This is a genomic window from Bradyrhizobium sp. 137, from assembly GCF_023074095.1.
GTDB lineage: Bacteria > Pseudomonadota > Alphaproteobacteria > Rhizobiales > Xanthobacteraceae > Bradyrhizobium.
Window position 1 is genome coordinate 1 of record NZ_JADPKU010000011.1, and the last position, 55936, is coordinate 55936.

The 55936-nt window shown below is 63.4% G+C and carries 52 protein-coding genes, 1 tRNA gene and 1 pseudogene (1 of these 54 cut by a window edge); 23 read left to right on the plus strand and 31 right to left on the minus strand.

Translation table 11 applies throughout. The annotated features are described in order from the left end of the window. Positions 1–571: 571 nt before the first annotated feature. On the plus strand, positions 572–1135 hold the full coding sequence (locus IVA78_RS01950; protein ID WP_247419414.1) for an SRPBCC family protein: 564 nt from the start codon (positions 572–574) through the stop codon (positions 1133–1135). Positions 1136–1137: 2 nt separating this feature from the next. Further along, positions 1138–2091, plus strand: coding sequence for a cytochrome D1 domain-containing protein (locus tag IVA78_RS01955; protein ID WP_247419698.1), 954 nt, complete (start codon positions 1138–1140; stop codon positions 2089–2091). A gap of 112 nt (positions 2092–2203) precedes the next feature. Here the strand turns inward: IVA78_RS01955 and IVA78_RS01960 are convergent, their stop codons facing one another. From IVA78_RS01960 to IVA78_RS01980, 5 genes are all read right to left on the minus strand, one after another. Then, entirely contained in the window at positions 2204–2863 is a 660-nt protein-coding gene (locus IVA78_RS01960; protein WP_247419700.1) for an HAD family hydrolase, read from the minus strand. 145 nt (positions 2864–3008) lie between these two features. Further along, the gene (locus tag IVA78_RS01965; protein ID WP_247279903.1) at positions 3009–3614 is read right to left on the minus strand and encodes a hypothetical protein; all 606 of its coding nucleotides are present in this window, start codon (positions 3612–3614) and stop codon (positions 3009–3011) included. Between the two features lie 158 nt (positions 3615–3772). Further along, complete coding sequence (gene uvrA, locus IVA78_RS01970) at positions 3773–6748, minus strand: excinuclease ABC subunit UvrA (protein WP_247279902.1); 2976 nt, start codon at positions 6746–6748, stop codon at positions 3773–3775. A 285-nt stretch (positions 6749–7033) separates the two neighbouring features. Continuing rightward, on the minus strand, positions 7034–7702 hold the full coding sequence (locus tag IVA78_RS01975; RefSeq protein ID WP_247419416.1) for an outer membrane protein: 669 nt from the start codon (positions 7700–7702) through the stop codon (positions 7034–7036). Positions 7703–7934: 232 nt separating this feature from the next. Next, positions 7935–8717 (minus strand): outer membrane beta-barrel protein, encoded by a 783-nt coding sequence (locus IVA78_RS01980; RefSeq protein WP_247419418.1) that lies wholly within the window; start codon positions 8715–8717, stop codon positions 7935–7937. Positions 8718–9150: 433 nt separating this feature from the next. On the opposite strand from IVA78_RS01980, the gene IVA78_RS01985 reads away from it, so the two are divergent. The 3 genes from IVA78_RS01985 (at position 9151) to gyrA (ending at position 12725) form a co-directional block, all read left to right on the plus strand. After that, the gene (locus IVA78_RS01985) at positions 9151–9639 is read left to right on the plus strand and encodes a single-stranded DNA-binding protein (RefSeq protein ID WP_247419420.1); all 489 of its coding nucleotides are present in this window, start codon (positions 9151–9153) and stop codon (positions 9637–9639) included. Between the two features lie 139 nt (positions 9640–9778). Then, the gene (locus IVA78_RS34345; protein ID WP_256464602.1) at positions 9779–9901 is read left to right on the plus strand and encodes a hypothetical protein; all 123 of its coding nucleotides are present in this window, start codon (positions 9779–9781) and stop codon (positions 9899–9901) included. Positions 9902–9995: 94 nt separating this feature from the next. Beyond that, positions 9996–12725 carry a DNA gyrase subunit A gene (gene gyrA / locus IVA78_RS01990; protein WP_247279898.1) on the plus strand — a complete coding sequence of 910 codons (2730 nt, stop codon included), beginning with the start codon at positions 9996–9998 and terminating at the stop codon, positions 12723–12725. A 129-nt stretch (positions 12726–12854) separates the two neighbouring features. On the opposite strand, the gene IVA78_RS01995 is transcribed toward gyrA, so the two are convergent. The 3 genes from IVA78_RS01995 to IVA78_RS02005 form a co-directional block, all read right to left on the minus strand. Further along, positions 12855–14708 carry a KUP/HAK/KT family potassium transporter gene (locus IVA78_RS01995; RefSeq protein ID WP_247419702.1) on the minus strand — a complete coding sequence of 618 codons (1854 nt, stop codon included), beginning with the start codon at positions 14706–14708 and terminating at the stop codon, positions 12855–12857. A 306-nt stretch (positions 14709–15014) separates the two neighbouring features. Then, entirely contained in the window at positions 15015–15272 is a 258-nt protein-coding gene (locus IVA78_RS02000) for a hypothetical protein (RefSeq protein WP_247354356.1), read from the minus strand. Positions 15273–15317: 45 nt separating this feature from the next. Further along, positions 15318–15521 (minus strand): hypothetical protein, encoded by a 204-nt coding sequence (locus IVA78_RS02005; protein WP_247419423.1) that lies wholly within the window; start codon positions 15519–15521, stop codon positions 15318–15320. Between IVA78_RS02005 and coaD the strand changes: the two genes are divergently transcribed. From coaD to queA, 5 genes are all read left to right on the plus strand, one after another. Next, on the plus strand, positions 15520–16014 hold the full coding sequence (coaD, locus tag IVA78_RS02010) for a pantetheine-phosphate adenylyltransferase (protein ID WP_247279895.1): 495 nt from the start codon (positions 15520–15522) through the stop codon (positions 16012–16014). The genes IVA78_RS02005 and coaD overlap by 2 nt on opposite strands. A gap of 38 nt (positions 16015–16052) precedes the next feature. Continuing rightward, a complete protein-coding gene (locus IVA78_RS02015; RefSeq protein ID WP_247295203.1) occupies positions 16053–16616 on the plus strand; it encodes a peptidylprolyl isomerase in 564 nt (187 codons plus the stop codon). 9 nt (positions 16617–16625) lie between these two features. Further along, positions 16626–17036, plus strand: coding sequence for a hypothetical protein (locus IVA78_RS02020; protein WP_247279893.1), 411 nt, complete (start codon positions 16626–16628; stop codon positions 17034–17036). Continuing rightward, on the plus strand, positions 17033–17497 hold the full coding sequence (locus tag IVA78_RS02025; RefSeq protein WP_008563933.1) for a peptidylprolyl isomerase: 465 nt from the start codon (positions 17033–17035) through the stop codon (positions 17495–17497). Before IVA78_RS02020 ends, IVA78_RS02025 begins: the two co-directional genes overlap by 4 nt. A 141-nt stretch (positions 17498–17638) precedes the next feature. Further along, complete coding sequence (gene queA, locus IVA78_RS02030; protein WP_247279892.1) at positions 17639–18712, plus strand: tRNA preQ1(34) S-adenosylmethionine ribosyltransferase-isomerase QueA; 1074 nt, start codon at positions 17639–17641, stop codon at positions 18710–18712. Between the two features lie 182 nt (positions 18713–18894). Here queA and IVA78_RS02035 read toward each other — a convergent pair whose 3' ends face one another. The 4 genes and pseudogenes from IVA78_RS02035 to IVA78_RS02050 all read right to left on the minus strand — a co-directional run bounded on the left by IVA78_RS02035 (position 18895) and on the right by IVA78_RS02050 (position 23053). After that, positions 18895–19932: an aspartate-semialdehyde dehydrogenase gene (locus IVA78_RS02035; RefSeq protein WP_247419425.1), complete on the minus strand. Its 1038-nt coding sequence runs from the start codon at positions 19930–19932 to the stop codon at positions 18895–18897. A 232-nt stretch (positions 19933–20164) separates the two neighbouring features. After that, entirely contained in the window at positions 20165–20767 is a 603-nt protein-coding gene (locus IVA78_RS02040) for a PepSY domain-containing protein (protein ID WP_247450247.1), read from the minus strand. 248 nt (positions 20768–21015) lie between these two features. Continuing rightward, a complete protein-coding gene (locus IVA78_RS02045) occupies positions 21016–21759 on the minus strand; it encodes a TetR/AcrR family transcriptional regulator (protein ID WP_247419704.1) in 744 nt (247 codons plus the stop codon). Between the two features lie 135 nt (positions 21760–21894). Continuing rightward, positions 21895–23053: pseudogene (locus IVA78_RS02050) on the minus strand (patatin-like phospholipase family protein). A gap of 240 nt (positions 23054–23293) precedes the next feature. On the opposite strand from IVA78_RS02050, the gene tgt reads away from it, so the two are divergent. Beyond that, complete coding sequence (gene tgt / locus IVA78_RS02055) at positions 23294–24439, plus strand: tRNA guanosine(34) transglycosylase Tgt (protein ID WP_247464042.1); 1146 nt, start codon at positions 23294–23296, stop codon at positions 24437–24439. 13 nt (positions 24440–24452) lie between these two features. Here tgt and IVA78_RS02060 read toward each other — a convergent pair whose 3' ends face one another. After that, on the minus strand, positions 24453–24671 hold the full coding sequence (locus tag IVA78_RS02060; protein WP_247279888.1) for a hypothetical protein: 219 nt from the start codon (positions 24669–24671) through the stop codon (positions 24453–24455). A 224-nt stretch (positions 24672–24895) separates the two neighbouring features. On the opposite strand from IVA78_RS02060, the gene cysK reads away from it, so the two are divergent. Next, the gene (gene cysK, locus IVA78_RS02065) at positions 24896–25873 is read left to right on the plus strand and encodes a cysteine synthase A (RefSeq protein WP_247279887.1); all 978 of its coding nucleotides are present in this window, start codon (positions 24896–24898) and stop codon (positions 25871–25873) included. Between the two features lie 3 nt (positions 25874–25876). After that, positions 25877–26116: a BrnA antitoxin family protein gene (locus tag IVA78_RS02070; protein WP_247279886.1), complete on the plus strand. Its 240-nt coding sequence runs from the start codon at positions 25877–25879 to the stop codon at positions 26114–26116. Between the two features lie 183 nt (positions 26117–26299). Here IVA78_RS02070 and IVA78_RS02075 read toward each other — a convergent pair whose 3' ends face one another. After that, positions 26300–27730, minus strand: a complete 1431-nt coding sequence (locus IVA78_RS02075) for a caspase family protein (protein ID WP_247279885.1) — start codon at positions 27728–27730, stop codon at positions 26300–26302. 204 nt (positions 27731–27934) lie between these two features. After that, positions 27935–28810, minus strand: a complete 876-nt coding sequence (locus IVA78_RS02080; RefSeq protein WP_247279884.1) for a DMT family transporter — start codon at positions 28808–28810, stop codon at positions 27935–27937. Positions 28811–28962: 152 nt separating this feature from the next. Between IVA78_RS02080 and IVA78_RS02085 the strand changes: the two genes are divergently transcribed. After that, positions 28963–29361, plus strand: a complete 399-nt coding sequence (locus IVA78_RS02085) for a RidA family protein (RefSeq protein WP_247279883.1) — start codon at positions 28963–28965, stop codon at positions 29359–29361. Positions 29362–29410: 49 nt separating this feature from the next. Here the strand turns inward: IVA78_RS02085 and IVA78_RS02090 are convergent, their stop codons facing one another. The 4 genes from IVA78_RS02090 to IVA78_RS02105 all read right to left on the minus strand — a co-directional run bounded on the left by IVA78_RS02090 (position 29411) and on the right by IVA78_RS02105 (position 31490). Beyond that, on the minus strand, positions 29411–29956 hold the full coding sequence (locus tag IVA78_RS02090) for a hypothetical protein (protein ID WP_247279882.1): 546 nt from the start codon (positions 29954–29956) through the stop codon (positions 29411–29413). After that, positions 29901–30251, minus strand: coding sequence for a hypothetical protein (locus tag IVA78_RS02095; RefSeq protein WP_247279881.1), 351 nt, complete (start codon positions 30249–30251; stop codon positions 29901–29903). The genes IVA78_RS02090 and IVA78_RS02095 overlap by 56 nt, the downstream gene beginning before the upstream one ends. 173 nt (positions 30252–30424) lie before the next feature. Beyond that, a complete protein-coding gene (locus IVA78_RS02100; RefSeq protein ID WP_247279880.1) occupies positions 30425–31012 on the minus strand; it encodes a formyltransferase family protein in 588 nt (195 codons plus the stop codon). A gap of 280 nt (positions 31013–31292) precedes the next feature. Then, the gene (locus IVA78_RS02105; protein ID WP_247419438.1) at positions 31293–31490 is read right to left on the minus strand and encodes a hypothetical protein; all 198 of its coding nucleotides are present in this window, start codon (positions 31488–31490) and stop codon (positions 31293–31295) included. Between IVA78_RS02105 and IVA78_RS02110 the strand changes: the two genes are divergently transcribed. After that, a complete protein-coding gene (locus tag IVA78_RS02110) occupies positions 31489–31725 on the plus strand; it encodes a hypothetical protein (RefSeq protein WP_247279879.1) in 237 nt (78 codons plus the stop codon). The two genes, IVA78_RS02105 and IVA78_RS02110, sit on opposite strands and share 2 nt — an antisense overlap. Before the next feature lie 5 nt (positions 31726–31730). On the opposite strand, the gene IVA78_RS02115 is transcribed toward IVA78_RS02110, so the two are convergent. The 3 genes from IVA78_RS02115 to IVA78_RS02125 form a co-directional block, all read right to left on the minus strand. Further along, positions 31731–32033 (minus strand): hypothetical protein, encoded by a 303-nt coding sequence (locus IVA78_RS02115; RefSeq protein WP_247279878.1) that lies wholly within the window; start codon positions 32031–32033, stop codon positions 31731–31733. Positions 32034–32196: 163 nt separating this feature from the next. Further along, entirely contained in the window at positions 32197–32421 is a 225-nt protein-coding gene (locus IVA78_RS02120) for a hypothetical protein (RefSeq protein WP_247279877.1), read from the minus strand. 81 nt (positions 32422–32502) lie between these two features. Beyond that, positions 32503–32727 carry a hypothetical protein gene (locus IVA78_RS02125; RefSeq protein WP_247279876.1) on the minus strand — a complete coding sequence of 75 codons (225 nt, stop codon included), beginning with the start codon at positions 32725–32727 and terminating at the stop codon, positions 32503–32505. Between the two features lie 150 nt (positions 32728–32877). On the opposite strand from IVA78_RS02125, the gene IVA78_RS02130 reads away from it, so the two are divergent. Together IVA78_RS02130 and IVA78_RS02135 are read left to right on the plus strand one after the other, a co-directional pair. Further along, positions 32878–33957 carry an AI-2E family transporter gene (locus IVA78_RS02130; RefSeq protein ID WP_247279875.1) on the plus strand — a complete coding sequence of 360 codons (1080 nt, stop codon included), beginning with the start codon at positions 32878–32880 and terminating at the stop codon, positions 33955–33957. A gap of 145 nt (positions 33958–34102) precedes the next feature. Next, positions 34103–34492 carry an NUDIX hydrolase gene (locus IVA78_RS02135; RefSeq protein WP_247279874.1) on the plus strand — a complete coding sequence of 130 codons (390 nt, stop codon included), beginning with the start codon at positions 34103–34105 and terminating at the stop codon, positions 34490–34492. Positions 34493–34969: 477 nt separating this feature from the next. Here the strand turns inward: IVA78_RS02135 and IVA78_RS02145 are convergent, their stop codons facing one another. Next, positions 34970–35212: a hypothetical protein gene (locus IVA78_RS02145; RefSeq protein WP_247279872.1), complete on the minus strand. Its 243-nt coding sequence runs from the start codon at positions 35210–35212 to the stop codon at positions 34970–34972. A 755-nt stretch (positions 35213–35967) separates the two neighbouring features. Here IVA78_RS02145 and IVA78_RS02150 point away from each other — a divergent pair. Beyond that, the gene (locus tag IVA78_RS02150; RefSeq protein WP_247279871.1) at positions 35968–39075 is read left to right on the plus strand and encodes a DEAD/DEAH box helicase; all 3108 of its coding nucleotides are present in this window, start codon (positions 35968–35970) and stop codon (positions 39073–39075) included. A 464-nt stretch (positions 39076–39539) separates the two neighbouring features. Further along, positions 39540–40196 carry a hypothetical protein gene (locus tag IVA78_RS02155; protein ID WP_247279870.1) on the plus strand — a complete coding sequence of 219 codons (657 nt, stop codon included), beginning with the start codon at positions 39540–39542 and terminating at the stop codon, positions 40194–40196. Positions 40197–41655: 1459 nt separating this feature from the next. On the opposite strand, the gene IVA78_RS02160 is transcribed toward IVA78_RS02155, so the two are convergent. The 4 genes from IVA78_RS02160 to IVA78_RS02180 form a co-directional block, all read right to left on the minus strand. Further along, a complete protein-coding gene (locus tag IVA78_RS02160) occupies positions 41656–42012 on the minus strand; it encodes a hypothetical protein (RefSeq protein ID WP_247279869.1) in 357 nt (118 codons plus the stop codon). Positions 42013–44021: 2009 nt separating this feature from the next. Beyond that, positions 44022–44097 (minus strand) — tRNA-Lys (locus IVA78_RS02170). 290 nt (positions 44098–44387) lie between these two features. Further along, positions 44388–47051 carry a glycosyltransferase gene (locus IVA78_RS02175; protein WP_247275672.1) on the minus strand — a complete coding sequence of 888 codons (2664 nt, stop codon included), beginning with the start codon at positions 47049–47051 and terminating at the stop codon, positions 44388–44390. A gap of 216 nt (positions 47052–47267) precedes the next feature. Continuing rightward, a complete protein-coding gene (locus tag IVA78_RS02180) occupies positions 47268–47858 on the minus strand; it encodes a beta-1-3, beta-1-6-glucan biosynthesis protein (RefSeq protein WP_247275671.1) in 591 nt (196 codons plus the stop codon). Positions 47859–48185: 327 nt separating this feature from the next. Here IVA78_RS02180 and IVA78_RS02185 point away from each other — a divergent pair, with 327 nt between their 5' ends. After that, positions 48186–49745, plus strand: a complete 1560-nt coding sequence (locus IVA78_RS02185; protein WP_247275670.1) for a beta-(1-6) glucans synthase — start codon at positions 48186–48188, stop codon at positions 49743–49745. Here the strand turns inward: IVA78_RS02185 and IVA78_RS02190 are convergent. Next, on the minus strand, positions 49705–50085 hold the full coding sequence (locus IVA78_RS02190; protein WP_247275669.1) for a hypothetical protein: 381 nt from the start codon (positions 50083–50085) through the stop codon (positions 49705–49707). The genes IVA78_RS02185 and IVA78_RS02190 overlap by 41 nt on opposite strands. Positions 50086–50225: 140 nt before the next feature. Between IVA78_RS02190 and IVA78_RS02195 the strand changes: the two genes are divergently transcribed. Beyond that, positions 50226–50372 (plus strand): hypothetical protein, encoded by a 147-nt coding sequence (locus IVA78_RS02195; RefSeq protein WP_247275668.1) that lies wholly within the window; start codon positions 50226–50228, stop codon positions 50370–50372. 28 nt (positions 50373–50400) lie between these two features. Here IVA78_RS02195 and IVA78_RS02200 read toward each other — a convergent pair whose 3' ends face one another. Both IVA78_RS02200 and IVA78_RS02205 read right to left on the minus strand, forming a co-directional pair. Further along, positions 50401–50712, minus strand: coding sequence for an MgtC/SapB family protein (locus tag IVA78_RS02200; RefSeq protein WP_247419443.1), 312 nt, complete (start codon positions 50710–50712; stop codon positions 50401–50403). Between the two features lie 75 nt (positions 50713–50787). Continuing rightward, positions 50788–52182: a hypothetical protein gene (locus tag IVA78_RS02205; RefSeq protein ID WP_247419446.1), complete on the minus strand. Its 1395-nt coding sequence runs from the start codon at positions 52180–52182 to the stop codon at positions 50788–50790. A 171-nt stretch (positions 52183–52353) separates the two neighbouring features. Here IVA78_RS02205 and glmU point away from each other — a divergent pair, with 171 nt between their 5' ends. Next, positions 52354–53721, plus strand: a complete 1368-nt coding sequence (glmU, locus tag IVA78_RS02210; RefSeq protein ID WP_247419449.1) for a bifunctional UDP-N-acetylglucosamine diphosphorylase/glucosamine-1-phosphate N-acetyltransferase GlmU — start codon at positions 52354–52356, stop codon at positions 53719–53721. 6 nt (positions 53722–53727) lie between these two features. Here the strand turns inward: glmU and IVA78_RS02215 are convergent, their stop codons facing one another. Next, positions 53728–53946: a hypothetical protein gene (locus tag IVA78_RS02215; RefSeq protein WP_247419452.1), complete on the minus strand. Its 219-nt coding sequence runs from the start codon at positions 53944–53946 to the stop codon at positions 53728–53730. Between the two features lie 217 nt (positions 53947–54163). Between IVA78_RS02215 and glmS the strand changes: the two genes are divergently transcribed. Next, positions 54164–55936 carry the 5' portion of a glutamine--fructose-6-phosphate transaminase (isomerizing) gene (gene glmS / locus IVA78_RS02220; RefSeq protein ID WP_247419454.1) on the plus strand. The gene runs 54 nt beyond the window's last position, so 1773 of the gene's 1827 nt are visible here — the first part of the coding sequence; the start codon lies at positions 54164–54166; its stop codon lies beyond the right edge, outside the window.

Sequence of the window (55936 nt, forward strand, 5' to 3'; positions counted from 1 at the left end):
GGGGGCGCGCAGCGCCAGCCTTGAGCCCGCTCGATCACCGGTCTACTTCAACACAGTTGCTCCCCGGGGAGCGATGCACTATTGCCCCCGTCGCCTTGCGGATGGCTGATGCCGCGGACCCGGTCGGGCCGCTCACATCACCGCAAGACTTGGCGCACAGACCCCGGGCGCCAGGACCACACGAGTTTGCCGTACGCAGGCTGCACCCGTCGTAGGCGCGCGGCGTTCGCTCACGGAGTGACCCACCCTGCAAACCATCGCGCGCGCGCTGCCCGCGTCCACCACGTCCCATCCCGCGTTCGTGACGATCGCGATCCGCCCCTCGGCCCGGGTTGGGGTGGCCGAAACACATGCGATAATTCCGAATTCTAGTAAAGCGAAATTATTTTGAATGAACGCATTGACCTTGGCCTCGTGTGTTTGCCCGTCAGGCAACGCAAGGGATGGTGTGGATATTCGACACCACGCCCGCCACAACCGCGCCACGAACACGTCTCCCCGCGGTCTAAAAATGCGCTACGATGACCTCAGCGCGCTCCAAGTCGCGCAGATTGATGAATGAGGAAACGACATGAGGATGACGATGGGAACGGCGATCGCCGGGGTGGCGGCGCTGGTGGTGGCGGGGATGGCTCTGACGGTGGCTCTTGAGCCGGTCTGGGCCCATGGGCCGACACGGCAGAAGGTGCGGGAATCCATCGAGATCAGCGCGCCGCCGGCCAAGGTCTGGGCGGCGATCGGCAATTTTCAGGACATGAGCTGGCTCCCGCCCGTCACCAAGACTGAGGGCCAGAAGGGCAACGAGATCGGCGCGACCCGGACGCTGACCCTAACCGGCGGCCCGACGGTCGAGGAGGAGCTCTACAAATACGAGCCCGACATGCTGAGCTATTCGTACCGGATCACCAAGGTCGACGTGAAGGTGCTGCCGGTGACCAATTATTCCTCGACCTTGACGGTGTCGCCTGCGCCGGATGGCAAGGCGAAGCTGGAATGGGCCGGCGCATTCTACCGTGGCTATCCCAACAACGATCCGCCACCGGAGCTGAGCGACGAAGCCGCGGTGAAGGCGGTGAGCGGGCTGTACAGGGCCGGGCTCGAGTCGCTCAAGAAGAAGATCGAGAGCGGTAGCTGATGGTGCGAGCGCTGGTCCTGGCGGCCTTGGCCGCCAGCCTTTGCGGTGCCGGTCTCCCGCGTGCGTCCGCCGACGAGGCGTTCGTCACCAACCAGCTCAGCGACGATCTGATGGTCGTGGACCTCGCCACTGCGCGCAGCGTTGCAACCATTCCGATCGGCGGCAAGCCGGCGGGCGTCGCCGTCAGCGCGGACGGACGCTTTGCCTATGTGACGAGCCCCGACGCCAAGGCGGTGACGGTGGTGGACGCCGCCGCACGGCAGGTTGCGGGTCGGATCGAGGTCGGCGGCGGGCCGCTCGGCATTGCCGTCGCGCCCGATGGCAAGACCGTCTATGTCGCCGACTGGTTTGCCGCCGCGGTGCGGGTGATCGATACGGCCTCGCGCAGCGTCATGGCCAGCATCGCGGTCGGCGCCTCACCATCGGGCCTTGCGGTAACGCCGGACGGCAAGCTGCTGCTCTCGGCAGACCGCGACGACGACAGCGTCTCTGTGGTGGATACGACGACGCGGCAGCGCAAAGCAATGATCAAGGTCGGCACGCGTCCGTTCGGCGTCACCATCGACGCCGCGGGCAAGCGCGCCTACACCGCCAATGTCGGATCCGACGACGTCTCCGTGATCGACATCACCGAAGGCCGCGAGATCGGCCGCGTGCCGGTCGGGATGCGGCCCTACGCGGTGGCGCTGACGCAAGGGCGCGGCTTCGTCACCGACCAGTATGGCGGCACCGTCAGCGTGTTCGATCTGGCGGCTCTGAAGCCAATGAAGCGCATCAATGTCGGCGATTATCCCGAAGGCATTGCCGCGACCGCCGACGGCAAGCGCATCATCGTCGCCTGCTGGGAGAGCAACTCGCTCAACATCATCGATGCCACTGATCTGAAGGTGATCGGCGAGATCAAGACCGGCGACGGCCCGCGCGCGTTCGGGGCGTTTTTGCGCAGGACGGAGTAGGGGATTGCGTAGGGTAGGTTACCCGGACCACGCGCGGGATGTCTCAACGAGTCATAGTGGAAGGCGTAACCAAGCCGCGAGCAACGGAGGATCGGAAGACCACAGCAGTGGGTTACGCTTCGCTAACCACCCTACGAGTCCCGCGGGTCCCGCACAACACACCCACAATCTCGTCCATCTGCTCAAACACGTGGTCCGGCTCCAGGGCCCGCAGCGCCGCCGGGGCCGCATAGCCCCAGCACACCGCACCGCAGGCAATGCCGACGTTGCGTGCCGCCTCGATGTCGCGGACCTCATCGCCGATTGAAATGACCTTACTAGGCTCGACACTCGCGCGCCGGATCACCCGGCGGAATTTTGCAGCCTTGCCGAACAGTGATGCAGAGCAATCGAAATGCGCGAACAGCGCCGCGGCCTCGCCGAGCTTCTCGCGCGCACTGGCTTCGCTGTCAGAGGTCACCAGCGCGAGTTGCACGCCGCTTCCGGCAAGCGCCTGCAGCATCGCCTCGACACCCGCAAACAGCGAAATCTCGCTAGCTGCCTCCGCCTTCAGCCGCCGCGCATGCCGCGCGATCGCCGGCAGCTTCCACAAGGGTACCTCGAGGTGGCTGAGGATCTCGCGGCTCGACGCATGCCGCAGCTCCTCGATGTCCTCATCCTTCACGCGGCGAAAGCCGAAGCGATCGGCGACGTCGTTGATGGTGCGCAGGAACCAGGGAAAGCTGTCGGCGAGCGTGCCGTCGAGATCGAAGATGACGAGGGAGTAGGGCATTGATCTCGCTGAGGTGCTTTGGTTCGCAGAGCCCTTTAGTCTGAACATAACCCTGCGGAAGAGATTTACGTTCATTTCACACAGCGCGCCCGTCACAAAGCGAGGGCCTTGGATCTTTGGATTGGCAAGGTCTCGCTGTAGGACGCTAGCTTCGGGCGGGTGTTGGGAACAATTTGGTGGGCTTGGTGGCGTCCGCCGCAATGGCAGGGCGGCGCAAGCGCTCCCCGGCCCATTCTACGAAGACCGCGCGCGCGGAGGAGTCACCAATGACTCGTGCCGGGATGAAAAACCCCTGTCTCGCATGGTACCAGAATGCGACCATGACTGGGCTGTCTTGAATCGTCGCAATCTCATCCCAAGACATCCGGCTCTCGGTGTTCGGACCTCTGGCGACGATCGAGAAGTCGTCAAAAATAACGTGCCATGTCTTCTGACTGAGACGATCCAACTCAAAGAGTTTCTCGAATATTTGGCGAGAAATCCAGCTCGAGACAAAATACATGTAGAGCTGTCCCACTACTAAGCACAGTATCGCGGCAAACACGGCGGGCGGCGTCAGCCATTCCTGACGTAAGGCGATATAGCTTGCCACGATCATGAAGGCATAAATGGTCAACGCCAAGGTCATTTGGCTACGCCAATCGATGAGGGCCTTCAGGTTGGCTTTCGCAAGTCTTCTGAAGAATCTATCTTCTTCTCTAGAAATTATGAATTCAAAGCTAAAGCTGGATGAGGCGGTTGCGTCGCTCAATCTAACCTCCTGCAGGCGAAGTCAGAAAAATATAGCATCAACCTTCAACTGAACCACAGATTGTTGCCCGAGGCGCCACTTGAGATGCGTCCTAACGAACGCGCGTCCGACTGGTCCGAGTCATTTCCGGGAAATTTGATCACGGCTGCGAGGCGGCGTCACTCCGCCGCCTCGCTCGTCCTCCCGCGCTTCGGCTTGCTTGCCTTCTTCAGCACCGGCTCCAGGAACTTGCCGGTATAGCTCCGCGGTGCCTTGGCGATGTCTTCCGGCGGGCCCCAGGCCACGATCTCGCCGCCGCCGTCCCCGCCTTCGGGGCCGAGATCGATGACCCAGTCGGCGGTCTTGATGACCTCGAGATTGTGCTCGATGACGACGACGGTGTTACCCTGTGCGACCAGCTCGTGCAGCACCTCCAGCAGCTTCTTGACGTCGTGGAAGTGCAGGCCGGTGGTGGGCTCGTCCAGGATGTACAGCGTGCGCCCGGTGGCGCGCTTCGACAGCTCTTTTGCCAGCTTGACGCGCTGGGCTTCGCCGCCGGACAGCGTGGTGGCCTGCTGGCCGACGTGGATGTAGTCGAGTCCGACGCGGTGCAGCGTGTTGAAGGTCTCGCGTACGCGCGGCACCGCCTTGAAGAACTCGGCGGCCTCCTCCACGGTCATGTCGAGCACGTCGGCGATGCTCTTGCCCTTGAACAGCACCTCCAGCGTCTCGCGATTGTAACGCTTGCCCTTGCAGACGTCGCAGGTGACGTAGACGTCGGGCAAAAAGTGCATCTCGATCTTGATGACGCCGTCGCCCTGGCAGGCCTCGCAGCGGCCGCCCTTGACGTTGAAGGAGAAGCGGCCGGGCTCGTAGCCGCGCGCTTTGGCCTCGGGCAGGCCGGCGAACCATTCGCGGATCGGCGTGAAGGCGCCGGTATAGGTCGCGGGATTCGAACGCGGGGTGCGGCCGATCGGCGACTGGTCGATGTCGATGATCTTATCGATGTGCTCGAGGCCCTCGATGCGGTCGTGCGGCGCTGCGCCTTCGCTGGCATTGTTCAGCTTGCGGGCGATGGCACGATAGAGCGTGTCGATCAGCAGCGTCGACTTGCCGCCGCCGGAGACGCCGGTCACGCACGTGAACAGGCCGAGCGGAATCTCGGCAGTGACGTTCTTGAGGTTATTGCCGCGCGCATTGACCACCTTGATGGTGCGGCGATGGTTCGGTGGGCGCCGCTCCGGCACCTCGACTTCGAGCTCGCCGGTCAGGTACTTGCCAGTCAGCGATTTCGGATTGCGCATGATCTCCGCGGGCGTGCCCTCGGCGACGATGTGGCCGCCGTGCATGCCGGCGCCGGGGCCGATGTCGAGCACGTAATCGGCCAGCCGGATCGCGTCCTCGTCATGCTCGACCACGACCACGGTGTTGCCGAGGTCGCGCAGGCGCTTGAGCGTATCGAGCAGACGGGCGTTGTCGCGCTGGTGCAGCCCGATCGAGGGCTCGTCGAGCACGTAGAGCACGCCGGTCAGGCCCGAGCCGATCTGCGAAGCCAGGCGGATGCGCTGGCTCTCGCCGCCGGACAGCGTGCCGGAGGAGCGGGACAAAGTGAGATAGTTGAGGCCGACGTCGAGCAGGAAGGTGAGGCGCTCGCGAATTTCCTTCAGGATGCGCCCGGCGATCTCGTTCTGCTGCGCGTTGAGCGCATCAGGCACGGTCTCGAACCATTCGCCGGCCTTCCTGACCGACAGCTCCGAGATCTCGCCGATATGCTTGCCGCCGATCTTGACGCAGAGCGCCTCGGGCTTGAGCCGAAACCCGTGGCACGCCTCGCAGGGGACGTCATGGAAATATTTCGCCAGCTCCTCGCGCGCCCACTCGCTCTCGGTCTCGCGATAGCGGCGGTTGATGTTGGTGATGACGCCCTCGAACGGTTTTTTGGTGTCGTAGGAGCGCACGCCGTCTTCATAGGAGAACTTGATCTCATCCTCGCCGGAGCCGTAGAGAAGCGCGTTTTGCGTCTTCTTGGGCAGGTCCTTCCACTTGGTGTCGAGCGTGAACTTGTAGTGCTTGCCGAGCGCGTTCAGCGTCTGCACGTAATAGGGCGATGATGACTTGGCCCAGGGCGCGATCGCACCCTTGCGCAGCGTCAGATCCTTCTCGGGGATGACGAGATCCTCGTCGACATGCTGCTCGACGCCGAGCCCGCCGCAGGCGGGGCAGGCGCCGTAGGGATTGTTGAAGGAAAAGAGTCTCGGCTCGACCTCGGGGATGGTGAAGCCGGAGACCGGGCAGGCGAATTTTTCCGAGAACAGGATGCGCTCGGGCCCGCTCTTGTCGTGGATCTTCGCGGTCTTTTTTTTCTCTTCCGCGGGTGCGGCCGCCGGCGCGTCGGCGAATTCGACGACGGCAAGGCCTTCGGCGAGCTTCAGCGCGGTCTCAAAGCTCTCGGCGAGACGCTGGCCGATGTCGGCGCGCACCACGATCCGGTCGACCACGACGTCGATGTCGTGCGGGAATTTCTTGTCGAGCGTCGGCGCCTCCGCCAGCTCGTAGAAGGTGCCGTCGATCTTGACGCGCTGAAAACCCTTCTTGAGCCATTCGGCGAGCTCTTTGCGGTACTCGCCCTTGCGGCCGCGCACGACCGGAGCGAGCAGATAGAGGCGCGTGCCTTCCGGCAACGCCAGCACGCGGTCGACCATCTGCGAGACGGTCTGGCTCTCGATCGGCAGGCCGGTGGCCGGCGAATAGGGCACGCCGACCCGCGCCCAGAGCAGGCGCATGTAGTCGTAGATCTCAGTGACGGTGCCGACCGTGGAGCGCGGATTCTTCGAGGTCGTCTTCTGCTCGATCGAGATCGCCGGCGATAGCCCGTCGATCTGATCGACGTCGGGCTTCTGCATCATCTCGAGGAATTGGCGCGCATAGGCCGACAGCGATTCGACGTAGCGGCGCTGGCCTTCGGCGTAGATGGTGTCGAAGGCGAGTGAGGATTTGCCGGAGCCCGACAGCCCCGTGAACACCACCAGCTTGTCGCGGGGAATCTCGACGTCGATGTTCTTGAGGTTGTGCTCGCGCGCGCCACGGATCGTAATCGCGCGCAGGCTTGAGCCCGCGTTCTGTTGTTGGCGCTTGGCCTTGATCACTTCGTCCATCCCGCTGGTCCTCAAGGAATCCCAAAGACGCGCGATCGCGCCAATGTAAAAGGCGCGCTTCGCCCGGAACCGGGATCGGCGCCGATGGGTATGTCAGCGAACGTAGGAAGAACGCGAGCGGATTTCCAGTGGCACGTGCGAATCGTCAACGGATTGTTGGCGGGCTGGCGGCATCTGGCAGCAGCAGGCGCGAGCGGAACTGCGCGGAACGACCCGTAAACAAAAAGGCCGGCGCGAGGCCGGCCTTTCGTGACGATGTGACGTCGATAGTGATCAGTACTCAGCTCAGTACTTGGCGACCACCGGGCCCCCGAAGTGATAGTTCACGCCGACCTGCACGGTGTGGAAGTTGATCGTGCCGGAGGCCAGCGGAGCGCCAAGGTTAGAGAAGTAGTTCTCGCTGCCGAGGCTGCGATAGAGGTACTCGCCCTTGACCGACCACTGCGGAGCGAAGAAAGCTTCGACGCCCGCACCGACGGTCCAGCCGGAATGCCACTTGCTGTCGGAGACGCTCACGCCGAGGGCGCTGACGGTGATCTTGTTGTCGATCCAGGCGTAGCCGCCGGTGCCGTAGAACAGGACGTTGTTGACGGCCCAGCCGATTCGGCCGCGCACGGTGCCGAGCGCATCGGTCTTGGAGGCGACAGTGATGCCAAGAGCGGTCGCCGAAGCGCTCACGTCAGCCCAGGCGCCATCCGCCTCGATGCCGAACACGACGTTGCCGGTCTGCCAGTTGTAGCCGGCGGTGCCACCGACGAAGCCACCCTGCATCCGCGGGTCGGACGCGTTTTCCCAAGCGCCGCCGCCGACGACGCCGAGGTAGAAGCCGGTCCAGTTGTAGACAGCGGCCGGAGCGATCGGGGCCTTGATATAGGGGCGCGCTGCGAGGTCAGCGGCTGAAGCCGGAGCAGCGAGAGCGAACAAGCAGGCCGAAGCCAACAAAACCTTTTTCATTTTCAACTAATCCCAGTCCCAGTTTCTGTTGTCGCCTTCCATGCCGAAGGCAGCGGACTCAACGGCCCAACTAATGCCGTGCTTACACCACTAAAGCCGCAAGTTGTGTCTCCGAAAAGCCACAACAGCCACAAAACGTCTTGATCACTGACTTATCCGACCGTCTGCTTTGGATAAAACGAAAAAGGCCGGCACGAGGCCGGCCTTTAATCGTTGAACGAAATCAGAGCGATCAGTACCTCGCGACCAGCGGGCCGCCAAAGCGGTAATTCAGCCGGACGAGACCGATGTCGACATCTTGGCCAATTCGGTCGCTCCCGAACACAACGCCCGCCGGCGTGGTAAAGCCGATCGTGCGGTGGCCGAGGAAAATGTGGTCGTATTCGACGCCGACCGACCAGTTTGGTGCGAATCCGAATTCCAGACCGGCACCCACCGTACCACCCCAGCGGGTTTCACGTGCCGATGCCAGCAGCGTGCCAGCGCCCGGAGTGCCTGCGGCGGCATAGACGTCGTACTTGTCCCCGACCACAGCGGCGCCGCCCTTCACATAGAACAGCACATTGTTCCAGGCATAGCCGACCTGGCCAGTGATCAGGCCAAAACTGTCGATGCGAGAGCGGTTACGATCACCGGTGACCAAAGCGGTGCCAGGGAAGAGGGTGCTCACGTTGTCGCCAGAAAAGTCAGCCCAGTTGCCCTGGCCCTCGAAGCCGAACACCCAATTGGTCGACTGCCAGCGATAGCCAATCTGGCCACCGACCGTGCCGCCCGTCGCGTTGTGGCAGCCTTCGCCAACCAGAGTGCCGGTAACAGGCGTCACAAAATCCCAGCACTTGTGGCTCGAACCACCGCCGCCGTTGATACCGATGTAGAAGCCGCTCCAGTCGTAGATCGCGGCAACGGCAGGAGCCGGAGCCTTGGTGTATGGGCGCGCAGCGAGATCTGCCGCGCTTGCGGGAGCCGAGAGGCCCAGCGCCATTGCACCGATTGCACTAAACAGAATCCTATTCATTGCAGTCTCCCCAGTTTCGACCGCTTCTCGAACTCCCCGAAGCGGCTAATTAAGGCGCGACGCCCATATGAACTAATTCCGAGGCAACCCTAGCCTACGAAACCGGCAAAGTCCGTCTCCGAAATGCCACACTCGCGGACCGATTGAGCCAAGCGCAACTTGATGAATGTTAAGCGGTTTCCGCCTTTCGCGGGAACCCAAAAAAGTTCCATCGAGCGGCTGCCTTCATCACCACCATCGATGTCCGCCTCGGATTGTCTCAAAGAACAAATCTGGAACGAAGCCAATGGCGGTGCTATATGTGGGGATAACCCGAGGGGTGATGGGCTGAGCGGCGCCCGCAAGCGTATAGGGTCGCCTCAACGGGCGGCGGAGGAACGCACAGAGCGGACTCGGCCTTTGAAATTCAGTGGCATTGGAGTGGAGAGCGGCGATGGCGGGAAGCGTCAACAAGGTCATTCTGGTTGGAAATCTCGGCAAGGATCCCGAAATCCGCCGCACCCAGGACGGGCGACCGATTGCCAATTTGAGCATCGCCACCTCTGAGACCTGGCGCGACAAGAACACCGGCGAGCGCAAGGAAAAGACCGAATGGCATCGCGTCGTGATCTTCAATGAAGGGCTGTGCAAGGTCGCCGAGCAGTACCTGAAGAAGGGCGCCAAGGTTTACATCGAGGGCGCGCTCCAGACCCGCAAATGGACTGACCAGAGCGGCGTCGAGAAGTACTCGACCGAAGTCGTGCTCCAGGGCTTCAACTCGACCCTGACGATGCTCGACGGTCGCGGCGGAGGCAGTGGCAGCTTCGGCGACGAACCCAGCGGCGACTTCGGCTCGTCCGGTCCCGTAAGCAGCGCGCCTCGCCGTCCCGTTGCCGCTGGCGGTGCCCGCAACAGCGACATGGACGACGATATCCCGTTCTGAGAACACGGATCACGCGGCCGAGGCGCATTGCCCGATCGGGCTCCGCCTGGTGTGTCGTGTCAGCAATTCCTGTTCATCGGCGGGGTGGGCTCGGATTTTCCGGGCCCGCTTCATGTTTGACGTGAGCTTGGATTGCGCCATGGCAAATATTCTGAAAGGGCACTCGCAGCGCGATCTTCAGGCGATGGAGGCCATTTCGGAAGGCCGATTTCGCGCCTCTCGGGAGCAGGGCTCTGAAGGGCTTAAGTTGTTGGAAAAATAGGCGGAAAAATCGCTTGCCCTGACCTTCGCGAGGGTAGTTATCGCGGCCCCGATGCGCTATATGATTCCCAGATAAAACCTCACCGGATTTCCCCTTGGCTGACGACGATAACAAGCCCGGCAACCAGCCGGCGCAACCCTCGGACATTCGCCCCGTCTCCATCCTCGACGAGATGAAGAAGTCCTACCTCGATTACGCCATGAGCGTGATCGTGTCGCGCGCGCTGCCCGACGCGCGCGACGGCCTGAAGCCGGTGCATCGCCGCATCCTGTTCTCGATGAACGAGGAAGGCTATACGCCGGACAAGAAGCACAAGAAGTCGGCCGGTATCGTCGGCGACGTCATGGGCCAATACCATCCGCATGGTGACCAGGCGATCTACGACGCGCTGGTGCGCATGGCGCAGCCTTTTTCGATGCGCGAATTGCTGGTGGACGGGCAGGGCAATTTCGGCTCGGTCGACGGCGATCCGCCAGCGGCGATGCGCTACACCGAGTCGCGCCTAACCAAGATCGCGCTGAAGCTGCTCGACGACATCGACAACGAGACCGTCGACTTTCAGGACAATTACGACGGCTCGAGCAAAGAACCGGTGGTTCTGCCGGCACGGTTCCCTAACCTGCTGGTCAACGGCGCCGGCGGCATCGCCGTCGGCATGGCCACCAACATTCCGCCGCACAATCTCGGCGAGGTCATCGACGCCTGCCTAGCGTTGATCGACAATCCTTCGCTCACCATCGACGAGCTCAACAACATCATCCCGGGCCCGGACTTTCCGACCGGCGGCATCATTCTCGGCCGCCAGGGCATCCGCAGCGCCTACCATCTCGGCCGTGGCTCCATCGTGATGCGTGGCAAGGTCGCCTTCGAGACGATCCGGAAGGAGCGCGAGGCGATCGTCATCACCGAGATCCCGTATCAGGTGAATAAGGCGACGATGGTCGAGCGCATCGCCGAGCTCTACAAGGAAAAGAAGATCGAGGGCATCTCCGACCTGCGCGACGAGTCCGACCGCGATGGCTACCGCGTCGTCGTCGAGCTCAAGCGTGATGCCATGCCCGACGTGGTGCTGAATCAGCTCTACAAGTTCACGCCGCTCCAGACCAGCTTCGGCGTCAACGCCGTCGCGCTCGATTCCGGCCGTCCGCAGACGATGAACCTGAAGGACATGCTGACGATCTTCGTCGGCTTCCGGGAGCAGGTCGTCACGCGCCGGACCAAGTACAAGCTGCGCAAGGCGCGCGAGCGCGCGCATGAGCAGGTCGGCCTCGCCATCGCGGTCGCCAACATCGACGAGATCATCAAGGTGATCCGCACCTCGCCGACGCCAGCGGCTGCGCGCGACACCCTGATGACGCGGGACTGGCCGGCGCGCGACGTCGAGGACATCATTACGCTGATCGACGATCCGCGCCACCGCATCAACGAGGACGGCACCATCCGCCTGTCGCTGGATCAGGCCAAGGCCATTCTGGAATTGCGTCTGGCGCGGCTCACTGCGCTTGGCCGCGACGAGATCGGCGACGAGCTGTCAAAACTTGCCGGCGAGATCGGCGACTATCTCGAGATCCTGCGCTCGCGCGCCCGTATCCTCGACATCATCAGGACCGAGCTTGCCGAGGTGAAGGCCGAGTTCGCCACGCCGCGCCGCACCGTGATCATGGAGCAGGAAGGCGAGGTCGAGGACGAGGACCTGATCCAGCGCGAGGACATGGTCGTCACCGTCTCCCACGCTGGCTACGTCAAGCGCGTGCCGCTGTCGGCCTACCGGGCGCAGCGCCGCGGCGGCAAGGGCCGTGCCGGCATGCAGACCCGCGACGAGGATTTCGTCAGCCGCCTGTTCGTCGCCTCTACGCACACGCCGGTGCTGTTCTTCTCCTCACGCGGCCAGGTCTACAAGGAAAAGGTCTGGCGCCTGCCGATGGCTGCGCCGAACGCGCGCGGCAAGGCGCTGATCAACATCCTGCCATTGGAGCAGGGCGAGCGCATCACCACCATCATGCCGCTGCCCGAGGATGAATCGACCTGGGGCAATCTCGACGTGATGTTCGCCACCACAGGCGGCAACGTGCGGCGCAACAAGCTGTCCGACTTCGTCGATGTCCGCCGCTCCGGCATCATCGCCATGAAGCTCGACGACAACGAGGCGATCGTCGACGTGCAGATCTGCACTGAGCGCGACGACGTGCTGCTGACCGCCGCTGGCGGCCAGTGCATCCGTTTTCCCGTCACCGATGTGCGCGTGTTCACCGGGCGCACCTCGATGGGCGTGCGCGGTATTGCGCTTGGTGAGGGCGACAAGGTGATTTCGCTGGCGATCCTGCGCCATGTCGAGACCACATCGGACGAGCGCTCGGCGTACCTGAAAATGCGCCGTGCGGTCGCCGGCGAAGCCGCGACTGAGGAGACCGCCGCGGACGGAGAGGCCGAGGAGACCTCCGGCAGCTTCCAGCTTGCCCAGGAGCGTTACGCCGAGATGTCGGCGCAGGAGCAGGTCGTGCTCACCGTCTCGGTCAATGGCTATGGCAAGCGCACCTCGTCCTACGAGTACCGCACCACGGGACGCGGCGGCAAAGGCATCGTCGCCATGAGCGTCAACAACCGCAACGGCAACCTCGTGGCCTCATTCCCGGTGGAAGATGCCGACCAGATCATGCTGGTCACCGACAAGGGCCAGCTGATCCGCTGCCCGGTCGAGGGCATCCGCATCGCCGGCCGCTCGACCCAGGGCGTGATCGTGTTCGACACCGCCGAGGACGAGCACGTCGTCTCGGTCGAGCACATCACGGAAGAGGCGGAGAGCAACGGCGCGAATGGGGAGTAACGTGTAGCGCAGATGGAGCAGGAAGTCGGTGCCAAGCGCCGGCCAAAGGCACAATCCGGGACCGCATGTTGCCGAACGTTCGGAATCGCGGATTACGCTTGCACCCCATCCGGACTGCGCATTTGCGCGCTAAATCTCCAGCTCGGTCCCGAACTCCACGACCTGCTTGGTCGGCACGCCGAAGAACGCGGCCGAGCGTTCGGCATTGCGCTGGAGGAAAGCGAACACGCTTTCGCGCCAGACCCACATGCCCGGCACGTCCTCGCGCGGGATGATGGTCTCGCGGCCGACATAGTAGGTGACGTCGGAGAGATCGATGCCGGGCAGCTTGCCCAGGCGCCCGACGAACCCCAATCCTTCATAGATCGTCGGGTTCTGCATGAAGCCGTAATGCAGGATCACGCGGGTGATGCCGGGAATGATCTCGATCACCTCGGCCCGTTCTTGGTCGGGAATGTGCGGGGACTCCTCGATCAGCACGGTGACGAGCAGCACGCGTTCGTGCAGCACGCGGTTGTGCTTGACGAACTGGGTCAGCGCCAGCGGCACGCCGCGCGGCGCGGAGGCCAGGAACACGGCAGTCCCCGGCAGCCTGGCGCGGCATTTGTTGACCGCGGTCTCGATCAGGTCTTCCTCCGGCTGGCGCAGCTTCGCCCGCGCCGCCTCGACCAGCTTCACGCCGGCGCGCCAGGTCAGCATCAGGAAGGCGACGAGGCCGGCGAGCAGCAGGGGAAACCAGCCGCCCTCGAACAGCTTGATCGAATTGGCGGAGAAGAAGATCACGTCGATCACGAAGAAGGTGCCGTTCACGGCCACCACGAGCCAGGGCGAATATCCCCATTGGATCGCCACCAGGGCCGCGAGCAGCGTGGTGATTGCCATCAGCAGCGACACCGCGATGCCGTAGGCGCCGGCGAGCGCGTCCGACGTCCCGAAGCTCAGGACCGCTCCCAACGTTGCGGCGGCCAGCAACCAGTTCACCAGCGGCACGTAGATCTGGCCGATTGCAGCGCTCGTGGTGTGGCGGATAAGCATGCGCGGCAGGAAGCCGAGCTGGATCGACTGCTGGGTCAGCGAGAACACGCCGGAGATGATCGCCTGCGAGGCGATCACGGTCGCAACCGCGGAGAAGGCCACCAGCGGATAGTGCAGGGCGTCGGGGCAGAGCTGGAAAAACGGATTCTCGATCATGGCGGGATCGGTGATCAGGAGCGCGGCCTGACCGAAATAGTTCAGCACCAGCGCGGGCAGGCAGATTGCGAACCAGGCGAGCCGGATCGGGAAGCGGCCGAAATGCCCCATGTCGGCGTACATGGCTTCGCCCCCGGTCACCGCGAGGAAAGCGGCGCCGAGGATTCCGAAGGAGATATGGAAATCCTGGTGGATCAGGAAGTCGAAGGCATAGAGCGGGCTCAGCGCCGCCAGCACCGCGGGCGCCTTGACAATGCCGTAGATGCCAAGCGCGGCAAGCACGACGAACCAGGCCAGCATCACCGGGCCGAAGATGCGGCCGATGAAGCCGGTGCCCTGCTTCTGCATCATGAACAGGCCGATCAGGATCGCGATGGTGACGGGCACGACGACGGGCGCAAGCGAGGGGGCGTCGACCTTGAGGCCTTCGATGGCGCTGAGCACGGAGATCGCGGGGGTGATCGCGCCGTCGCCATAGAGCAGGGCGGCGCCGACGAGGCCGACGACCAGCAGATGCGCCCGCCAGGTGCCAGGCTGGGCATTGCGGGCGTGCAGCAGCGCTAGCAGCGCGACGATCCCGCCTTCGCCGCGATTGTCCGCGCGCAGGATCAACAACGCATATTTGAGCGAAATGATGAGCAGCAGTGCCCAGAGGATCAGTGAGGCAACCCCCAGGACAGCATCGTGGCTTAACGTGCCGCCATGGGCAGCCGCCTTGGCGGCTTCCTTCAGGGCGTAGAGGGGACTGGTGCCGATATCGCCATAGACCACCCCAAGGGCGCCCATGGTCATAGCAAGCGGCAGCGGATCGGGATGATGGCCGGAAGCGACTGCGGGCGTACTGGACAATGGCGACCCCCGATGGGAATCGCGCCCGACGGATCATTCCGGCGGGCGCGAGCATCAGGCAGTCTGCGACGAGACGTCGCAAATATCCATGGGGTTTGTATTGGGTCGGTCTATAGCGGGCTAGCGCATGATCCCGAAAAGTGCCCAGCGGTTTTTCGAAAAGATCATGCTCAAACAACAACCTAACGCGCGATGACGATTCATCCTGATCTCATCGCGCTTTGGCTGACGTGAAACTGACAGGTCCGACTAAGGGGTCCGATCGGCGGTCACGAGGCGTGCCTCACGGACATTGGCCTTGGTGCCGGCGCGGCGCAGGCACGAGGCTTCGAAGTTCGGCCAGGCCTGCTGCGAGCAGTCCTTGCCGATGCTGCGGATGTCGAGCCGGTCGCTCTTGGCCAGCGGCTGCGGCACGCTGGCTTCGACGGTCGGGGCGAAGCCGGGCAGCAGGGTGAGGGCGGCGGCAGCACATGCTGAGATGGCGATCGCCGAAAGAGCCTTGATCATTGACAGTCCCCTGTGATGCGGCCGCTGCGCCTTGTGTGCGGCCCGTCATTCGTTGGCCGGATTGGTAACCATGGCCAGTTTCCAGACGTCTTCGCCGGAGCGGGAAATGGTTTCGTTGATGCGCCCTTTGTTTCGTGGCCGCCCCCAGGACGAAACAATTCGAGGGATTCCGACATGGTTTTGCGGAAAAAACGGCAGGGAACCCGCCCGACTTGCCGCCCCGGGCCGGGCGCGGTAGGAGGAGGCCATGCCGCGCATCGCCTTCTATCCCGGTTCCTTCGACCCCATCACCAACGGCCATCTGGACGTGGTCCGGCACAGCGTGTCGCTGTGCGACAGGCTGGTTGTCGCAATTGGAGTCCACCCCGGCAAGAAGCCGCTGTTCTCGACCGAGGAGCGGCTGAAGATGCTGCACGACGTCTGCGGGCCGGTGGCGGCCCAGGCCGGTTGCGTGCTCGAAGCCGTGACCTTTGACGATCTGTCGGTCACCTCGGCGCGCAAGCACGGCGCGACCATCATGATCCGGGGCCTGCGCGACGGCAGCGACCTCGATTACGAGATGCAGCTTGCCGGCATGAACGAGGCCATGGCGCCGGAGGTGCATACGGTGTTCCTGCCGGCCTCTCCCATGGTTCGCCCGATCACCGCCACTTTGGTGCGCCAGATCGCCGGTATGGGCGGAGACGTTTCGGCCTTCGTCCCGCCGCTCGTAGCAAGCCTGCTCAAGGCAAAATTCGCCTGATAACCGCGCGCTTCTTCCTCATCTGATCCGGAGTTGTCATGATCCGAATTCTCGCAGTTCTTGCCGCGCTCGTGTTCGCGGCGCCGGCGGTGGCGCAGCAATTGCCGGCGAACCTCGACAAGGCCAACGCCATCGTCATTGACAGCACCAAGGGCCGCATCGTCATCAAGCTCAGGACCGACATCGCGCCCCAGCATGCCGAGCGCATCAAGCAGCTCGCACGTGAAGGCTTCTACAACAACGTCCCGTTTCATCGGGTGATGGACGGGTTCATGGCGCAGACCGGCGATGGCCAGAATGGCAACGGGACCGGCGGGTCGAAATATCCGAACCTGAAGCAGGAATTCTCCAAGGTGCATTTTGCGCGCGGCATCGTCGGGATGGCGCGGCGCGGCGACAGCGTCGACAGCGCCAACTCGCAATTCTTCATCATGTTCGCCGACGGTGGCAGTCTTGATAACCAGTACACGGTGATCGGCGAGGTCGTGCAGGGCATGGAGGTCGTCGACAAGCTGAAGAAGGCACCGCCCGGCTCGCCGAGCGGCACCGTCACCGATCCCGACAAGATGGTGAAGGTGCAGGTCGCATCCGACATCAAATAGGAGAGGCCGATGGCGCGCCGCGGTGGCAAGCTCCTGCTGGTTGCCGCGATGCTGCAGCTCGGCATTCCCAGTGCGGCCGCCGCGGATGCGCAGGTCAACACCATCCAGGACGTTTTCCGGCATCTGCGCACCTGCTGGAAGCCGCCACCGCCGGCCAAGGCGCGCCCACTCGACATCACCGTCGTCGTGAGCTTTAACCGGGCCGGAAACATTCTGGGCCATCCGAGGATTACCTATGAATCCGCGGAAGCCTCCGACGATGACCGGCTGCAATACCGGATCGCGGTGATGGAAGCGTTGCAACGCTGCACGCCGATGCCATTTACCGATGCAATGGCCGGCGCCGCCGCAGGGCGTCCATTCGCAATCCAGTTCCGCAGCCGGAAGACTTCACCCCCAACGCAAGAGAGACGAGCATGAGCGTCACCGAAAACACCCTGATCCTCGAGACCACGCAGGGCCCCGTCACCATCGAGATGCGGCCTGATCTGGCGCCCGGCCACGTCGCGCGCATCAAGGAGCTGGTCCGCGAGGGCTTTTACGACGGCATCGTGTTCCATCGCGTGATCGACGGCTTCATGGCGCAGACCGGCTGCCCGCAGGGCACCGGCACCGGCGGCTCCGGCAAGAAGCTGAAGGCCGAGTTCAACAAGGAGCCGCATGTGCGCGGCACCGCCTCGATGGCCCGCGCCGCCAATCCCGACTCCGGCGACAGCCAATTCTTCATCTGCTTCGACGACGCCCGCTTCCTCGATAACCAGTACACGGTGTGGGGCAAAGTCACCGAGGGCATGGAGAACGTCGACAAGATCAAGCGCGGCGAGCCGGTGCAGAACCCCGACAAGATCGTCAAGGCGCGGATGGCCGCGGACAAGGAATAAGTGCTCGATCCTCATCCTGAGGAGCGCGGAACGCGCGTCTCGAAGGATGAAGGCCGCTGCTGCAGTTTGGCCTTCATGGTTCGAGACGGCGCTACGCGCCTCCTCACCATGAGGGTCTGACTGTGCGGCGCTGAACTCGACATGCGCACCGATCTCTTCGATTTCGACCTGCCGCCCGAGCGTATCGCGTTGCGTCCGGCGAGCCCGCGCGACTCCGCGAAGATGCTGGTCGTCGAGAATGGCGCGTTGCGCGACCAGACCATTTCCGACCTGCCGCAATCGCTGAAGCCGGGCGATCAGCTCGTCGTCAACGACACCAAGGTGATCGCGGCGCAGCTCAAGGGCCGCCGCATCGGCCGCGAGACCGAGCCGAAGATCGAGGCGACACTGATCAAGCGTCTCGACGGCTCGCGCTGGCAGGCGCTGGTCAAGCCGGCGAAGAAGCTCACAGCCGGCGACCGCATCCGCTTCGGCAATGAAGGCAAGGTCTGCCTGCTCGGCCATCTCGACGCCGAGGTCGAGGCCAAGGGCAGCGAAGGCGAGGTGACGCTGTCGTTCTCGTTCCACGGGCCCACGCTCGACCAGGCCATTGCCGATCTCGGCAGCCCGCCGCTGCCGCCCTATATCGCCTCCAAGCGTACGCCTGATGACCAGGATCTTGCCGACTACCAGACGATGTTCGCGGCGAACGAAGGCGCCGTCGCCGCGCCGACCGCCGGGCTGCATTTTACGCCCGCGCTGGAGCAGGTGCTGCGCGAGCACGGCGTCGGCATCAACCGCGTGACGCTGCATGTCGGGGCAGGGACGTTCCTGCCGGTCAAGGTGGACGATACCGAGAGCCACAAGATGCATGCCGAGTGGGGGACGATCTCGGCCGAGACGGCGGAGCGGCTCAACACCGCGCGCAAGAACGGCGGCCGCATCATCGCCGTCGGCACCACGTCGTTGCGCCTGCTCGAGAGCGCGGCAAGCGAGGATGGCACCATTCTGCCATTCGCGGCGGAGACCTCGATCTTCATCACCCCCGGCTATCGCTTTCGCGCGGTCGATATTTTGTTGACCAATTTCCACCTGCCGAAGTCGACGCTGTTCATGCTGGTGTCAGCGTTTGCGGGTCTGGAGACGATGAAGCGAGCCTATGCGCACGCCATCGGGAGCGGCTACCGGTTCTATTCGTATGGCGATGCGTGTTTGCTGTTCCGGGCAGAGCCCTAAGACGGATGAGCGAAGCGAAATCCGGAATTCCTGCCTTGCGGCTTCCCGCATTTCGCTGCGCTCTTGCGGGCTACAACACTGCCCTAGGGTGGGCAAAGGCGCAGAGCGCCGTGCCCACCATCGATCTGCATAGTTGAGGTCGATTGGTGGGCACGCTTCGGTTTGCCCGCCCTACGAGACCGCTACGCCATCGCCCGCTGCGGCAAGAGCTCCGCTATCTGTACAGCATTCAATGCCGCGCCCTTGAGCAGCTGATCGGCCGCGACGAACATCGAGATCGAATGTCCTGTGGGGTCGCTGAGGTCCTTGCGGATGCGGCCGACCAGGACGTCGTCCTGGCCCGAGGCGTCGATCGGCATCGGGAAGTAGTTCTTGGCACGGTCGTCGATCACCTTGACGCCGGGCGCCTGCGCCATGATGGCGCGGACCTGGTCCTCGGTGATCGGCTTCTCGCATTCGAAGGTGATGGCTTCGCAATGGGCGCGCAGCACCGGCACGCGCACGCAGGTGACGCCGACGGCAATGGTCTCATCCTCGAAGATCTTGCGGGTCTCCTTGATGACCTTGGTCTCTTCATCATTGTAGCCGGTCTCAGGATCGACCGCGGTGTTGTGGTTGAAGAGGTTGAAGGCGTAGGGGTGCGGCATCACCTTGGGCGTATAGACCTGCCCGTTGAGATTGGCGCGGGTGGATTCGACGAGCTCCTCCATCGCCGCGGCGCCGGCGCCGGAAGCCGCCTGATAGGTCGAGATGATCACCCGCTTGATGCGATTCTTCTGGTGGATCGGCCAGAGCGGCACCAGCGCCGTGATGGCGGCGCAGTTCGGGTTGGCAATGATGCCCTTGTGATCACGAATGCGGCTTGCGTTGATCTCGGGGATCACCAGCGGCACGTTCGGGTCCATGCGGAAGGCGGAGGAGTTGTCGACCACGACCGCGCCGGCCTTGACCGCGATCGGCGCGAACTTCTTGGAGATGCTGCCGCCGGCGGAGAAAAGGGCGATGTCGACGCCGTCAAACGCGCGCTCGGTCAATTCCTCGATGACAACCTGTTGTCCGCGGAACGACACTGTCTTGCCCGCCGAGCGGGCGCTCGCCAGCGCCTTGAGCTTGCCGACGCGAAAGCCGCGCTTGTCCATGGTGGCGATGAATTCGGCGCCCACCGCACCGGTGACGCCGACAATTGCGACGACGGGATCGTTACTCACTTTGTCCTCCATTGCATTGAGAATTTAGACAACAAAAAAGCCCCGGACCATCGAGGGCGGGGCTTCGGTAGAGCTGATGCGTTTAAGTCGACGACCTACGCGCGCACGCCTCCCCGGGCCCCTGAGGCCGTGGTGGTTTTGGTCGTGCGTTTGGTGGTCGCGAACATGGCGGCGACTTATGCGGGAGAGTCTTGCAGCCGTCAATGGCTTTCCGCCCCGGTCGATGCCGGGGCCGGGCCCGCCGCTATTTGGCCCGCGCGCCCGGCGGCTCCAGGATGACCTCCTTGAGGTCGTCGCCGCTGATCACGACAATCGCAAAATTGAGACGGCCGCGTTCGCGCACCAGCCCGCCGCTGATTGCCTTGCCCGAGGCTGCGCGTTCGGCGACGCGCACGGCGTCGGCGAGGCGGTGCCTGATCGCGCCGAGCGCTGCGAGGTTGTCACGGTCCTCATGGTCGAGCTCGGCGAGGGGGAGGGCGGCTTCCCCGCCGACGAGCTCTCCGGTCAACGCGTTGATGGTGTGGCGCCAGATCCGGTCATTGTGCAGGGTTTTCACCCGGTAGACCGGGGCGCCGGAGGCTCCATCGAAACTCACATCTGCCGTGGTGGCGCCGGCGTGTCGGCCTTCTGCAATCGCCATGGCCTGGCTGATCGAGATCGACGAGCTGCGGAAGCGCTCGATCTCGCGGCTGACCGCCTGGCGGTCCGCTTCGGCATCACCATCTGTGTCGCTGTGAAGCGCGGTCGGCGTGCCTGCGGTCATGATCGCCTGTGCCGGTGCCGCGAGGAGCAGCGCGGGCAAGGCGATCGCAAGCAGTTGCGAGGTCCATCGTTTGGCTGTCGTCATGCTCGAAACCCTCGGCCAGCGAGTGTGCCGGAATCGTAAAGAATTCGCGGCCGACCTTGGGCACCGGTCGGCCGCGGAGCGCCGCATCGGGCTGTACCCGGCGCGACGATCGAAGCGGTACGGACCTCCTTGGGGCTGGTGAAAAAGCGGTCCGTCTCGCCTTATAACAAAACCATACCGTATCGTTTCATTTGGTCAATGGCCGAGCCACGGGTTCTTTGGGATTTGATCGCGAGCTCACGGAATTGTCAGCGGGACGGGCGCCGCGGCGTGCTCTTTGCGGCGCTCTGGACGCGGTCGGCGGGTCCCAGCGCGCCGGCCAGGAACAGCTTGATCGCCGCACGCATGCGCTTCTCCGCAGGTTTTAGCTCCAGCGCCGTTCCGAACGTCGCCATGCGGTGGGTGTGCCCGACGACCACGTCGAGAAACACCTCGGCTGCAATGGTGGTGTCTTCGACATCAAGTGCGCCTTGCGCCACCAGGTGATCGAAGAAGCGCGCCGTGGTGGCGACGGCCTTGAGCCAGCCTTCCTCCTTGCCGAGCTTGGCGACGTCAGGGAAGTTGATGGCCTGTGACGTCATCATGCGGCTGAAGGCGACGGCGTCGGGACCGCAGGTGAATGTGAGCATCTCGCGCCCGATCTCGACCAGCCGCTGCTCGACCGAGATGTTCGCGGCGCTAGAGAGTTGCGTCTCCGCGGCTGCCGACAACGGTGCAAGCCATCGTGCGATCTCGCGCCTCAGCACGGCCGCAAACAGCCCTCGTTTGTCGCCGTAACGGGAATAGACTGTGGGCTTGCTGACCCGGGCCGCTTCCGCGACTGCGTCGAGCGAGGTCGCGTCGAAGCCGCGATCGAGGAATAGGCGGGTGGCGACCTCGATCAGCCGCTGATCGCGCTCGATCGCGGCGGTCTTCGTCGGCCGGCCGCCGCGCGATTTCGGCACCTCGCGCCGTGGCGCAGCCGGTCTGGTCTTGGTCGCAGTCAATCCCATGCCCAATGATTCCTGCGCGATCGCGATATCAGTCATTCGCTCTATATCGCGCAGCAGCGGGGGCGTCATCGCGAATCTGGCCGATTTGGCCGTGTCATCAACGGTTTCCCTGTGGCCTCGTTCCGTCATGAGGGATCACGGAAGCGTCGAAGTCCACGCCTGGCCGGAAGCCGCCTTGTCATGTCCGTACTGATACAGCGCCCGCATGTAGGCGGTATCGAAGCCTTCCGAGGGCGCCGCCGGATAGTCGCGCGCGATGTAGGAGAGATGGAAGCCGAGGCGGTTGCGCTTGGCGAAATCATAGGTGGAGAAAATGATCGAGCGCGTCTGCGACTGGGTGATCGACGACAGGCTGCGCGAGGCGACGTCGATGGTGCTGTTGGAGACGAGCTCGAAATTGCGTTCGATCTTCTTGTTGACGAGAATGTAGATGTCCATCTTCGTGTTGCCCGGCAGGCGGCTGCCTTGGAACAGCAGGGCTTCCGGCAACGTCAGCACCGGCGCCGTCACCCCGCCGTCGACATGCATCTCCTGGAAACGCCGGCCCTGGCCTTCGGCGTCGATCATGATCGGCGGAAAAACCAGCGGAATGCTGGCGGAGGCCGCCATCACGTCGCGAAACAGCTTTAGCGCCTCGGCTGTCCCGACCGCGGCGATCTTGCCCATGTCCCAGATCGCGGTCCGCTGGGTGTCGAGATCGGTCGTCACCACCAATAGCTTCCGGCCCTTGGCATTCTCGCGCGCGACTTGCGCCATGATCTCGGGTCCGACATAGCGGGCGACGAGCTCGCGCAGCCGCGTGTTGCCGAACAGGCCGGATCCGAATAGCACCCGCATGATGCTGGGATCCTTCAGGGAGGCTCTCGGCGATGCCGCTGGTGTAGACCTCCTTCAGCGTGTCGTCATATTGCGAGCCGAGGAATGCAAACGGCGCGATGAGGCCGCCGGTGCTGACGCCCGAGACGACCGAGAAGGTGGGACGGGTTCTGGACGCGGTCCAGCCGTTCAGCACGCCGACGCCATAGGCGCCGTCGGCACCGCCGCCGGATAGCGCCAGGTAGGTCTTGGTCGCGGTGCTGTTGTCTTTCTCGAAGCTGAATTTCGTAACGGGCTCGTCGGCGTAGCGCCGGAGCCCATCGATGTCGAGCACGCGCGATGTGCTGGCTTCAGCGGCCGTGTAGGGCGTGCGGGGCAGGGACGTGCAGGCACCGAGCGCCAGGCTGCACGTCAAGACCAGGACTCCGCCCAGGCGGGCGCCTATCGGCCTTGTCCAGCCCTGCGATGGGGCGGACATGTCAGTCGAACTTGAAGGGTAGGGCATCGTCGGTGGCGGGCGATCACACTCATACGGCCGCCGGCAAATCTGCCGCGGCATTCTCGTCCAGCCTCCACAGTAAAACTATACTGTATCGTTTTGTTTAACAAGAGCCGCGGACCTCGATATCGCTCAAGTCCTCCCAGTTGAGCCATTGGCCGGCCATGGCATGGTTCGGGCGGGTTGATTGACGTCCTCCGACACGCAATAAGCACCGCCATGAATCCCGACAATGATCTTCCCAATCACTTTGAGTTGCTCGGTACCGATGGCGCCGCGCGCAGCGGGCGCCTGACGACGCCCCACGGCGTGGTGCGGACGCCGGCCTTCATGCCGGTCGGCACCGCGGGTGCCATGAAGGGCATGCACTGGCGCGAGGTGCGCGACGCCGGCGCCGACATCGTGCTCGGCAACACCTATCATCTGATGCTGCGGCCCGGCGCCGAACGGATCGCGGCGCTTGGCGGCTTGCAGACCTTCACCGGCTGGAACGGGCCGATGCTGACGGATTCCGGCGGCTTCCAGGTGATGTCGCTGGCGGATCTGCGCAAGGTCAGCGAGCACGCCGTCACCTTCCGCTCGCATATCGACGGTGCCAAGGTCGAGCTGTCGCCGGAGCGCTCGATCGAGGTGCAGCGCTTGCTCGGCTCCGACATCGCCATGCAGATGGACGAATGTGTGCGGCTACCGGCCGAGCGTGATGACATCGAGCGGGCGATGCGCCTGTCGCTCCGTTGGGCCGAGCGCAGCAAGCGGGCCTTCGAGAGCGCGCCCGCTGGTTACATGCTGTTCGGCATCGTGCAGGGCGGCGACGTGCCGCAGCTTCGCCATGCAAGCGCGCAAGGCCTGGTCGAGCTCGGCTTCCACGGCTATGCGATCGGCGGCCTTGCCGTCGGCGAGCCGCAGGCGGTGATGCTGGCGATGATTGACGAGACCGCCTCGCTGCTGCCGCAAGAGCGCCCACGTTACCTCATGGGCGTCGGCACGCCCGACGACATCCTCGAGGCGGTCAAGCGCGGTGTCGACATGTTCGATTGCGTGATGCCGACGCGCAATGGCCGTCACGGCGTCGCCTTCACGCGCTTCGGCCAGGTCAATTTGCGCAACGCGCGCCACGCCGAAGATCCGCGTCCGCTCGATGAGGAGAGCTCATGGCCCTCGACGCGCAGCTGCGCTCGCGCCTATCTGCATCATCTCGTCAAGGCAGGCGAGACGCTCGGGGCGATGCTGCTGTCCGAGATCAATATCGCTTACTATCAAACCCTGATGCAGGGCATCAGGGTTGCGATCGCACAGGGCAAGTTCGAGGAGTTCTATCAGCTTACGCGTGAGGACTGGGCGAGGGGCGACATCGCCCCGCGCTAGAGCAACTCCACGATCAGTTGCATACGAACCGCTGCTTGATGGCGTGCTTGGTGACGAAGCCGTAGCCGCAATTATCGCAGGTCCAGAGATAGCTGATCACGCGGTCCGAGACGTAGGCGGATGCTTCGGCGGCGACCATGGAGTCGGCGCAGACCGGACAGGTGGGCAACTCGCTGCAACGCGGATCGCGGTTGAGCGCGACGGTCGACAACACTTCAGCAATCGCTGACATCGTGGTGACCTCTCCCTGCTTGAGACTTAAGTCTAACATAAGCAGATGCGCTTGACGAGGTCGCAACACAAATGCGTTGGTTTTCTGATATTGGCAGCTCACGTGATTTTGCGATGCAGCGTATTTAACATGTGCTGCATTGTCGCTTGCGTGTCGCCGCAAGCTGTCCGTAACTGCGCAAGAGCCGCGACAGAAGCGCAGATCGTCGCCACAGGGAGTTCATCATGGACGCATCGTCCAACACGGGTGCAGCGCACCAGCCCGGTCGCGGCCGGATCTATGACTCGATCGTCGAGGCTTTTGGCGACACGCCGATCGTGCGGTTGCAGCGACTGCCCGGCATGCACGGCGTGAATGCGACCATTTTGGCAAAACTTGAATATTTCAGCCCGGCCGCGAGCGTGAAGGACCGCATCGGTGCGGCTATGATCATCGCCATGGAGAAGGCGGGCATCATCACGCCCGACACCGTGTTGATCGAGCCGACGTCCGGAAATACCGGAATCGCGCTTGCCTTCGTCGCGGCCTCGCGCGGCTACCGGCTCAAGCTGGTAATGCCGGAGTCGATGTCGATCGAGCGGCGCAAGATGCTGGCCTTTCTCGGTGCCGAACTGGTGCTGACTCCGGCAGCCCAGGGCATGAAGGGCGCCATTGCCGCCGCGGAAGAACTGTTGAAGACGACGCCGAACTCGGTGATGCCGCAGCAGTTCAAGAACCTCGCCAATCCCGAGGTGCACCGCCGCACCACGGCGGAAGAGATCTGGAATGACACGGCGGGCCGCATCGATATCTTCGTCGCCGGGGTCGGCACCGGAGGCACCATCACGGGCGTCGGCCAAGTGCTGAAGCCGCGCAAACCATCCTTGCGGGTGGTGGCGGTCGAGCCGGAGGAGAGCCCGGTGCTCTCAGGCGGCCAGCACACCGCGCACAAGATCCAGGGCATCGGTGCCGGCTTCGTCCCCGACATCCTCGATCGCTCCGTGATCGACGAAATCGTCAAGATCAACTCGACCATGGCAATCGAGACCTCCCGCGCGCTGGCGCGGCATGAGGGCATTCCAGGCGGCATCTCCTCGGGCGCCGCGATCGCGGCGGCGCTCCAGATCGGCAAGCGCCCCGAAGCTGCGGGAAAAACCATCCTGGCGGTGGTGCCGTCCTTCTCCGAGCGGTATCTTTCAACGGCTCTGTTTGAGGGAATCTAGGATATGGCGGATCAACCAAGACGGCCGCGTACGCTTGGCGACGCCAGGACGGAAGCTGAGGCGGCGTTCAAGAAGGTGACAGCCAAGGCCGCCGTGGCGCCGCCCAAGCAAACCGCCGTTCCCGGCATCAAGGAGCAGGTCACGCTGCGTATCGACCAGGACGTGCTGGAGTTCTTCCAGGAGGGCGGGCCGGGCTGGCAGGACCGCATCAACGAGGCGCTGCGGAAGGCCGCGGGGAAGTAGGCACCGCAGCCCAGGCAGCGGACCGCATCCTGAGAAGCTTGCGCGGCAAGCGTCTCGAAGGATGAAGGCCTCCGGGCCTTTCATGCTTCGAGAGGCGCTCCTATGGCGCGCTCCTCGGGATGAGGAACTCGCAACGAAAAAGCCCGGCCTGAGCCGGGCTTTTGCTTTGATTGGCTTCGCGCCTCAGCGGCGGAACATGCCGCCCATCATGCCGCCGACGACGCCACCCACGAAGGCCGCGCCGGCAGCGTCGCCTGGATTGCTGCGCTGGGGAGCGGGTGCCGGCGCACTGCTGGGTGCCGGAGCGCTGGCACGCCGAGCCGCCTTCTGGCTGTTATCACTGGCGGTCGGCGGTGCAGCCACGATCTCCGAGAGCAGGGCCTTGTGCTGGTGCTTATTGAGGTAGCCGGAGGAAGGATAGCCGCGCGCGGCCTGCCAGCGCTTGAGCACGGCGCGGGTCTCATCGCTGAATACGCCGGTCTGCTTGGTGTCGAAGCCGAGGCCGGTGAGGCGACGCTGCACGTCGCGGCGCTGGTTCTTGTCGAGGCCGATCTGGTCCTCGGTGAGCTGAGTGGCCTCGTCGGTAAAAGTCGCGGGATCGACGCCAGCAGTGAGCGTGCGGGTCGCGGTCGAGGGGCCGCTCTTGATCGCAGCAAGGCGTGCCAGCGCCAGCGCCTTGAACTGACCGTTCGGATAGGCGGCAAGATAAGCGTTGAGCTCTTCCGGCTTGTTGGACTCCTTTACCGAGCGCCAATATTCGAGCTCGACGCCGTCCGAGCCGCCGCCGGTCGCTATTGGCACGCTGCCAGCCGCGGTCGGAGCCGCGTTGGCGACCTGGGTCGTGGGGGCCTGGTTGAGATAGACGGAGCCGGTCAGGTTGGTGTGGCCCCAGGGCAGCTGGCCTTTGCGGGTCTCTTCATTGACCTGGGCGCGCACCGACGTCATCGCCTGCTGGATCTCGACCCCGGGCTTGGTGATGTTGTCGATCAGCGCGCGGGTGAACGGGCTGTTGTTGCCCTCCTGGCCGTCGAGGGCGGTCTGGCCAGGACCGGTGGCGAACGCGATCAGCGTGCCTTCGCCGGACTTCATCTCGGCGAGACCGCTCTGGACGTTGACGCTGCGGGTCGCCGAGTTCGACTTGATCTTGGCGGCGAACGGATTGTCGCGGCAGGCATCGAGGAAGACGAGCTTGACCTTGGCATCGCCCATGGTCTGCTCGAGCGTGAGGTCGATGTTGATGGCCGCCCCCAGCTTGACGTCCATCTCCGACTTGATGTCGGCGTCGACAGGCAGGAGATAATTGGTGCCGCTGACCGCGATGCCGTGGCCGGCATAATAGAACAGCGCGATGTCGGAGCCTTGCGCCTTGCGGCCGAAGTCGAGCAGCTTCTCCGTCATCTGGTCGCGGCTGAGATTGGATCCTTCGATCACCTCGAAGCCGACATTGCGCAGCGTCGCCGCCATCGCTTTGGCGTCGATCGGCGGGTTCGGTAATTGCGCGACGTTCTTGTAGTTGCCGTTGCCGACGACGAAGGCGACGCGGCGGTCGGCCTTCGCGGCACTGATCGACAGGGCCATGCACATCAGCGAAGCGAGGAGGGTGAAATAGCGCATCTGAGATCCCCAACAGAATCGAATTGTAGGCAGCAACAAATTGGCAACGAACCTACACGAAGTGCCCGACTCCGCGCCACCAAAACGGCAGTAAGTCGCGTCCAAACCGCTGCTGTGTGGCCGAATGTGCACGATGGGAATGCTTCCCGAACGTGATCCAAATCACACGGCCACTTCGTTTTGTCGCGCAAGGCAGCGCAAGGTTCACTGCGCGCGGGCGGGAACGGGCGGAGCCGGCTTCAAATTCAGGAGATTGCCGCACAGGATCAGCGCCGCGCCGAGGACCGTCCAGGCGTCGAGCCGCTCGGAATACAGCAGCCAGCCAGCCGTCGCGGTTAGTGGAACGCGAAGGAAGTCCATGGGGACCACGATCGTCGCGTCCGCATAGCGCATCGCGCTCGCGAGGCAATAGTGTGAAAACGTGCCGCAGACGGCGATCACGCCGACCCAGGCCCAGACATGGGCCGATGGCCAAGTCCAGACAAACAGCGTCGGAGCGAAGCCTGCGACCGACTGCACCACCAGCATCCAGAACAGGATCGACAGCGCGCTGTCCGTGCGCGTCAGGGATTTAACCAGCGCCATTGACACGCCAAATCCGACGGCAGCGCCGAGCGCGATCAGCTGCCCCGGATTGATCTCGCCGGCGGCGGGACGGACGATGACGATCACACCGACAAGGCCGAGCACGATGGCCGCAATCCTCCAAGGCGTCATGCGTTCGGACAGGAAGCTCGCCGCCAGGATCGCCGTCCAGATCGGCATGGTGAACTCGATCGCGACCACCTGGCCGATCGGGATCAGCGTCAGTGCAAAGAACCAGCCGAGCTGAGCGACATAGTGCACCAGGTTGCGACCGATATGTTGCGGCAGGCGCGACGTCTTGAGCACCTTGAAACCGCCCGCGCGGTAGATGATCGGCGAGAGCAGCACGAAGCCGAGCAGCGACCTCACTTCCATGATTTGAAAAACGTTCAGCTCGCGCGTGGCTTCGCGCCCGGCAACCGCCATCACCAGCATCAGCGACAGCCAGCCGGCCATCCACAGTGCGGCCATCGTTTTTGACGGTGTCGTGCTCATTGAGGGCAGATGCTGGAGAATGGAATCTTGAAAGGACGGCCGGTATCAGCGACATCGCCGCCGTTTGCAACGGCCAAATCTGCGGATGCAGCGATGCAGGTCGGCGTGCTAAGGCGTCAGCGAACGACGAGAAAATCGGGAGGTCTTCGCTCATGCGTATCTTGCAGCCAGCCGAGTGGAAAAAACCGCGCGGCTTTTCCCATGGCGTCCTCGTCGACGGGCCGGGGCGTTGGGTGGTGCTGGCCGGGCAGACCGGCGGCGATGAGAGCGGCAACTACGCGCCCGACATGGCGGCGCAAGTTGCGACAGCTCTGAAGCGGATCATCAAGCTCCTGGGCGAGGCCGGCGCGGGCCCCGAGCACATCGTCCGCCTGACGTGGTACCTGACCAGCCGCAGCGAGTATGAGGCCGCCGGGGCCGGCATTGGCGCGGGCTGGAAGGAAACGCTTGGACGCAACTTCCCGCCCTCGACGCTGCTTTACATCGGCGGTCTCGTTGACGAGCGGGCCAAGGTCGAGATCGAGGTCACGGCGTTCGTGCCGCAGGCATAAAAAGTCGACCCGGCGAGGTCGCCGGGTCGACTGTCTTGAACGTGCTATCTCAGCGCGACATCGAGATGTTGGCGCCGCGGAACTGGCTATCGGCGCGCATCGTGACGGTCTGCTTGTTGCCACTCGTCTTCAGCGCGATATTGGCGTTGAAGCCGGCGGCAGAGGCGACCACATCGAAGTTTCCGCCGCCGCCGCGGCCCTGGAGCGAGCCGCTGATATTGCGGCTGGCCTCGGACCAGCTGCCGGTGATGGCGCTGCCCTCTGACTTGACGCTGGCCCCGAGATTGAACTTGTAGGCGTCGCTGGCGCAGGTCAGCGACATTTCCATGGTCGGGCCGATCGGGGTGTACTTGGCCCGGCAGCGGATCCGCTCGGTCGAGCCATCATCGAGGATGACGGTACCGCTGCCGCTCCAGGTGCCTGCCATCGGGGCAAACGGGCCGGACTGGGCTTGGCTTTCAGTGCGGGCGATGCTCGCCACAAACAAAATGGCGGCCGCGATCAGCAGCCGCCGGCCTCTGGCGCGAGCCTCAGTTGGTTTATTGGCGCGATGCTTCCCACCGCCCGCTGCATGGTATGCCTGCAGATGCTCCATTCCACTTCCCCGATCCGGCGTTGCCGTTGAGTTGACCGTTGGCATATGCACCATTGATCGAAACTTTCACAAGTCCCTCACGACCGATGGTGCCGGAAACGTTAGCGCCGGGCGCAGTGATCTTGCCATCGGCAACCGTCAGCATGGAGCTTGCGGTCGGTTCGCAGGAGCCGCTCTTGGTCACGATCGTGACCTGCCAATTGCCGTCATAGGGGCTCTGGGCGAAGGCGGGAGCGGCGAGGGTGCCGGCGACAACTGAAGCGGCACACAACACCGCAATGCGACCTAAACGCATGAAATCCGTCCTCGAATTTGTCTGATATGCTGACGTTTATTCGCACCAAATGTGACGGAAATTTGTTGCGATGCCAAATCGAAAATTGTTCCTGTGGAAACAATGGTTTATTTGAGTCTTGGTGCTCCGATTTCCGCTGCAAAATCAACGCGGACTCGCGTTAAGGGTAAACGTCAGGAGAGACTTGGTGCCAAGGTCGCGAACTGCTCGTCCTGAACTTTGGCCGGCAGCGTCTTGTGGACCTTGGCATAATCGATCACGTCGGCCAGTAGCTTGAGGCCGAGAGGCGCCAGCGCGCGTTCCCAGAGCTCCCGCGCCGTCTCGCCCTTCTTGACGAAGCACCAGTCCTGGGCGGCGATGGCGCCCGCGTCCATGCGGTCGGCGAGGTGGTAGATCGTGCCGCCGGCGATCGGATCGCCTTCCTTGATGGTCCATTCCACGGCGGCCTTACCGCGGTGGCGCGGCAATAGCGAAGGGTGATAGCCGATCCCGCCCAGCTTGGCGGCGGCGAGCGCGTCCCTGCCGATCCGGGCGTGACTGTGCGCCGTGATGATCAGATCGGTATCGGAGGCAATCTCGGAGGCCACCACCAGCTTCGGATTGGCCTGGACCACCACCTCGATGCCGGCCGCCTTGGCGGTGGCGGCGAGGCGATCCTCGGCATCGGCCACCACAACCCGCGCGATCGAGACGCCGTGCTCCCGGAGCATGTTCAGGGTGGTCACGCCGAAATGGCGGGAGCCGACGAGGGTAATGCGCATGGGTATCCGATCCGTCTCGCAGCTGCGTTATCCCCCGATAACACGTCCGGACGTCCTGTCACCACCCAGGCCGCGTTTGCGCGGGTTATCAACAATGCACCGGGTGAGGGCGCGATGAACTCAGCGATTGTGCAGCCACCAGCGTTGCCGTGGTGCCACGGTCGGATGGGAAATGTGGGCAAGCCGGCTCTTGTGTTTCGTTGTAGACAGAAGAGATCTTCCATCTGTCGTAAGAGCATGCACAAATCGGGGCTGGCGACATTTCAACCCGCATCCGTTTTCAAACCGGCTTGGCCGCTGGCGTGATCGCCAGCGGCTTTTTCATACCGCGCATCGCGAAATCATCTGATGGTAATACGTTATCAACCAGCTTGGCGTATCGACGAATCCGTCGCGGATTTGTATTGCGTACCGCGACCGAGAATGTTCCGCCGGCGTAGGTGCGCCGCGCCGGCCTTTTCGCCGGGACCAATCTCATGCCGAGCGCGATTGAGCAGATCGTCGACATCTATGTCCGACTGAAGAACCGACGCGGCCTCGACGAGCTGATGATGCACAGGCAGCGGCTCGCGGTCGATCTGAAGAGCAGGTCGGGCTATGATTTCAGCCTGCCCATCGGTCAGATCGACGAGGAGATCGCAACCATCGAAGCGGGCCTCAGCCGGCTGAAGGCGGGCGATTCCAACACGGCCGGCACCAGCCAGCCGACCTGACCCGTTCAGTCGCGCCGGCCGCCGTCGATCACCGTGAATAGCGGCCGCGCCGGAGTCGGCTCGACCAGAAGCTCTTCCACCAGTGCGGTCGCCGCATCGACATATTTGCGCGTCGGCTTGTCGAGCGGACGCTTGGCCTCGTCATCGAGTGCGACTTTTGCGGCCTCGACCAGCTTGCGCATGCGCACCGCATGATCATCGCCCGCCGTCAGCGTCGCGCGTGCCAGCGAACGCAGCACGAACAGCTCGCCCTCGAGGCGGAGCAGACGGTCGTTGAGCCTGGTGAGGACGGCGTTGAGGTCGGCCATGGCGGATGTTCGGCGCGGAGGATCTGTCCTGATCTAACGGCGATCAGTGAACGGAGTCCAAACACCCTTGGCGCAATTCGGTCGATACCCGGCTACGAATTTCGCTGCCGCTGTGTCCAGGCACGATCGTTCGATCGGTCAGGGAACGCGGCGGCTCAGCCGATCATCCAGCTCCGGCCCAGCGCCGTCCGAACAGCGGCGGTTTCGACTTCACCGCTTCCCAGCCGAAGAAGTGATGCTTGCCCGACCAGCTATGCACCACGCTGCTACAGATGCTGCATTTGAAGCTGCCGGCATGCGCGTCATCATGTTCCTCCCTTGTCGCGGCGTAGGTCATGCTGCAACCCCGGCAGGTGAATTCTTCGATCGTCCAGATGCTATTGGCCATTGCACAGAATGTCTTTGAGGACCTCAACCCACGGTAGCCACGGGCTTTTGCAGCGGCGTAAACTGGCCCAGGGAAATCCGGTTAACGGACGTTAGCCAAGCCAGGCCGCAAGTCCCGATCAATGCGCATCTGCACGCGTCTGATGGCGAGCAGCGGCAGCTTGCCTTGCACGCGCCCGGAGCGCACCCTGTCGCCGATCGCATAGGCATAGCGCCAGTAGCCCGGCGCGGCATTCCGCTTCAGCGAATAGTGGACGCCGCGGTGAATCCCCGCATGTGCATCAGGCTCTCTGGGACCGGCCGTCATCGTCCTCAAAATGCCGGTAGGTCCGATGCGTTCCTAGTCAGCGGATGTTGCGGGAACCGGTCGCCTTGACGCCCGGCTTGTTGCTGGCAATAACGGCTAGGCCGCGCAAGCGCCGCAAGTTGCGTTCATGTCGCAAGGAAGGCATTAGCCGTGAAAAGTCTCCGTCAGCTCCTGACGGGTGAGGATATCATCCAGCTCGTGATCCGGCTCGGCCTGCTCGCCCTGCTGATCATCTGGACCTTCCTGATCATCCGCCCGTTCGTGCCGATCCTGGCCTGGAGCGGCGTGCTCGCGGTCGCGTTCTATCCGGCCTTCAGCTTGGTCGCCAAGATCCTCGGCGGCAGGCCGAAAACCGCGGCAGCGATCCTGACCCTGATCACGCTCGGCATCGTCATCGGCCCTGCGACCTGGCTCGGCCTCAGCGCCGTGGACGGTGTGCGGGAGCTGGCGCACCAGCTCGGCACCGGCGATCTGGCGCTCCAATCGGCGCCGGAGCAGCTCAAATCGTGGCCGCTGGTCGGTCCGTGGCTCTATGACCTCTGGGACCAGGCCTACACCAACATCCGCGCAGTGCTGCGCGAGGTGGCGCCTTATCTCCAGCCGCTGGCGGGACCGCTGTTGTCGCTCGCGGGTGATGCGGGCCTCGGCACGGTCCAATTCCTACTGTCGGTGTTCGTTGCCGGCTTCCTGTTTCCGCACGGCCCGCAGCTGGTTGCAGCCGGCCGCAGCTTCCTGTTTCGCATCGTACCCGAACAGAGCGAGCATTTCCTGGAGCTCGCGGGCGCGACCATCCGCGCCGTAGCGCAAGGCGTGATCGGCGTCGCAGTGGTGCAGGCGCTGCTCGCCGGCTTCGGCTTCAAGCTCGCAGCCGTGCCCAGCGCCGGCCTTCTCGCCTTCATTGTGCTGCTGCTCTCGATCGTGCAGATCGGCGCCTTCCTCGTGCTGCTGCCGGTGATCATCTGGATCTGGACCGCCAAGGACGTCACCACGGCGCTGCTGCTCACCGTGTTTCTCGTCCTGGTCGGCTTCATCGATACCATGCTGAAGCCGCTCGTCATGGGGCGCGGCCTGACCACGCCGACCATCGTGATCTTCGTCGGCGTAATCGGCGGCACGCTCGCCCATGGTATCGTCGGCCTGTTCATCGGTCCGATCATCCTGTCGGTGGCGTGGGAGATGATGATGGCCTGGATCAGGACCGAGGACAGGACGGAGGCGGGCAAGGGCTGACCTTGCGCTCGCCGGTGCGACCGGCCCGCCGTGTCGCACCAGGAGCCAACGGCTCCGCGGCCTCTGATCAAGATGCGTCCCGAACTTGTCTATCCGACTAGACAAGTTACGATCTGGACGATTCTGGTCTCGATCTACGGCAGTGATGGCGAAGTCTTCCAAGCTGGTTGCCGCCAGGCGCGGCAAGGTATTGTTGGTCAGACGCCGGTCGGACGGCCTCTGGATGTTCCCGGGCGGGCGCAAGCGCGCGCGCGAATCCGAGAAGGACTGCCTGCGGCGGGAGATCAAGGAGGAGCTGCCCAAGCTGAAGCTCGGCCGGATCAGTCTCTGGAAGGAAGTGAAGGCCAGGAACAAGCGCTCCGGCCGCAAGATGAGCGACGCAATCTTCATCGCCAAGGACGCCAAGGGCAGGCTGGCGATTGGTGACAAGAAGGAGATCGACCGCGCCGCCTGGCAGAAGCCCCGCGGCATCCGCCTGACGCCGACCTCACGCTACATCCGCGACCGCCTGTTTCCGAGAAAGTCGCGGCGGTGAGCTAATCCTCTCGCCCCGCAGGTCGTGTCCGCGCGGCGGATGACCTCGACCGGGCTGCTCGCGACTCCGGCGCAGCGAGCCTGATCACATCGGCCTCGCGTTGCTCCTTGCGAGCCTTGCGCGCATTGCGCATCGCGCGCTTGATGAAGGGGTGTTGGGAGTCCTCTGCGAAGAACAGCACCACCTCGCAGCTCGGACATTGCCTGGAATAGCCGTCCTGCAACCGGCCGGCGCGATCGCGAAACACATCCTTGCAGCGTGTGCACTGAATCTGGACGAAATTCATGCGCGATCAACTATTGAAAATGGATGTTCAGGTGATCTCAAAGGTCTGAAGAAAGCCTGAAGCGCCTTCGGGAGTCGGTCGACGGGCTTTGTCGCAGCCGATGCGGGTAAGTGGGCCGGTGCTCGCAGAATGCGCGCAGCCGTCATCGCGCCGCCGCAGCGGCCCCGACCGATCAATTGGCTCGATCAGCGCTATTGCTTGGCCGCCATAGTGTCCAGACAACGGTTGAGATAGGCGGTGCGATCCCTCGGCAGCACCTTCTCGAGATCCGCCTTCATCGCGCATTCGCGCTGCCGCAGCTGCTCGGCCCGGCGCTTCTCGGCCGCCTCCCGATATTCGGGGGCGACCTTGCTTGGGTCGACCAGCGCCTGTGAGCGTGCAGGAGCCGTCGCAAGCAGTGCGATGGCCGCAATGAAGAAAATGAATGGTTTCAAAATGCGCCTCCGTAAAAGCGGGCATCCTAGCTCGCGCTGTGTGGGCGCTCAAATCCGAAGATGCGGTACTCCGATCCGGAGCAGTTGGGCGTTGAATGCACGGTCCGCGCCGATCGATATCTAGCCCGCCGCTTTGGAACGACTCCGCCTGCCGAGCGTAGAATCCAGGCTCTCGGCCCATCCCCAACCCCAAAAGCCCCGGGCCTGAGAGAAAACCTTTCCCCACAAAGGTTGGCGACCTCGGTTTCCCCGAGGTCGTTTGATTTGGATGCCGCAAGGGGTGTGAACCAGTTCACAAACGCCCGGCGGAATCGCTGCTATGAGGACGTCATTGCTTAACCGATTCATTTTGAACGAAACGCCCCAGCGTGGCTCCAAGCGCTGGGGTTTTTTCGTGCCTGCTGGATCCGTGGAGCGTTCTCCATCGCATTGACTTTCGCATCGAGAGCAGGGTCCGCATTTACGCGTCGGAACGGAGCCAGTTCCGATCTGCTGGGCGAACAACGGCCAAATTGCCGGGATCACGATGATGCCCCCGACGTTGCCCATGAGCGTGCGTTCGCGGGGCAAATCCCATATGCATAGCGGCAAGCAGCCGAATCGAGATGCGAGCGGCTCGCGTGCAGTTGCCGGCGGTTGACGATCAGAGACGGATTCAAGTGAGGCTTTCCAGAAACGCGCGGGCGACTAAAAAGTCGCCTAAGAAGAGCAAGCGGGCGCAGCGCGCAACGATCTCGTCTTCCTCGCCCCTCGGTATGATGGCTCTGCATCTGCTGGCACAATGGAAGCAGTCCGGACGCAGCGGTCTGGTTTTTCTTGCCGAGAGCGAGAACCGGGCGGAGCGGCTGGGCAGCGTCATCCACGCGCTCGACCCTTCCTGCGAGGTGCTGGTGTTTCCGCGATTGAACACCTTGCCGTTCGATCAGTTGGAGCCGTCCCACGAACTCGCGGGGCGCAGAGCCTCGGTCCTGAGGCGCCTCGCAAGATCCAAGAAGCCGCTCTTTCTGGTTTCAACGGCGGAAGCCGTGATGGAGCGCCTGCCGCCGCCGGCTAACCTGTCGCGCTTGAGCGTGAGCTTGAAGGTGGGCGGCGCGTTTTCCGAGCAGGACCTCGAGGCGCGCCTCCAATCCCTGGGATACGATCTCGAGGACGAGCCCGACTATCCGGGCGGGGCGCTGTTTCACGGCCAGACCTTCGAGATATTTCCCGCAGGCGCGCTGGGACCATTCCGGATCGAGCATTCGGATCGCGCGATCAGGCGGATCGTGGCGTTCGATCCGAAAGAGCACGACATCATATTCGAGACCAGCGAACTTCTGGTCGATCCCATGTCGGAGCGCCTTGGCTTTGCCGGCAAGCGCGGCAAGCGCGCGAGCCTGTTCGACTATTGCGGGCGTGCCAAATGGATCGCCGATGCAGGGGTCCCATTGCACGCCGGCGCCTGGCTGAGCACGATCGAGGAAGCCGCGCCACGTGCGGAGCGGGAGCGCGAATATCTGGGCCGAGGTGACTGGAAACGGCTCGCCAAGGGCATGAAGGTGTTGCCGCGGGCGGCGCCGTTCCAGACCACGCCGGAGTTTTCGAAGCTGACATCCGCAAGGAAAGCACTTCGGGCCTTCGTCGAGGAAACGCGGCGGGCCGGTTCGCGCCTGATCCTCGTCGCCGCGCAGGAGGACGATCTACGCGTGATGGAGCGGATGAGCGGCGTCAGGGCGCAGCGCTGCGAGGACTGGGACGAGGCGACGAGTGGGCGCAACGGCGAGACGGCGCTGCTGGCCGATCTCGATGCCGGCTTCGTCCTGCCGGGGAAAAAGCCTCTTGCCGTCGTCACGGCATCCGACGTGCTCGGCAGCCGGGCGCATCATCCCCAGCCGATGGCACGCGCCTGGAGTGCAGCCTTCGATCATCCGGACGTGCCGGAGCAGGGCACGGTGGTCGTCCATCTCCAGCGTGGCCTTGCCGTGCTCGATGGCTTGCAGACGGTGAACACGGGCGGTGGCGCAATGCGAGAGATGATCCGCCTCAAGTTCGCGGGCGACAATGCGGTGCTCGTACCGCCGCCCGATCTCGCTTTGATGTGGCCTTACGCAACCGAACTCGGCAAGCTGGCGCTCGACAAGGCCGATGGCAGCACGTGGTGGGCGCGCCGCACCGAGGCCGAGCGCGAAATCCAGCTTGCAGGCAAGGTGCTGGCCAAGCACATCAGCCAGCGCCGCCGGCGGCGCGCCGAAAAGCTGGTTCCGCCGGGATCGGCCTACGAGAAATTCGTGGCGCGCTTCCCGTATTTCACCACGAGCGACCAGGCCAAGGCGATCGCCGACGTGCTGGACGATCTCGCGTCCGGTCACCCGATGGACCGTGTGATCTGCGGCGATGTCGGCTTTGGCAAGACCGAGGTGGCGCTGCGCGCGGCGGCCGCCGTGGTGCTGTCGGGCAAGCAAGTGGCGATCGCGGTGCCGACGACGGTGCTGGCCCGGCAGCATGTCGCGACGTTCCAGAAGCGCTTTGCCCCGTTCGGCATCGAGGTCGGCAACCTGTCGCGCGCGACGTCAGGCGCTGAGCTGCGCGAGACCAGGGAGGGACTGCGCAGCGGCCGGATCAAGGTCGTGATCGGCACGCAGGCGCTCACCGGCAAGGACGTGAAGTTCGATGATCTCGGCCTCGTCATCATCGACGAGGAGCAGCATTTTGGTGCCGCCGAAAAAGCAAAGCTCTCCGGCCTCGCCAAGAATGTACATGTGCTCATGATGAGCGCGACGCCGATCCCGCGGACGCTGGCCGCCGGTCTTGCCGGTTTTCGCGATCTCAGCGTGATCGCTTCGCCACCGGTTCATCGGCTGCCGGTCGCAACCAGAATCGCACCGCTGTCGGATGCTGCCATCGCCAACGCATTGCTGCGCGAGCAGCGGCGCCACGGCCAGAGCTTTCTGATCTGTCCGCGCATTCAGGATCTCGATCCCATGCTGGCGCGGGTGCAGGCGGTGGCGCCGGACCTCCGCATCGTGTGTCTGCACGGCAGGCTGGCGGCCGACGAGATCGACGACCGCATGATGAGCTTCGTCGAGGGCAGGGCCGACGTCCTGCTCGCGACCAACATCGTCGAGAGCGGCCTCGACATTCCCCGTGCGAACACCATCGTGGTGTGCTGGCCGGAGAAGTTCGGCCTTGCGCAGCTGCACCAGCTGCGCGGGCGGGTCGGCCGCAGCGGCATCCGCGCCTTCGCCCATTTGCTGACGGAGACGGAGTCCGGGCAATCCGAGAAGCGCCTGGCAGTGCTCGAGGAGTTCAGTCGGCCCGGCGCCGGCTTTGCCATCAGCGAGCGCGACCTCGATCTGCGAGGCGCGGGAGACCTGTTCTCGGAGCAGCAATCCGGCCACGTGCAGGTGTTCGGGCCCGTGCTCTACAGTCACCTGCTGAAAATGGCCTCGGAGAAGGTCGACGAGGGGCGGGCCCCGGTGTGGGTGCCCGACCTCAATTTGCCGGTCGGGGACATGCTTCCCGACAGCTACGTGCAGTCCGAGCCGGTGCGGCTCGAGCTCTACGCGCGTGCAGCACGATGCAATGACGAAGACGACCTCGACGACCTCGAGGAGGAAACGTCGCGCCGCTTCGGCCCCTTGCCGAATGTCGCGCGCGACTTCTTCGGCGCAGCTCGGCTCAGGATCGAATGCAAGCGCAGAGGCATCATCCGCCTCGACGTCGGCCCCGGGGCGGTCGCCGCGACATTCCTGCCCGGGCGCTTGCGGAAGTCGCGGGGAAAGTCGCTGCAGCGCGACGGCGATCGCGTCGTCTATTACAGCCCGATGCGCGATGCGCCATTCGAGCGGGTTGAGGAGTTGTTCGAGGTGCTGGACGAGGGGTAAGGGCGCTTGCGCCTTCGTCAGCACGGGCACCGGAAGCAGGGCAGGCACGCGGTCTGTCGGCGTCGTCCTTCGACCGCAGCTTGACGTCATCTTCAGCGGTACCCGAGCAGAGTTGCTGGATGAAGGTTGAGGCGCTGCCAAAACTGCGAAAACAACCCCATGCACAGTAGCTAAGTGCCGCCGGCACAACGTCTTCTGCATTGGACGCAAAGGTCATTTGACGCGTCGGGCAAAACAGTGGCATTCTGCCATCTTCGGAAAATCCGCCGCGAAGCACTTTGGTCATTCCTCGCACACACCCCGTATTCAGCCGGAGTGGCTGAGCCTGTCAGCCGCCCAAGCCGCTAACGTGGAATTAATCCGAAAAGCCCACAATTTTAGGCACTTGTGTATGGGTGCTGCGTAAAGGAGGCGTCGCGAGGACGTTCCGGGAGCGGCTTCCTTTTGCTCGCTCATTGGGGTCAATGCACGTGACCATGACTTTCGAAACGCAAGGCTTCGTCGAAGAGCTCGACCCTGCAGCACTGGCAGCGGCAGTCGCCGCACCCGCAGTCCCAGAAGCTCCAGGGCCGGTCAAGCGGTCCAGCCGCAAGTCGGTCCTGGCACTGTCGGTGTGTGCCTTGGCCATCAACGGCGCGGCCGCCATCTATACGTTGCCCTCTGAGTTTCCGTCGCTGAATGTCGGCAGCTTGGCTGAACTGCTTCCGCGCCAGGAAGCTTCGGCGCCAAAAGCCGATTCGGTTGTCGCTGCTCTGAAGGACATTCAATCGGCCCAACAGCTACAGACTGCCTTGCTGAAGGAGAACAATGATTCCGTGCAGCAAAATGCAGCTTTGCTGCAGCAGGATTCGATGGTGCTGCTTTCTCTGCGACAGAGCATCACGGACGAACGGGTCGATGTGAGGAAGATATCTTCGCAGCTTTCCACGCTGATCGCGAAGGTCGACTCGCTGCAAAGTGCAATGATATCGGACATAACCTCCTCCATTCCAAGAGGGCACGCCCGCAATCGACTGGCGATGCGCAAACGGATGGTTCGGGAAGCGAAGCCTGTCGGGCCTGTTTCGGTTGGAGGAGCTCCGCTGAGTACGCCGGCCACGCCGCCGGCTCCGGAAAGCTGAAGCATTTTATTCAGCAACCTGAGCGGCGAACGCAGGGTGCTTTGGGTCTTGGGTGGCTCACCCTCTGACTTCTTCTGAAATTGGATATTGCACTTCTTTGCGATTGGAGCGCGAGCGGTGGCTAGCGCAACAGCCATCAGTTGCTTGACCTCGACCTCCAGCCGTATTCCTGATGCGGAATGGTGGCGGTGATGTCGGCCTCTTTGTCCGCTGAGAGGCGCCAGGCTGCCACCCCGAAGCACAAGGTCAAAATCAGGGCTGTCGCAAGCAGAAGCATCGAGACGAAATGGCTCACGCGCGTCCACCACAGTTTGAAACTACAGAGAGCGAACACGAGACACCGATTCGGAAAATACAGACGCGCTGACCTAAAGCCTGGTTTCCACAGCTAGTCATACCGGGCCAAAGGCGCTCACGATCCCGATCGTGATCGGGACCAACGCGACGATTGTCCATAAGGCGGGCGAGCTGGAGGATAGGCCGGCGAAAAAGATCAAGAGACCGAAGCCAACGAGGGCCGCCGAGATAGCATAGGCGAGTGCTTTTTCCATCATTCGATCCACAAGGAATACGGGATGGATTGCGCCTCTAGGACTCGTTGCCGGTCGAAACGTTCCTATGCCCGAATATCTGGATCAAGCGGTGCATCAGCATCTTTGATCCGTTGACGGGACGCATTGGCAGGTCAGCCGCCGACAGGGATGCTCGTCCTCCGCGGCTGACCCGCGAGATGTGGGCCTTGGAAAGCCCTCGATCAAAGCAACCATCTTCGAAACGTCAGAGAATTTGATCCGGAGTCCACCCGTGCGATTTTGTCCGGTCTCGCTATCCAACAGCGGGAGCGCGCAAGGGCCCTCAGCGACATCGCCAGACTCAGGAAAGAGGCATCCGCCGAGATCGAACGGTTGATCGCCTTCCTGGACGCCTCCGATCCCTATGTCGTGACCGAGCTTGAGCAAGGGGTTGATGATGGGCCCTGCGATACCGACGAATTGGAGGTCAGCGAGGGGGATGACGAGGACGTCCCTTGGAAGCCTCGACCACCACCACAGCCAAGAGCAATGGGCGGGCGGCGGTAGCACCGACCTGGAGGAAGACCCTACCGAGTCCGGGATTGCTGACTGGGAGGGTTTGCTAGAGCAGATTGGTATGCGGGATTGGACCGGGACGGTGATGGCATGAAACCAGCATGGAGGCGTGGCACCGCCGGCAAGCAGTCGGCCTGGCAAGCTAGGTGCCGGAAAACGTTGATAACGCTCGGCTGGTGCTTCAGGCGGTGCAAGAGCTGGTAGAGACCTTCCTGATGCAGGAACCAGCCGCGCCACTACCCGCGAATGTGGTCTCTCTGCGGGATCTTCCCTGCGCTTAGGCGGGCGGTAGTCTCAAAAAGATACGCCGCCGGGCTCGAAATACATTGTCCCGGCGGCGCCCTGTTTCAAACTGGGTCCAGCAATCCCAGTCATCCGAATATGAGCAATGCTTGTGCCAAGAGGCCCGCCGGAGCTTCCGCGTGACTCGGGGTCTGACGGCACGTCGTTAAAACAAACGCTGCCGTGCTGCAGTGCCACTCGCTACCAAGTGCACCACTTGAGACGGGATGCGGAGCTGCCATGGCGAACAGAAGAGTCGCGCCGGCGAAGGAATTTACGATCACCAGCGTGCGCGCTTTACGAGACAAGGCATTGATGAAAGCTGACATAGCCGAATCCCCATTGGTCCATTGGGAGAGGCTAGGCCGGGTTTGTTTCTGGATGGCTTCGCGACGCTGAAAAATGGTTTCGTCGCGGGAATAGGCGGGAATAAGTGGCAAGGTCAAGAATGGTCTCATTTGGTCACTGCAGTCACTCCTTGACCCCCGACTGCTGGGAATGTTTAGGGAAATGGCGACTTCAGCGCGCCCACCGCGCATTGGGAGTCAATCTCGGTAGACGGGATGCGCCTATGACCGCCGCTCAGCCTGCCGACGTCAGGTGCCCCAAGTGCAAGCAGCCGACCCGGCTTGTGGAGCGGCTTTGGCGCCTCGAAACCTCCAGCTACGTCCGCGTTTTCAAATGCCAGTGCGGGGACTGGGACGATTAGGCCGCCTCAGTTGGCGGCCCGCCGGGTTCACGCTGGCGGACATCTTTTTAGTTTGTGCACACTAGTCACCATTAAACGCAGTGATTATTCTGGCACGATATCTCGCGTATTTTAAATTATTTTAATGGGTTGAGGGATGATGAGTACCTTTGATCAAGTTGTTTTCCATCGCGCCATTTCACTGCAGAAGCGATTTGCATTTCTCGAAGGTCAGATGGCCGAATTGGCTAACCTGCGGAATCGACTGGCGCACGCTGAGTTGCGGCGCTTTCGGTTGAGGGCGAGCCGGTCGGCTTTCAAGAAGGTGGCCCGAGGCCGCACCTGTAGATAACCTTTCCTCTCAACCTACACAGAATTGCCAGGCTCCCGCTTCTAAGCCCAAGCTATGGGAACGCGTGGGTCGGGTGATTCATGGAGCGGAAGCCGTTTGAAAGCATGTCTCTCGAAGAACTGTGGCAACTGCACACGGTCGTCAATGATATTCTCGCGAAGCGGCTAGTGGCGAAGAAAGAAGAGCTCGAACGACGACTGGAGCTGCTTAACCGAGAATACAAGGCTCCGCATTAAGCCGCCTCAGTGGCCCGCCGGTTCGGGGGCCGCTTTGTTCTCGTTTCTGGCACTGGCCTGTTTCCGACATTACTGGCCCGGTTTGATTTCGCAGGGGCCTCATTTTGAGTTCTGTATCGTTTGATACTTTGCTGACCAACGTGCCTTGCTAGTCTTTCCCAAACAGAGGGGGCAAGCATGGACCGGCTAAAGCACGCGCGGGGGCAGTTTGAGGCTCCGATCTGCCCTAATTGCCAGATCGGCATGAGGTGGTTTCGATCCGAGTTGGTGCGAGACAATCCGCCGTCGATACTCGCTCACCTCTTTGTCTGCCCTAATTGCAAGCGCGCTCAGCGCCAGGACCGCGAGATCTCGCCAGTTTGCGTTTCTCCCGGAAAGCTAGCGAGTCCGCGCCTTCGTGTAGTCGGCGAAAATAAGTAAGGCCGCCTCAGTTGGCCGCCTGTTTCGCCTGACACGCGGCGCACGATCAAGGGCGACGCATAGGCTTACTACTGGAGAATCGGCCCCGGCTTCAGGGGGCTTTTGGGGTAGGCCGGGGCCGCTCCGCCAGCTCGGCAGGGAGCCGGCAAGACTCTCAAGCTCCATATGGCGGCCTTGTTCCTCAGGAATCGACGCGACGCCCCCGGATCGCGAGCCGGGGATTGCCTCCCTCAAAGTCGGGCTGGACGTCGGCGCCGCGGCTTCCGCACTCCCTGACAGACGAACCGCGCTTCGATATCAGACAGTCGCACCTCATCAGCCCAACGATCCGCATCCAAAGCAACGTGACGCCCGCAATGGCAATAGGCCAACACGCCGCGAACACCCATCGCGCGCATTGCACCGAAGGTGATCTTCAGTGGCCTGCCGTCTGAGTGAGTAGGCGTGTGGCGTTTTGGGTGAGGCATTGCGCATCCAAACGCACTGCTCGCGAGAGTCAAATCGTCGAACGGTAGCGTTTCGAAAGGTGAGCTAACCACTTTCTGTGGTGGGTGTGGACAACGGCATCGGCTTCTTGCTGTCGGGCGCTATCCTCAGCGCGAGGCGAGCAACGATCGAGCCCCAAAAAATGGCGAGCCCGACAACAACGAAAATTTCCGCTGTCATTGTTGCACCTGCCGAGTGTGCACATTGTGTGCAGACAGCAAAAAGTCTCTCAACCTGAGAGGCCGAATATGGTCGTAAGTGATTGTTTTTGCTTGGTGAGCGCGCTGGGGCTCGAACCCAGGACCCCGTGATTAAAAGTCACGTGCTCTACCGGCTGAGCTACGCGCTCCCATGGCCGCTGATGGCTTGAAAGAGATCGCCATCGTGTTCGGTCATTTCGAGAAGCATGTCTTGCCGCCGCGCTCTACTTGCGTTGCGGGGAAAACCGGCTGTTTCCGGATCATGCTGTCGGCCCGCGCTGTGTAGGGGGAGTGGCTGCGGAGGTCAATAGTGCGGATGGCTGCCGAAGATCGCGGCAGGAGCGGCAATTCGTGCGCTGCTTCCGTTGGTTAGGTCAGGAATTTCAACCTGATTGGCGGGCCATCATCCACGCCGAAAGCGAGGATGGCCTGCCATCCGTCAGTTCGCCTCCCGCCGGACCTCGCTCGGCACCGGTTGCGGCGTGCCGCCCGGGTGGGGCAGCGCCACTGGGCGCAGGCCGATCAGCTCGGCGGTGCGGATCGCGCTGTCGCGCCAGAATTGGAACGAGTTGATGCGGCTGAGTTCGAGGATGGCAATCGCGACCGCGGCGAGGAACGGCAGGCTCTGGAGCACAAGGACGCCGGCGAAGATGTAGATCTCGGTGATCTGCCTAAAACTGTTCGAGGCGATCAGGACGCCGGCGCCGATCACCAGCAGAGTGCCGATCACGGCCTCCCAGAACGCCTGGAACTCGATCGACATCCGCGACAGGCCGCCTTTCGAGGTGCGGGCGAACGCGATGTGCTCGGTGATGAGGCCCTGCGCGACCGCACGCGACACCGTCCATTGCACGCTCATCGCCGCGATCATGGCGCCCAGCATCTGGCCAGGCTTGATCGCGACGCGGGCGCGGTACATCGACAGGAAGTGCGCCAGCGAGACAATGAAGGCGCCGATGATCGGCAGCGTCAGGATCTTGTCGGGGATGGCGATGTCGGCAAAGGCGACGATCGGCACCCAGACAAGATTGAGCAGCGCCACGACCACGCCGAGGCTTTCTGCGCCAAGCCAGTTCAGCCAGCCGAGGCCATATTCGCGCTTCTGGTCGGGCGTAAGCCGGCTCCTGCCGGGCAGGAAGAAGCGCCAGTGCTTCTTGACGATCTGGAGGCCGCCATAGGCCCAGCGGTGACGCTGCTTCTTGAAGGCTTCGTAGGTGTCGGGAAGCAGGCCCTGGCCGTAGCGATGGTTGGTGTAGTGGGTGGTCCAGCCGAGCTCCTGGATCGCCAGGCCGAGATCGGAATCCTCGCAGATCGTATCTGACGACCAGCCCCCCGCCATGTCCATCGCGGCGCGGCGGATCAGGCACATCGTGCCGTGCACGATGATGGCGTTGGCTTCGTTGCGCTGGACCATGCCGATGTCGAAGAAGCCGGCATATTCGCCGTTCATGATGTAGTGCATGATCGACAGGTTGCCGTCACGATGCTCCTGCGGCGCCTGCACGAGGCCGACGCGCGGATCGGCGAAAGCCGGCACGAGGTCCTTCAGCCAGTCGGGATCGACGACATAGTCGGCATCGAGGATGCCGATGATCTCGGCATCCGCCGCGGTGCGGTCCATCGCGATGCGCAGCGCGCCGGCCTTGAAGCCCTGCACCTTCTCGGCATTGATGAACTTGAAGCGTTCACCGAGCGCGCGGCAATGATCCTGGATCGGCTGCCAGAAGGCGGGATCCGGCGTGTTGTTGATGATGACGACGCATTCGTAGTTCGGATAGTTCAGCCGCGACAGCGCATCCAGCGTCTGCTTGAGCATCTCGACCGGCTCGAAATAAGCGGGGATGTGGATCGAGACTTTCGGGTAGTAATTCTCGGGCACGTTCTCGACCGGCTTGCTCTTGGTGAGCAGCCGCTGCGGCCGCCGGCCGAACGCGACGGCCGCGATCTCGTCAATACGCGCCATCGCGATGAGGACGAGCGGAACGAGCAGGATCATGCCCAGCGTCAGCGCGAAGGCCGAGCCGAAGACGAAGTAATGGCTGTTCCAGAACGCGAACACCGTGGCGGCCCAGGCGCCGACGCCGTTGGCTGCCGCCGACAGCAGGAAGGCCTGCTTGGCGGTCGCTTTCTCGATGCGCAGGATCGGCAGCGACAAGAGGGTGCCGACCAGCAGCGCGATGCCCATCAGCTTCCAATAATCGGGGTTCTCGACCGGACCGGTCCAGGCGAATTTCGGCTCGCCGCTGGCGTTGAGGATGCCCCAATAGGGACCGACGCCGCCTTCGTAGAACTTCCAGGGCCGATCGATGGCTTCGACGATGTTGTAGTCCATGCCCATCGCTTCGGCGCGGCTGACGAAATTGCGTAAGGTCAGGGCCTGCTTGAATGGACCGGGGTCGGCATTGCGCAAGTTGTAGCCCGCGCTCGGCCAGCCGAACTCGGCAATCACGATGCGCTTGCCGGGAAACAACTTGCGCAGAAGTTCGTAACGATCGACCGCCTGATCCACAGCCTGGTCAGAGCGGAAGTTTTCCCAATAGGGCAGCACGTGAGCGGCGATGAAGTCGACGCTGGAGGCGAGGTCCGGAAAATCGCGCCAGATGTTCCAGATCTCGCCGGTGGTGACGGGAACGCGGACCGCGCTCTTGACCTTCTTGATCTTCTCGATGAGGTCCTCGACCTTCTGCTCGCCGCGGAAGATCACCTCGTTGCCGACCACGATGCCGATCACGTTGCTGTTCTTGCGGGCGAGCTCGATGGCGGCCTTGATCTCCCGCTCGTTGCGATCCTCGTCCTTGTCGATCCAGGCGCCTACGGTGACCTTGAGGCCGAACTCGGCGGCGATCGGCGGCACCAGCTCGCTGCCCTCCGTCGCGGTGTAGGACCGGATCGCTCGCGTGAGGGTCGAGAGCTTCTTCATGTCCGCGCGAATCTTGTCGGGGTCGACGTTGATGTCGACGACGTGTCCCGGTTCGAACGGCGTATAGGACAGACTCGGCACCAAGCCCTTGAAATCGGGCGCGGGTTCCTTGTCGCGGAGGACTCCCCACAGTCCCGCATGGAGCGCAGACACAAGCAACAGAACGGCGGCGACAACGCGCATCGCGGCTAACCAAAAGGGGCTGAGGTGGCAGGGAAGCGGATCCGACCCCGAGATCCGACCGAGTCCGCGGCAAAGGGAGCATACCTCTGCTGCGCGGTTTCACAACTGTCATGGCCTCATGTCCTTATGAGGGCATGGCCTTTTTCGAACGACGCGCGGCAGTGCCAACCGTGTCTTGGCCGATCGTTCCTGAACGACAGCTGAAACGACGCTTGGCTATTTCTGGGGCGCGGGCGTCGGGCTTGCCGCAGGCGAGGGGCTTGCGGCTGGCTGGGCGGCCTGCGCATTGCCCGGCGTCGGCGCTGGGGTTTGCGAGGCGCTCGCCGCCGCCTGCTGCGGCTGGGACGCCGGGTTGATCCAGCAAGCGTGCACGCGGCTATCCAGGGTCTCGGCGACCTTGGGATCGATTTGCCCGCCGAAGCGGGTCAGGCAGCGGAACGCAGCCTGGATGTGGCCGCCGGGGCAGCCGAAACGGTCGTAGAGGTCGAGATGGCGGAATGCAGTATCGAGATCATCCCGCCACATCAGCCGCACCACGCGCCGGCCAAGCCAGACGCATTCGGGATTGCCGGCGGGGCCGTTGATGACCTGGGCCGCTTCCGCGAATTCGTCGGTGCGGCGCTGGTTCTGGGCAGCGTCCTTGGCCGCGTCCGCGGGCTGGGCCGCGGCCTTCTGGTCGGGGGCGGGCGTGCCGCTCTGGGCGGAGGCGCCACCGAGGCCGGCGAGAACGAGAAGGGAGGAGACGGCCAAGGTGGCGGCGAACTGCCGCAGGACCGCATTTCGTAACTCGAACACCCGTTGCCGCATGAATTCCCCAATGTATCTGCTGGTCGTCCGCGTCAGGATCCCGCAGACGCGTCGGTGATGGCGTCCAAATGGGTCTCCAATGCGGCGGAAAAGTCTTTCCGAGTCCATGACCTGTATTTGGAATTTTGTCCAGCAAAGTCACAATCCTAGGCCCCGGTCGAACGGCCGCAGCCAGATTCCTGGGAGCAGCGGATCCACACCCGGGCGCACCCCCTTGGCAGACGGCGTGCAAGCAGGTAATCGACGGACCCTTCGCGGAGGACGGAACCGATTTCTCTTCGTACGCCACTGGCGCTTCTGCTCGTTTCACTGGGTGCGATTGCTGCCGTGTGGTGGTGGTTGGCGACGCCAATCACGCTCGCGCGCGCGCCGATCGATCCCGCCGAGAAGGTCCAATGCGTCTCCTACGCGCCGTTCCGCGGCGAGCAGTCGCCGCTGGAGACGTGGACCCATATCGAGGCGGACCAGATCGAGCAGGACCTGCGCCAGCTCAAGGAGATCACTGACTGCGTCCGCACCTATTCGATGGAGAACGGGCTCGACCAGGTGCCGGCGATCGCCGCCAAGGTCGGCGGCCTGAAAGTGCTCCAGGGCATCTGGCTCTCCAGCAACCGCACCAAGAATTTCGAGCAGGCCGCGCTCGCGGTTCGCCTCACCAAGGAATTTCCTTCCATCATCACCACGGTCATCGTTGGCAACGAGGTGCTGCTTCGCGGCGAGATGACGACGGCGGACCTCGTCTCCATCATCCGCTCGGTCAAGGCGCAGGTTAGCGTGCCCGTCACCTATGCGGACGTCTGGGAGTACTGGCTGAAGAATCGCGAGGTCTATGACGCCGTCGACTTCGTCACGATCCACATCCTGCCCTATTGGGAGGATTTCCCGGTGAAGGCGAAATTCGCCAGCGCCCATGTCGAGTCGATCCGCGAACGCATGGCGGTGGCGTTTCCGGGCAAGGAGATCCTGATCGGCGAAACCGGCTGGCCGAGCGAGGGACGTATGCGCGACGGCGCGCTGCCGTCGCGCACCAACCAGGCGCGGGTGGTTTCCGAGATCCTGAGCCTTGCGAAGGCACAGAAGTTCCGTGTCAACCTGATCGAGTCCTACGACCAGCCGTGGAAGCGCAAGCTGGAAGGCACCGTCGGTGGCTATTGGGGCCTGTATGATTCGGTGCGCCGCGGCCTGAAGTATCCGCCGGGCGAGCCGATCAGCAATTTCCCGTACTGGAAATGGTACATGGGCGCGGGCATGGGCCTCAGCGTGCTGGTGTTCGCGGTTGCCGGTCTCACGCTGCGCCGGCGGCCGTGGACGCCGCGCTTCTCGGCCTGGCTCGGCGTCGGCATCTCGGCGACGACGGCGGGCATCCTGCTCGGCATCGGCGCCGATAAGATGTATTACGAGAGCTACGGCATCGGCGGCTGGCTGCTCTGGGGCGCGCTGCTCCTCGCCGGCATCCTGTCGCCGATCTTCTGCGCGCAGGCGATGGTGATCGGCCGCAGCCTTCCCACCTTCCTCGATCTGCTCGGCCCGCGCGAGGGCCGGAAATGGTCCAAGCTCACCGCCGTGCTCGGCCTGACGCTGGCCGTGGCCGCGGTGATCGCGGCGCAGACCGCGCTCGGCTTCGTGTTCGACCCGCGCTACAAGGATTTTCCCTACGCCGCGCTGACGATGGCCGTGGTGCCATTTGCGCTGCTGATGCTGAACCGGCCGCAGATCGGCCAGCGTCCGATCGCGGAGGCGGTGTTCGCGGGCCTGCTGGCGCTGTCGGCCGTCTATGTGCTGTTCAACGAGGGCCGCGACAATTGGCAGTCGCTGTGGACCTGCGCGATCTACCTCTTGTTCGCGCTCACGCTGTGGCGGGCGCGGGCCGAGCAAATCCAAGAATGAACAGGCCAATCGCAAGGCCCGACAGCACGACATTGTAGAGCACGATGCCGAGGCCGGCGGCGATGACGCCGACGGTGAGCAGCACGATCGACGGCCGCATCAGGTTCAGCGTCGCAACCACCAGCGCGACGATCCCGAACACCGAATTCTTGAACAGCACCGTCGAGACCGAGCGCGCCTTGCAGAGCAGCGTCTGAAGGCCGGCATCGCAGGCGAGCGCGACTTGCGACAGTTCGATCGCGAGGTAGCGCAGATAAAGCGCATAGCCGACGGAGGCGAAGCCGACGACGATCAGGAACTGCACCTGGTAGGGCGTGAGGCGGAAGGGCTTTTTTGTCATGGCGGCAATATGGTCGGGATGGCACCGGCAGGCAACAGGGCAGGCGAAGTTTCTGCTGACCGCATCCCCCAGGAACACAAGAGGGGCGGGCTGGTTCTGATGTTGTGACGCCTAACGCATGATGTCTTCGAGGAGTGAGCATGGACAAGCCAACCCAGGAGCAGCTGAAAGAGCTCAAGAGGCTGAGCAAGGAAGCGCGGGTCGACGATTGGTCCGAGGTCGTACAGTCCAAGGATGAAGCGGAGATGCGTATTCGCGATCTGAAGGAAAAGGCGCGCATCGAATAGTGATTGCCTGCGCGGAGATCCATCAAGGTCAATTTTGCGCCTTTCGGCTCTGTTCTGAGGGACGGCGCTCGTATTTCTCGGCCAATGCGAGCAGCCCCTTAACGCGGAGCCGAGGGCCCAGCGCCAGGGTCCGCATTCCCATCGGCTTGTCGTTCATATCGCGGTCAATGCCGATCAGCAGACCTGTTCCCGCCGCGACGAGAAGCCTCAGCACGTCATCCAGTTCATCAAAGCACGCGAGTTTCGGATGGGCGACTCCTGAAGCGGCGTTGGACGAGCGCGAACTTGCTGCGAAAGAGCGTCTCAGGTCCAAGCGTCCGATGGTCGCATGCGCGCGCAACGCCGGATTTCATCGCTGATCTTGCGGCGAGTCCGCGCGCCGCCCCCGACAAAGCGCCCGCGAATGTTTTGGCGCCTATCGCCTGAAGAACGAGGACAGCGTCGATCCTGCAGACGTTGACGCCGCCTCCGGCTTCGGCGGCGCGGGCTGCGCCGCAGGTGGGGGTGCAGGCGGCGGCTCCTCGCGCTTCGAGCGTTTCGAGGAATAGTTGCGCCGGCGCTTGTCCGGCTTTGCAATTGGCGCGGGCGCCGAGGCGCTCTCGGCCTGCGGCACCGCCTCTTGGCTCTTCTCGGCGTTCTTGTCTTGAACCCTGTCTTGAGTCTTCTCCGGCCCCTTTTCTTGAGCCCTCTCTTGACCGCCGCGCATCGATAGGCGCTGGCCGTCGAACACGGTGGTCTCGCAGTGGCGGTCGTTCTCGGTCAGGCCGGCGCACAGTTTTGCGGCGGCGGCGGCGTTGATCAGGGGCCCGGCACCCAAACGGAGCTGCATGCCGAGGCCCGCGGCGCCCTCCTTGATCATGATGATCGGCCGCAACGCTCCAACTTCCGGATGGGATTTGGTCACGCCGCGCCAGAGCGTGCGCAGGCCATCGATCGAGTTGGCACCGCCGAGGTCGATGGCAAAGCGCGTCTGCTGGACTGCGATCGCGGGCGCTTCGGTCTCGGCTGCTTCCGGGGGCTTCGTTGCTGTCGCGACGACCTCGGTTGGAGTAGGAGCCGGCTCGGGCTTCTTCTCGGCGGCCTTCTCGGCTGCCTCAGGTTGAATCAGTTTCGACGCGGCTGTATCCGGCGGCGCCATGATCGACTTGGACGGCACCAGCGGAATGGTCGGCAGCGCCGAAGTCATGGCCGGTGACTGCTGCACGAGCGAAGCGGCGGCCGCCGTCTGCGGCGGCGGGCTCGACGGCTCCTTCGCAGTCTCCTTCGGCGTATCCTTCTGGGTATCCTTCTGGGTATCCTTGGCGGCTTCGGTGCGCGGCTTCTCGCTCGCCGGAGCTGGCGTCGAGACTACCGGCGCGACGCTGGGAGCTGCGGTCGCTGGCGCGACATCCTGCGGCTTGGCGCCTTGCGGCGGCGTGGCTTTCTGCTTGGCGATGGCACCGGTGACGGAATCGAGACCCTGCTCGAGCACCGTGACGCGTGAATAGAGCCGGTCGCGGTCGCTGTTCAGCGTCTCGATGGCGGCGGCGAGGCGGCGTGCCTCGTTCTGGCTGTCCTTGGTCAGCATTTGGAGCCGGTCGGCCTGGCGTGCGAGGTCAGCGGAGGCGATTTGGTCACGGCGCCAGCCAATATGGGCCTGGTTGGCCACCACCGCGATGACGACGGCCCCGACGGCCGCGACGCCCCACGAGCCCAGCCGCCACATCATGCGGCGGTCGAACGCGCTTTCCTCGGCCAAAAGTCCGGAGAACAGCCCGCCGGTCTCCTTGGTGTCGAAGGCATCCGCCAGTGGGTCGGAATCCTTTGCCATGAACGTTAAGTGCCCAGCCCTGTCTGGCTTCCCCGAATCAATCAGGGAACATTAACAGGAAAAGCGTGCCGCACTTGAATTCCGGGCGTTTGCGGGGGTAGCAAGGCGAGAGCATCTGGGCGGCCTGCCGTCCGCCGCACCATTGATCCGGCCGTATCTGACAGGATTCCGATGACCGCCCGTTCCAGCCTTACGATCGTGCTCGCCGCCGGCGAAGGCACGCGCATGCAATCGAGCCTGCCGAAGGTGCTGCATCCCGTCGCGCATCAGACGCTGCTCGCCCATGTGCTCGCCGCCGCACCAAAGGGAACCGGCACATCGCTCGCCGTCGTGATCGGTCCCGATCACCAGGCCGTCGCGGAGGAGGCGAGGCGCAGCCGCCCCGACGCACTCACCTTCGTGCAAGCCGACCGGCTCGGCACCGCGCATGCGGTGCTGGCGGCCCGCGAGGCGATCGCGCGGGGGGTGGACGATCTCTTGATCGCGTTCGGCGACACGCCGCTGATCTCGGCCGAAACCTTCGCACGGCTGCGCGAACCGCTCGCCAGGGGCGCGGCCATCGCCGCGCTCGGTTTTCGCGCCGCCGATCCCACCGGCTATGGCCGCTTCATCGTCGAGGGCGACCGCCTGGTCGCGATCCGCGAACAGCCCGACGCCAGCGAAGCGGAGCGCAAGATTGATCTCTGCAACGCCGGCGTGATGGCGATCGACGGTCGCCGCGCGCTCGAAATCCTCGGGCAGGTCGGCAATGCCAATTCCAAGAGCGAATATTATCTGACGGACGCAATCGGCATCGTCCGCGACAAAGGATGGGAGTCCGTGGTGATCGAGACCAGTGAAGACGAGGTGCGCGGCATCAACACCAAGGCGCAGCTCGCCGAAGCGGAAGGCGTGATGCAGGCGCGCTTACGCAAAGCGGCGATGGAGGCCGGCGTCACGCTGATCGCGCCGGAGACGGTGTACCTGTCCGCCGACACCGTATTCGGCAAGGACGTCACCATCGAGCCGTTCGTGGTAATCGGCCCGAGCATCTCGATTGCCGACGGCGCGGTGATCCATTCCTTCTCGCACATCGTGCAGAGTTCGATTGGCAAGAACGCGTCTGTCGGTCCGTTCGCGCGCATGAGGCCGGGCAGCTCGCTCGGCGAAGGCGCCAAAATCGGCAACTTCGTGGAGACCAAGGCCGCGACTCTCGAGGCGGGAGCGAAAGCCAATCATCTCGCCTACATCGGTGATGCGATCGTCGGCGCCAAGTCCAACATCGGCGCCGGCACCATCACCTGCAACTATGACGGCTTTGGGAAGCACAAGACGGTGATCGGGCAGGGCGCCTTCGTCGGCACCAACTCCTCGCTGGTCGCGCCCGTGAAAATCGGCAACGGCGCCTATATCGGCTCCGGCTCGGTGATCACCCGCGATGTGCCCGACGATGCGATGGCGCTGGAGCGCAACCAGCAGACCATCCGGGAAGGGGGCGCGGTGCGTTATCGCGAGATGAAGACCGGCGGCAAGACTCCCGAAAAGAAGCCGGAGAAGTGAGCGAGGCTATTCGTCGTCGGCAAATTCGGAGAAGATGGCGCGGGTCAGGCGCCAGCCGCGCGGCTTGGCGCGCTTGGCCGGCTCGCCTTCGGGATGCTTGATGAAAAGCGGCTTGTTCTCCTTGCCGCGCAGGGGCGGCGGCCAATGCGCAAGGTGCGTGCCCGAGGTCTCGCTGGCGCGCAGATAGATCGACGACAGGCCTTTGCGGTCGGATGAGCTTCTCATGGCCGTCTCTCCCGGGCGGGAATCGTTGGTCAAACATGTTGACAGTGAGTTAACGTGCGAGGTTAAAGGCCGGCCAAATCGACGCAGGCGGGGCTCGGTGTGATCGGTGCTGTCTCAATCAGCAATAATTATTGAGTACCTGGTTCCGTAGGAGTTTCGCTAAAACCAACCGCGTCGTTTAGGCGATTTTTCGGCGATTTGGGGGATAGTGATCCGCATGTGCGGGATTGTCGGCATTCTCGGGCGCGAACCGGTTGCGGAGCAATTGGTGGATTCGCTCAAACGTCTCGAATATCGCGGCTATGATTCCGCGGGCGTCGCCACACTCGAAGGCAAGCACCTGGAGCGCCGCCGCGCCGAGGGCAAGCTGAAGAACCTGGAGAAGCGGCTCGAGGCGGAGCCGTTGCAGGGTACCACCGGCATCGGTCATACCCGCTGGGCCACCCATGGCAAGCCGACCGTCAACAACGCGCATCCGCACGCGACCGAACGCGTCGCCGTGGTCCACAACGGCATCATCGAGAATTTCCGCGAGCTGCGCGAGGAGCTCGAGACGAAGGGTACGGTATTCCACACCGAGACCGACACCGAGATCGTGGTGCACCTCGTCGACGATCTGCTCGCGCGCGGCAACAAGCCGGTCGAAGCGGTCAAGCTGACGCTGGCGCGCTTACGCGGCGCCTTCGCCCTCGGCTTCATCTTCGCTGGCGACGACGACCTCATGATCGGCGCCCGCAACGGCCCGCCGCTTGCGATCGGCTATGGCGACGGCGAGATGTATCTCGGCTCCGATGCCATCGCGCTCGGCCCCTTCACCGAGACGATCAGCTATCTCGAAGACGGCGACTGGGTCGTGCTCACACGCAAGAGCGCTGATATCTTCGACAAGGACGGTCACCCCGTCCAGCGCGACAAGATCAGGCACGCGGCCTCGACCTCGCTGGTCGACAAGGCCAATTACCGCCACTTCATGGCGAAGGAGATCCACGAGCAGCCCGAAGTGGTTGGCCATACCCTCGCGCGCTATGTCGACATGGCAACCGAGCACGTCGCGCTGCCGGTCAAGCTGCCGTTCGACTTCAAGACGATCCAGCGCATCAACATCACGGCCTGCGGCACCGCGAGCTATGCCGGCTACGTTGCAAAGTACTGGTTCGAGCGTTTTGCGCGCGTGCCGGTCGAGGTGGACGTCGCCTCCGAATTCCGCTACCGCGAAGCGCCCCTGCGCAAGGGTGATCTCGCCATCTTCATCTCGCAATCCGGCGAGACTGCCGACACGCTGGCGGCGCTGCGCTACGCCAAGGCCGCGGGCGTGCACACGGTCGCCGTCGTCAACGTGGCGACCTCGACGATCGCGCGCGAGAGCGAGACCGTGCTGCAAACGCTCGCCGGTCCCGAGATCGGCGTCGCCTCGACCAAAGCCTTCACCTGCCAGTTGATGGTGCTGGCAAACCTTGCCATTGCGGCCGGCAAGGCTCGCGGTGAATTGTCCGACGAGGACGAGACCAAGCTCGTCCATGGCCTCGTCGAGATCCCGCGCTTGATGTCGGATGCGCTCACCACCGAGGTGGAGATCGAGCGTCTGGCGCGCGAGATCGCAAAGTCGCGCGACGTGCTCTATCTCGGCCGCGGTACCAGTTTTCCGCTGGCGCTCGAAGGCGCGCTGAAGCTGAAGGAAATATCCTACATCCACGCCGAAGGCTACGCTGCCGGCGAGCTGAAGCACGGACCCATCGCGCTGATCGACGAAGCCATGCCCGTCGTCGTCATCGCGCCGTATGACCAGGTGTTCGAAAAGACTGTCTCAAACATGCAGGAGGTCGCCGCCCGCGGCGGCAAAATCATTCTGATGACCGACGCCAAGGGCGCGGCGGAGGCGACCGTCGATTCTCTCGTCACCATCGTCATGCCTGACATGGCGGCGGCGTTCACGCCGATGGTCTATGCCGTTCCGGTGCAGCTGCTCGCCTATCACACGGCCGTGGTGATG

Bases quoted from the DNA above. Each gene is read 5' to 3' on its own strand.
- IVA78_RS01950 (WP_247419414.1), top strand. From the start codon at position 572: ATGAGGATGACGATGGGAACGGCGATCGCCGGGGTGGCGGCGCTGGTG.
- IVA78_RS01960 (WP_247419700.1), bottom strand. From the start codon at position 2,863: ATGCCCTACTCCCTCGTCATCTTCGATCTCGACGGCACGCTCGCCGAC.
- uvrA (WP_247279902.1), bottom strand. From the start codon at position 6,748: ATGGACGAAGTGATCAAGGCCAAGCGCCAACAACAGAACGCGGGCTCA.
- IVA78_RS01975 (WP_247419416.1), bottom strand. From the start codon at position 7,702: ATGAAAAAGGTTTTGTTGGCTTCGGCCTGCTTGTTCGCTCTCGCTGCT.
- IVA78_RS01980 (WP_247419418.1), bottom strand. From the start codon at position 8,717: ATGAATAGGATTCTGTTTAGTGCAATCGGTGCAATGGCGCTGGGCCTC.
- IVA78_RS01985 (WP_247419420.1), top strand. From the start codon at position 9,151: ATGGCGGGAAGCGTCAACAAGGTCATTCTGGTTGGAAATCTCGGCAAG.
- IVA78_RS34345 (WP_256464602.1), top strand. From the start codon at position 9,779: ATGGCAAATATTCTGAAAGGGCACTCGCAGCGCGATCTTCAGGCGATG.
- IVA78_RS01995 (WP_247419702.1), bottom strand. From the start codon at position 14,708: ATGACCATGGGCGCCCTTGGGGTGGTCTATGGCGATATCGGCACCAGT.
- IVA78_RS02000 (WP_247354356.1), bottom strand. From the start codon at position 15,272: ATGATCAAGGCTCTTTCGGCGATCGCCATCTCAGCATGTGCTGCCGCC.
- coaD (WP_247279895.1), top strand. From the start codon at position 15,520: ATGCCGCGCATCGCCTTCTATCCCGGTTCCTTCGACCCCATCACCAAC.
- IVA78_RS02005 (WP_247419423.1), bottom strand. From the start codon at position 15,521: ATGGCCTCCTCCTACCGCGCCCGGCCCGGGGCGGCAAGTCGGGCGGGT.
- IVA78_RS02015 (WP_247295203.1), top strand. From the start codon at position 16,053: ATGATCCGAATTCTCGCAGTTCTTGCCGCGCTCGTGTTCGCGGCGCCG.
- IVA78_RS02020 (WP_247279893.1), top strand. From the start codon at position 16,626: ATGGCGCGCCGCGGTGGCAAGCTCCTGCTGGTTGCCGCGATGCTGCAG.
- IVA78_RS02025 (WP_008563933.1), top strand. From the start codon at position 17,033: ATGAGCGTCACCGAAAACACCCTGATCCTCGAGACCACGCAGGGCCCC.
- queA (WP_247279892.1), top strand. From the start codon at position 17,639: ATGCGCACCGATCTCTTCGATTTCGACCTGCCGCCCGAGCGTATCGCG.
- IVA78_RS02035 (WP_247419425.1), bottom strand. From the start codon at position 19,932: ATGGAGGACAAAGTGAGTAACGATCCCGTCGTCGCAATTGTCGGCGTC.
- IVA78_RS02040 (WP_247450247.1), bottom strand. From the start codon at position 20,767: ATGACGACAGCCAAACGATGGACCTCGCAACTGCTTGCGATCGCCTTG.
- IVA78_RS02045 (WP_247419704.1), bottom strand. From the start codon at position 21,759: ATGGGATTGACTGCGACCAAGACCAGACCGGCTGCGCCACGGCGCGAG.
- tgt (WP_247464042.1), top strand. From the start codon at position 23,294: ATGAATCCCGACAATGATCTTCCCAATCACTTTGAGTTGCTCGGTACC.
- IVA78_RS02060 (WP_247279888.1), bottom strand. From the start codon at position 24,671: ATGTCAGCGATTGCTGAAGTGTTGTCGACCGTCGCGCTCAACCGCGAT.
- cysK (WP_247279887.1), top strand. From the start codon at position 24,896: ATGGACGCATCGTCCAACACGGGTGCAGCGCACCAGCCCGGTCGCGGC.
- IVA78_RS02070 (WP_247279886.1), top strand. From the start codon at position 25,877: ATGGCGGATCAACCAAGACGGCCGCGTACGCTTGGCGACGCCAGGACG.
- IVA78_RS02075 (WP_247279885.1), bottom strand. From the start codon at position 27,730: ATGCGCTATTTCACCCTCCTCGCTTCGCTGATGTGCATGGCCCTGTCG.
- IVA78_RS02080 (WP_247279884.1), bottom strand. From the start codon at position 28,810: ATGAGCACGACACCGTCAAAAACGATGGCCGCACTGTGGATGGCCGGC.
- IVA78_RS02085 (WP_247279883.1), top strand. From the start codon at position 28,963: ATGCGTATCTTGCAGCCAGCCGAGTGGAAAAAACCGCGCGGCTTTTCC.
- IVA78_RS02090 (WP_247279882.1), bottom strand. From the start codon at position 29,956: ATGGAGCATCTGCAGGCATACCATGCAGCGGGCGGTGGGAAGCATCGC.
- IVA78_RS02095 (WP_247279881.1), bottom strand. From the start codon at position 30,251: ATGCGTTTAGGTCGCATTGCGGTGTTGTGTGCCGCTTCAGTTGTCGCC.
- IVA78_RS02100 (WP_247279880.1), bottom strand. From the start codon at position 31,012: ATGCGCATTACCCTCGTCGGCTCCCGCCATTTCGGCGTGACCACCCTG.
- IVA78_RS02110 (WP_247279879.1), top strand. From the start codon at position 31,489: ATGCCGAGCGCGATTGAGCAGATCGTCGACATCTATGTCCGACTGAAG.
- IVA78_RS02105 (WP_247419438.1), bottom strand. From the start codon at position 31,490: ATGAGATTGGTCCCGGCGAAAAGGCCGGCGCGGCGCACCTACGCCGGC.
- IVA78_RS02115 (WP_247279878.1), bottom strand. From the start codon at position 32,033: ATGGCCGACCTCAACGCCGTCCTCACCAGGCTCAACGACCGTCTGCTC.
- IVA78_RS02120 (WP_247279877.1), bottom strand. From the start codon at position 32,421: ATGGCCAATAGCATCTGGACGATCGAAGAATTCACCTGCCGGGGTTGC.
- IVA78_RS02125 (WP_247279876.1), bottom strand. From the start codon at position 32,727: ATGACGGCCGGTCCCAGAGAGCCTGATGCACATGCGGGGATTCACCGC.
- IVA78_RS02135 (WP_247279874.1), top strand. From the start codon at position 34,103: ATGGCGAAGTCTTCCAAGCTGGTTGCCGCCAGGCGCGGCAAGGTATTG.
- IVA78_RS02150 (WP_247279871.1), top strand. From the start codon at position 35,968: ATGATGGCTCTGCATCTGCTGGCACAATGGAAGCAGTCCGGACGCAGC.
- IVA78_RS02155 (WP_247279870.1), top strand. From the start codon at position 39,540: ATGCACGTGACCATGACTTTCGAAACGCAAGGCTTCGTCGAAGAGCTC.
- IVA78_RS02175 (WP_247275672.1), bottom strand. From the start codon at position 47,051: ATGCGCGTTGTCGCCGCCGTTCTGTTGCTTGTGTCTGCGCTCCATGCG.
- IVA78_RS02180 (WP_247275671.1), bottom strand. From the start codon at position 47,858: ATGCGGCAACGGGTGTTCGAGTTACGAAATGCGGTCCTGCGGCAGTTC.
- IVA78_RS02190 (WP_247275669.1), bottom strand. From the start codon at position 50,085: ATGACAAAAAAGCCCTTCCGCCTCACGCCCTACCAGGTGCAGTTCCTG.
- IVA78_RS02195 (WP_247275668.1), top strand. From the start codon at position 50,226: ATGGACAAGCCAACCCAGGAGCAGCTGAAAGAGCTCAAGAGGCTGAGC.
- IVA78_RS02205 (WP_247419446.1), bottom strand. From the start codon at position 52,182: ATGGCAAAGGATTCCGACCCACTGGCGGATGCCTTCGACACCAAGGAG.
- glmU (WP_247419449.1), top strand. From the start codon at position 52,354: ATGACCGCCCGTTCCAGCCTTACGATCGTGCTCGCCGCCGGCGAAGGC.
- IVA78_RS02215 (WP_247419452.1), bottom strand. From the start codon at position 53,946: ATGAGAAGCTCATCCGACCGCAAAGGCCTGTCGTCGATCTATCTGCGC.